The organism is Saccharothrix sp. CCNWYY140 (assembly GCF_037401995.1).
Taxonomy (GTDB): domain Bacteria; phylum Actinomycetota; class Actinomycetes; order Mycobacteriales; family Pseudonocardiaceae; genus Actinosynnema.
The window spans coordinates 8,134-58,636 of the sequence record NZ_JBBEGC010000045.1; the positions used below are offsets into that span (position 1 = coordinate 8,134).

The 50,503-nt window shown below is 71.7% G+C and carries 40 protein-coding genes; 13 read left to right on the forward strand and 27 right to left on the reverse strand.

Annotation, left to right across the window (positions count from 1 at the left end; all coding sequences use genetic code 11):
- Nucleotides 1–151: 151 nt before the first annotated feature.
- From WBN91_RS20640 to WBN91_RS20680, 9 genes are all read right to left on the reverse strand, one after another.
- Nucleotides 152–1,246 (reverse strand): glycosyltransferase family 4 protein, encoded by a 1,095-nt coding sequence (locus WBN91_RS20640; RefSeq protein ID WP_337724213.1) that lies wholly within the window; start codon nucleotides 1,244–1,246, stop codon nucleotides 152–154.
- A complete protein-coding gene (locus WBN91_RS20645; RefSeq protein ID WP_337724214.1) occupies nucleotides 1,243–2,328 on the reverse strand; it encodes a glycosyltransferase in 1,086 nt (361 codons plus the stop codon). Before WBN91_RS20645 ends, WBN91_RS20640 begins: the two co-directional genes overlap by 4 nt.
- Complete coding sequence (locus WBN91_RS20650) at nucleotides 2,325–3,761, reverse strand: oligosaccharide flippase family protein (protein ID WP_337724215.1); 1,437 nt, start codon at nucleotides 3,759–3,761, stop codon at nucleotides 2,325–2,327. Before WBN91_RS20650 ends, WBN91_RS20645 begins: the two co-directional genes overlap by 4 nt.
- Entirely contained in the window at nucleotides 3,728–4,819 is a 1,092-nt protein-coding gene (locus tag WBN91_RS20655; RefSeq protein WP_337724216.1) for a glycosyltransferase 87 family protein, read from the reverse strand. The genes WBN91_RS20650 and WBN91_RS20655 overlap by 34 nt, the downstream gene beginning before the upstream one ends.
- Nucleotides 4,820–5,411: 592 nt before the next feature.
- The gene (locus WBN91_RS20660) at nucleotides 5,412–6,314 is read right to left on the reverse strand and encodes a hypothetical protein (RefSeq protein ID WP_337724217.1); all 903 of its coding nucleotides are present in this window, start codon (nucleotides 6,312–6,314) and stop codon (nucleotides 5,412–5,414) included.
- On the reverse strand, nucleotides 6,311–7,360 hold the full coding sequence (locus WBN91_RS20665; protein ID WP_337724218.1) for a glycosyltransferase: 1,050 nt from the start codon (nucleotides 7,358–7,360) through the stop codon (nucleotides 6,311–6,313). Before WBN91_RS20665 ends, WBN91_RS20660 begins: the two co-directional genes overlap by 4 nt.
- Nucleotides 7,335–8,537, reverse strand: coding sequence for an O-antigen ligase family protein (locus WBN91_RS20670; RefSeq protein WP_337724219.1), 1,203 nt, complete (start codon nucleotides 8,535–8,537; stop codon nucleotides 7,335–7,337). The genes WBN91_RS20665 and WBN91_RS20670 overlap by 26 nt, the downstream gene beginning before the upstream one ends.
- Nucleotides 8,534–9,478: a polysaccharide deacetylase family protein gene (locus tag WBN91_RS20675; RefSeq protein WP_337724221.1), complete on the reverse strand. Its 945-nt coding sequence runs from the start codon at nucleotides 9,476–9,478 to the stop codon at nucleotides 8,534–8,536. Before WBN91_RS20675 ends, WBN91_RS20670 begins: the two co-directional genes overlap by 4 nt.
- The gene (locus WBN91_RS20680) at nucleotides 9,475–10,302 is read right to left on the reverse strand and encodes a hypothetical protein (protein WP_337724222.1); all 828 of its coding nucleotides are present in this window, start codon (nucleotides 10,300–10,302) and stop codon (nucleotides 9,475–9,477) included. The genes WBN91_RS20675 and WBN91_RS20680 overlap by 4 nt, the downstream gene beginning before the upstream one ends.
- 278 nt (nucleotides 10,303–10,580) lie before the next feature.
- Between WBN91_RS20680 and WBN91_RS20685 the strand changes: the two genes are divergently transcribed.
- Nucleotides 10,581–10,982: a hypothetical protein gene (locus WBN91_RS20685; protein ID WP_337724223.1), complete on the forward strand. Its 402-nt coding sequence runs from the start codon at nucleotides 10,581–10,583 to the stop codon at nucleotides 10,980–10,982.
- A gap of 4 nt (nucleotides 10,983–10,986) precedes the next feature.
- On the forward strand, nucleotides 10,987–15,240 hold the full coding sequence (gene eccCb, locus WBN91_RS20690) for a type VII secretion protein EccCb (RefSeq protein WP_337724224.1): 4,254 nt from the start codon (nucleotides 10,987–10,989) through the stop codon (nucleotides 15,238–15,240).
- A 13-nt stretch (nucleotides 15,241–15,253) separates the two neighbouring features.
- On the opposite strand, the gene WBN91_RS20695 is transcribed toward eccCb, so the two are convergent.
- The 3 genes from WBN91_RS20695 to WBN91_RS20705 are packed head-to-tail and all read right to left on the reverse strand — an operon-like array spanning nucleotide 15,254 to nucleotide 18,796.
- Nucleotides 15,254–16,726 carry a sugar ABC transporter ATP-binding protein gene (locus WBN91_RS20695; protein ID WP_337724225.1) on the reverse strand — a complete coding sequence of 491 codons (1,473 nt, stop codon included), beginning with the start codon at nucleotides 16,724–16,726 and terminating at the stop codon, nucleotides 15,254–15,256.
- On the reverse strand, nucleotides 16,726–17,766 hold the full coding sequence (locus WBN91_RS20700) for a sugar ABC transporter substrate-binding protein (RefSeq protein WP_337724226.1): 1,041 nt from the start codon (nucleotides 17,764–17,766) through the stop codon (nucleotides 16,726–16,728). Before WBN91_RS20700 ends, WBN91_RS20695 begins: the two co-directional genes overlap by 1 nt.
- Nucleotides 17,767–17,785: 19 nt before the next feature.
- A complete protein-coding gene (locus WBN91_RS20705) occupies nucleotides 17,786–18,796 on the reverse strand; it encodes an ABC transporter permease (RefSeq protein WP_337724227.1) in 1,011 nt (336 codons plus the stop codon).
- A 126-nt stretch (nucleotides 18,797–18,922) separates the two neighbouring features.
- Here WBN91_RS20705 and WBN91_RS20710 point away from each other — a divergent pair, with 126 nt between their 5' ends.
- Nucleotides 18,923–19,729 carry an SDR family NAD(P)-dependent oxidoreductase gene (locus WBN91_RS20710; protein ID WP_337724228.1) on the forward strand — a complete coding sequence of 269 codons (807 nt, stop codon included), beginning with the start codon at nucleotides 18,923–18,925 and terminating at the stop codon, nucleotides 19,727–19,729.
- Here WBN91_RS20710 and WBN91_RS20715 read toward each other — a convergent pair.
- The 5 genes from WBN91_RS20715 to WBN91_RS20735 all read right to left on the reverse strand — a co-directional run bounded on the left by WBN91_RS20715 (nucleotide 19,722) and on the right by WBN91_RS20735 (nucleotide 26,024).
- The gene (locus tag WBN91_RS20715; RefSeq protein ID WP_337724229.1) at nucleotides 19,722–21,824 is read right to left on the reverse strand and encodes a right-handed parallel beta-helix repeat-containing protein; all 2,103 of its coding nucleotides are present in this window, start codon (nucleotides 21,822–21,824) and stop codon (nucleotides 19,722–19,724) included. The genes WBN91_RS20710 and WBN91_RS20715 overlap by 8 nt on opposite strands.
- A 28-nt stretch (nucleotides 21,825–21,852) precedes the next feature.
- The gene (locus WBN91_RS20720) at nucleotides 21,853–22,860 is read right to left on the reverse strand and encodes a hydroxyacid dehydrogenase (protein ID WP_337724230.1); all 1,008 of its coding nucleotides are present in this window, start codon (nucleotides 22,858–22,860) and stop codon (nucleotides 21,853–21,855) included.
- Between the two features lie 8 nt (nucleotides 22,861–22,868).
- Nucleotides 22,869–23,741: a carbohydrate ABC transporter permease gene (locus tag WBN91_RS20725; RefSeq protein WP_337724231.1), complete on the reverse strand. Its 873-nt coding sequence runs from the start codon at nucleotides 23,739–23,741 to the stop codon at nucleotides 22,869–22,871.
- A gap of 23 nt (nucleotides 23,742–23,764) precedes the next feature.
- Nucleotides 23,765–24,655 carry a carbohydrate ABC transporter permease gene (locus tag WBN91_RS20730; protein ID WP_337724232.1) on the reverse strand — a complete coding sequence of 297 codons (891 nt, stop codon included), beginning with the start codon at nucleotides 24,653–24,655 and terminating at the stop codon, nucleotides 23,765–23,767.
- Nucleotides 24,656–24,716: 61 nt separating this feature from the next.
- Nucleotides 24,717–26,024, reverse strand: coding sequence for an ABC transporter substrate-binding protein (locus WBN91_RS20735; RefSeq protein WP_337724233.1), 1,308 nt, complete (start codon nucleotides 26,022–26,024; stop codon nucleotides 24,717–24,719).
- A 233-nt stretch (nucleotides 26,025–26,257) separates the two neighbouring features.
- On the opposite strand from WBN91_RS20735, the gene WBN91_RS20740 reads away from it, so the two are divergent.
- From WBN91_RS20740 to WBN91_RS20750, 3 genes are all read left to right on the forward strand, one after another.
- Entirely contained in the window at nucleotides 26,258–28,036 is a 1,779-nt protein-coding gene (locus WBN91_RS20740; protein ID WP_337724234.1) for a DUF2264 domain-containing protein, read from the forward strand.
- A complete protein-coding gene (locus WBN91_RS20745; RefSeq protein WP_337724235.1) occupies nucleotides 28,033–30,858 on the forward strand; it encodes a polysaccharide lyase family 8 super-sandwich domain-containing protein in 2,826 nt (941 codons plus the stop codon). Before WBN91_RS20740 ends, WBN91_RS20745 begins: the two co-directional genes overlap by 4 nt.
- 65 nt (nucleotides 30,859–30,923) lie before the next feature.
- A complete protein-coding gene (locus WBN91_RS20750) occupies nucleotides 30,924–32,012 on the forward strand; it encodes a LacI family DNA-binding transcriptional regulator (protein ID WP_337724236.1) in 1,089 nt (362 codons plus the stop codon).
- Between the two features lies 1 nt (nucleotide 32,013).
- Here the strand turns inward: WBN91_RS20750 and WBN91_RS20755 are convergent, their stop codons facing one another.
- The gene (locus tag WBN91_RS20755) at nucleotides 32,014–32,325 is read right to left on the reverse strand and encodes an ArsR/SmtB family transcription factor (protein WP_337724237.1); all 312 of its coding nucleotides are present in this window, start codon (nucleotides 32,323–32,325) and stop codon (nucleotides 32,014–32,016) included.
- A gap of 97 nt (nucleotides 32,326–32,422) precedes the next feature.
- Between WBN91_RS20755 and WBN91_RS20760 the strand changes: the two genes are divergently transcribed.
- Nucleotides 32,423–33,130 carry a hypothetical protein gene (locus tag WBN91_RS20760; RefSeq protein WP_337724238.1) on the forward strand — a complete coding sequence of 236 codons (708 nt, stop codon included), beginning with the start codon at nucleotides 32,423–32,425 and terminating at the stop codon, nucleotides 33,128–33,130.
- On the opposite strand, the gene WBN91_RS20765 is transcribed toward WBN91_RS20760, so the two are convergent.
- The 4 genes from WBN91_RS20765 to WBN91_RS20780 all read right to left on the reverse strand — a co-directional run bounded on the left by WBN91_RS20765 (nucleotide 33,081) and on the right by WBN91_RS20780 (nucleotide 38,975).
- Nucleotides 33,081–35,459 carry a non-ribosomal peptide synthetase gene (locus tag WBN91_RS20765; RefSeq protein ID WP_337724239.1) on the reverse strand — a complete coding sequence of 793 codons (2,379 nt, stop codon included), beginning with the start codon at nucleotides 35,457–35,459 and terminating at the stop codon, nucleotides 33,081–33,083. The genes WBN91_RS20760 and WBN91_RS20765 overlap by 50 nt on opposite strands.
- On the reverse strand, nucleotides 35,456–36,469 hold the full coding sequence (locus tag WBN91_RS20770) for an ABC transporter ATP-binding protein (protein ID WP_337724240.1): 1,014 nt from the start codon (nucleotides 36,467–36,469) through the stop codon (nucleotides 35,456–35,458). Before WBN91_RS20770 ends, WBN91_RS20765 begins: the two co-directional genes overlap by 4 nt.
- The gene (locus WBN91_RS20775) at nucleotides 36,466–37,842 is read right to left on the reverse strand and encodes an ABC transporter permease (protein WP_337724241.1); all 1,377 of its coding nucleotides are present in this window, start codon (nucleotides 37,840–37,842) and stop codon (nucleotides 36,466–36,468) included. The genes WBN91_RS20770 and WBN91_RS20775 overlap by 4 nt, the downstream gene beginning before the upstream one ends.
- Before the next feature lie 125 nt (nucleotides 37,843–37,967).
- Nucleotides 37,968–38,975 (reverse strand): iron ABC transporter substrate-binding protein, encoded by a 1,008-nt coding sequence (locus WBN91_RS20780; protein WP_337724242.1) that lies wholly within the window; start codon nucleotides 38,973–38,975, stop codon nucleotides 37,968–37,970.
- Nucleotides 38,976–39,367: 392 nt separating this feature from the next.
- Between WBN91_RS20780 and WBN91_RS20785 the strand changes: the two genes are divergently transcribed.
- Nucleotides 39,368–39,796, forward strand: a complete 429-nt coding sequence (locus WBN91_RS20785; RefSeq protein WP_337724243.1) for a TetR family transcriptional regulator C-terminal domain-containing protein — start codon at nucleotides 39,368–39,370, stop codon at nucleotides 39,794–39,796.
- On the opposite strand, the gene WBN91_RS20790 is transcribed toward WBN91_RS20785, so the two are convergent.
- The gene (locus WBN91_RS20790; protein WP_337724244.1) at nucleotides 39,786–40,382 is read right to left on the reverse strand and encodes a short chain dehydrogenase; all 597 of its coding nucleotides are present in this window, start codon (nucleotides 40,380–40,382) and stop codon (nucleotides 39,786–39,788) included. The genes WBN91_RS20785 and WBN91_RS20790 overlap by 11 nt on opposite strands.
- Nucleotides 40,383–40,452: 70 nt before the next feature.
- Here WBN91_RS20790 and WBN91_RS20795 point away from each other — a divergent pair, with 70 nt between their 5' ends.
- Both WBN91_RS20795 and WBN91_RS20800 read left to right on the forward strand, forming a co-directional pair.
- Nucleotides 40,453–41,355 carry a LysR family transcriptional regulator gene (locus tag WBN91_RS20795; protein WP_337724245.1) on the forward strand — a complete coding sequence of 301 codons (903 nt, stop codon included), beginning with the start codon at nucleotides 40,453–40,455 and terminating at the stop codon, nucleotides 41,353–41,355.
- Nucleotides 41,356–41,423: 68 nt separating this feature from the next.
- Nucleotides 41,424–42,638 (forward strand): cyclase family protein, encoded by a 1,215-nt coding sequence (locus tag WBN91_RS20800; RefSeq protein WP_337724246.1) that lies wholly within the window; start codon nucleotides 41,424–41,426, stop codon nucleotides 42,636–42,638.
- A 568-nt stretch (nucleotides 42,639–43,206) separates the two neighbouring features.
- Here WBN91_RS20800 and WBN91_RS20805 read toward each other — a convergent pair.
- Complete coding sequence (locus WBN91_RS20805) at nucleotides 43,207–44,004, reverse strand: SAM-dependent methyltransferase (RefSeq protein ID WP_337724247.1); 798 nt, start codon at nucleotides 44,002–44,004, stop codon at nucleotides 43,207–43,209.
- Between the two features lie 115 nt (nucleotides 44,005–44,119).
- Nucleotides 44,120–44,653 carry a carboxymuconolactone decarboxylase family protein gene (locus WBN91_RS20810; protein ID WP_337724248.1) on the reverse strand — a complete coding sequence of 178 codons (534 nt, stop codon included), beginning with the start codon at nucleotides 44,651–44,653 and terminating at the stop codon, nucleotides 44,120–44,122.
- An 81-nt stretch (nucleotides 44,654–44,734) separates the two neighbouring features.
- On the opposite strand from WBN91_RS20810, the gene WBN91_RS20815 reads away from it, so the two are divergent.
- Entirely contained in the window at nucleotides 44,735–45,202 is a 468-nt protein-coding gene (locus WBN91_RS20815) for a MarR family winged helix-turn-helix transcriptional regulator (RefSeq protein ID WP_443217763.1), read from the forward strand.
- 54 nt (nucleotides 45,203–45,256) lie between these two features.
- On the opposite strand, the gene WBN91_RS20820 is transcribed toward WBN91_RS20815, so the two are convergent.
- Both WBN91_RS20820 and WBN91_RS20825 read right to left on the reverse strand, forming a co-directional pair.
- Nucleotides 45,257–46,378, reverse strand: coding sequence for a Gfo/Idh/MocA family protein (locus WBN91_RS20820; protein ID WP_337724249.1), 1,122 nt, complete (start codon nucleotides 46,376–46,378; stop codon nucleotides 45,257–45,259).
- Nucleotides 46,375–48,123: a glycoside hydrolase family 35 protein gene (locus WBN91_RS20825; protein WP_337724250.1), complete on the reverse strand. Its 1,749-nt coding sequence runs from the start codon at nucleotides 48,121–48,123 to the stop codon at nucleotides 46,375–46,377. Before WBN91_RS20825 ends, WBN91_RS20820 begins: the two co-directional genes overlap by 4 nt.
- A gap of 48 nt (nucleotides 48,124–48,171) precedes the next feature.
- Here WBN91_RS20825 and WBN91_RS20830 point away from each other — a divergent pair, with 48 nt between their 5' ends.
- A complete protein-coding gene (locus WBN91_RS20830; RefSeq protein ID WP_337724251.1) occupies nucleotides 48,172–48,957 on the forward strand; it encodes a sugar phosphate isomerase/epimerase family protein in 786 nt (261 codons plus the stop codon).
- A 143-nt stretch (nucleotides 48,958–49,100) separates the two neighbouring features.
- A complete protein-coding gene (locus WBN91_RS20835) occupies nucleotides 49,101–50,399 on the forward strand; it encodes an MFS transporter (RefSeq protein ID WP_337724252.1) in 1,299 nt (432 codons plus the stop codon).
- Nucleotides 50,400–50,503 lie beyond the last annotated feature (104 nt).

The following is a 50,503-nucleotide window of genomic DNA, read 5'->3' on the forward strand; positions in this document are numbered from 1 at the left end:
GGAGGCCGGTGCGGTGCGGTGGGTTGGGTCGGCGGCGGTGCTCGGCGGAGGCCGGTGCGGTGCGGTGGGTTGGGTCGGCGGCGGTGCTCGGCGGAGGCCGGTGCGGTGCGGTGGGTTGGGTCGCCGGCGGTGCTCGGCGGAGGCCGGCGGGTCAGTTCAGCAGTTCCCGGTAGAGGTCCAGGTGGCGGTCGGCGCACACGACCGGCGAGAAACGGGACCGGGCGCGGTCGGCCAAGGCCGCGCCCCGCGTGCCGGGGTCGGGATCGGCGAACAACGCCCGCAGCCGGCCCGCCAGCCCCGCGACGTCGCCGGGCGCGGCCAGGCTCGCCGGGTCGGACAGCATGTCGGCCACCCCGCCGGTGTCGGTGGCCACCACCGGTTTCCCGGCCGCCATCGCCTCGGCCACCACGAGCGGCTGCTGCTCCATCGTGGACGGCAGCACCAGGGCGTCGTGGCGGCGGAGCTGGTCGGGCACGTCCGCCCGGAAGCCCAGGAAATCCACCCGTCCGGGCAGGTCGCGGCGTGCGCGGTCCTCGGCCTCCGTCCGCAGCGGCCCGTCGCCGACGACGGTCAGCGACGCGTCCCCGGGCATCACCCCCGGCCGGGCCAACGCGTCCAACAGGGTGAGCAAACCTTTGCGCTCCACCAGGAGCCCGACGAACACCAGCCGCCGCACCGGCCCGGACGGCGGGCAGCACGCGGGCAGGTCCACGCAGTTGTCGATGTGCGTCACGCGCTGGGCCGGCACGCGCAGCCGCCGCACCAGGAACTCGCCCATCGCCGGCGCGGGCACCACCGTCCGGTGCACGAACCGCGCCACCCCGGCGTCGGCGGCCAGCACCGTGCGGGTGTACTTCGACGGCCCGGACGCCCCGGCCGCGCCCCGGAACCACGGCTCGGCCACGTCGTCGGGCACCCCGTGGTAGGTCTGCACGACCTTGTGCCGCAACCGCAATCCGGCGCTGACGAGCCCGGCCCGCCGGTCCTGGGCGTGCACGACGTCCGGTCCCCACGCCCGCAGCGCCTCCCGCGCCTGCCGACCCGCCTTCAAGTCGCCTTTGGTGGCCACGGACACCTCCGTGTGGTGCCCGTCGATGAGCTCCGCGCCGCGCGCCGGGACCGGCCCGAACACCCGCACGTCGTGCCCGGCGGCGATCAGCGTCGCGGCCAGCCGCACGGTCACGTCCACCGGGCCGCCCCGGTCCTGCGTCAACAGGTAGGCGATCTTCACCGTGTCGGTCTTCATCGGGTCCCTCCCACCAGCTTGTCCACCAAGGTCGCGACCTGGTCGCACACCCGGGTCGAGTCGAACAGCACCTCGGCGCGCCGCCGCCCGGCCAGGCCCTCACCCGCCGCCAGCACCGGGTCCGCGAGCCGCGCGGCGACCGCCGCCGCCAGCGCGGGCACGTCCCCGGCGGGCACGACGGCCCCGGCCTCGCCCACGCTCTGCCGCACCCCGCCGACGTCGAAGGCCACCACGGACCGGCCGCTGGCCATCGCCTCCAACGGCACCAGCGCCATCCCCTCGGCCCGCGACGGCAGCACCACCACGTCGGCGGCGGTGTAGAAGTCGGCGACCGCGGTGTCGTGGCCCCACCAGCGCACCGACCGGTGCCCGCCCGCCTGCCACTGCTCGCGCATCGGTCCGTCGCCGACCAGCACCAGGTGCGCGTCCGGGACGGCGTCGAGCACCGCCGGCCACGCCGCCAGCAGCTGGTCCTGGCCCTTGAACTGCGCCATCCGTCCCACGCACACCGCGGTCGGCACGTCCGGCAGGTTGAGCCGCCGCCGCGCGGCGACCCTGCTGCGCGGCCTGAGCGCCCGCGTGTCGACGCCGTTGCACACCACCTCGGCCGGGGTGCCCACACCGACCGCGCGGCCCAGGGCCAGTTCGTCGTCGCTCACGCACACGAGCTGGTCGGTCCAGCGCGCCGCGTACCGCTCCCACGCCATCGAGGCGTGCCTGAGGGCGCCGCCGACGCTCTGGAACGACCACATGTGCGGCTGGAAGATCGTCGGCCGCCGCCCGCGCAGGGCCAGGCGCCCCGCGAGCCCGGCCTTGGAGCTGTGGAGGTGGACCACGTCCGGGTTCAGGCGCTGGAACACCCGTTGCAGCGCACGGGTTTCCCGGGCCGTGGACGGGCCGGGGCCGCGCGTGGCCGACCACGGGTGCACCGGCACGCCGACGTCCCGCACCCGGTCGGCGAGCCACCCGGGCGGGCACACCACGTCCACCCGCCAGCCCAGCTCCCGCTGGGCCGCCGCCAGTTCCAGCACCACCGCCGCCACCCCCGCCTCCACCGGCTGGGACACGTGCACGACCCTCATCGACGCACCTCACGCAGTTCACGCACGGTGCGGCGGTCCACCAGCAGGACCACCGCCGTGTAGCCGAGCACCAGGACCAGACCTTCCCCGACCGCGCCGGTCGGCGACGGCCCGAACACCGCGCCCACCGGTCCCGCGATCGCCACGCAGCAGGCGGCGGCCACCCCGGTCGTCACCAGCGCCCGACCGAGCCGGGGCGGCGCGAGACCGTTGCGCGCCAGGACGAACCACGTCACCGGCACCAGGACGCAGACCACGGCGGCCTGCGTCACGGCGACCGCCACCACGCCGTGCCGGGTCACCACGGCGAGCGCCACCACGAGGGCCACCAGGTGGGTCAGCTCCAGCGCGAGGTAGCGGCGGGCGTGCCCGGCGGCGCGCAGCACCTGGTACCACAGGTGCAGCAACCCGAGCCCCAGCCCGTAGAGGCATAGCACCGCCAAGGGCACCGCCGCCGGCGACCAGCGCGCCCCGAACAGCTCCACCCGGTCCGCCATCGCCGCCGTCACCGCGTACAGGCCGCCGGTGACCACCAGCGCGGCCTGGGTGAACCGCCCCGTCGCTCTCGGCACCTCGTCCGGCTCGCCGGCGCGGATCAGCTTGGCGCACAACGGGAACAGCACCCCGCCCAACACGACCGCGACGACGATGTAGGGCACCCAGGCGATCCGGTAGGCCAGCGAGTACACGCCCACCGCCTCCGGGCCGAGGACGTGCCCGATCGCCAGGTAGTCGACGTTCACCAGCAGCACCGCGACCAACGCGCCCGGCCCCACGACGGCGATCCAGCGCAGCGACTCGACGGCGGCCCCGGCGTCCCAGCACGGCCGCACCCGCACACCCACCGCCGCGCCCAGCACCGGCAGCGCGACCGCCGTCACCAGCAGCCCCACCACCAGCGACACCGGCCCCGCACCCCGCACCGCCAGCACCACCGTGACCGCCGCGCCGAGCAGCGCGCTACCCGCGTCGGGCACCAGCCGGCGGCGGAAGTCCAGGTCCCGGTGCATCAGTCCGAGCTGCACGCCGCCCGCGGCGGTGAACGGCAGGCTCAGCGCGGCCAGCCGGATCAGCGGGGCGGCGTGGGGCGCGTCCAGTGCGGCGGCGAGCACGTCCGCGCTCGCCATGAGGAGCAGCGCGAGCCCGAGCCCCGTGCCGACGCTGAGGGTGAGCAGCGTGCCCGCGACCCGGTGCGGGTCCAGGCTCGTGCGGCTGATCACGTCGTAGACGCCCATCGACTGGATGACGTGGCCGATGTTCACCAGCGACACCGTCAGCGCGACCAGCCCCAGGCCCTCCTCCGTGAGGAAGGCCGCGAGCACCAGCGTGACCACGACCTGGCCGGCCTTGCCGACCAGGTTCACCAGGAACAACCAGAGCGACCCGCGCACCGCCCCCGTCATGCGCACGTTCGGGCACGCGTCCGTGCCCACGCGAACCCGACCAACGCCACCCACGCCACGACGACCGCCACCCCGTCCACGGTGACACTGGCCCGCACCCCACCGAGTTCGCGGATCACCATGTCCACGAAGTACAGATGCGCGAACGGCACCAACAACGCCACCACGGCCACCCCCAACCACCGCAGTTCATGCCGCCGCCGCCACCACACCACCGCCGCAGCCGCCATCGCCGGCACCGCGATGATCACGTCCCCGGGTTGGTGCACCACGGCAACCACCACGGCGACACACGTCAGCAGATCCGCCGCCCCCGTGTCGTCCCCGATCCGATCAAGCCGCCGCACCAACACCACCGAAACCACCATGACACCCAGAAGCGCCACAAGTTCGGCCCCCGGCGGCAACCACTCGGCAACCCTGAACACCACCGCCGCGACATCAACCCGTTGCGAGGTAAGCGAATCCACGGCCCCATAGGTCGTCTGCGAAGCGTGCTCCAGGTTCCGCGCGACGACATCAAGGAACCCGCCCTTCAACACCAGCGGCACCACCGCCACCAGACTGGCCGCCGCCGCGATCCCCGTCCCACCCGCCGCAACCCGCCAGGACCCACGCGCACACAACAGGATCGCCAACGGCAACCCGAACTGCGGCTTGAGCCAAGCCAACGCCAACGCCAACGCAGCCCACCGCGGATGACTGGTCCGAGCCAACAACGCCCCCGCCGCCCCCACAGCGATCAGCGGATTCACCTGTCCCACGTACAACTGCGCCTTGCCAACCTGACTGGTGACCAACAAGGCCGCCACCACCCCGGCCCCCACCACCCACGTCCCCGGAACCCTCCGGGCAGCCATCACGGAAAGCAACCCCAACAACCCCAACGACACCACCGCAAACGCCACCGCGCCGATGCGGTAGCCGGGGAGTGCGAAGGGCATGTGCAGGAGGAGGTGGTAGGGCTGGTAGAGGTTGAAGTTCTGGCGGACGGGCCAGTGCGCGAACATCACGGCCGGGTCGTAGGGGTTGCCGCCGGCCAGGAACTCGCGGATCGGGAAGTACAACGCATCCCGAAAGTCCTGCATCCGCTCCTCAGCCAGATTCCCCTCACCCGGCAACGGCACCTTCAAGGCAGGTTGCAAGGCCCGCCAACCCCCCAAAACCCCTACCACCCCAGCCACAACCCCCACGCCCCGAGGCCCCCACCGCCGCGCCCCCTGACGCCACCCCGCCGACCCAGCGGTTCCCGCCAGCCGCTCGGCCGCCCCCGCCGGCCCTGCCGCCGTTCCCGCCGGCCTCGCTGAGCCTGCGCCCGCCGGCCGCTGCGCCAATTCCTCCCGAGCCTCGACGGCCGAATCTGTCGGTACGTCGTGGGACAATGAAGTCGGGGGCCGGAGGCCACGCCCTTCGCCGCTCATGCCAGCACCCCCGCCACTACGGTCGTGTCCGCCGGCTCCGCCGTTCCCGCCGGCCCAGCGGTTCCCTCCGGCTCTGCCGACGCGGGCCTCGCCGGCTCCGCGAACCGTGGCGTCGGCCGCACCGATCCCGTGCCCGCTGGCCGCACCGATCCCGTGCCCGCCGGCCGCTGCGCCAATTCCTCCCGAGCCTCGACGGCCGAATCTGTCGGTACGTCGTGGGACAATGGAATCGGGGGCCGGAGGCCGCGCACCTCGCCGCTCATACCAGCACCACCGCCACCACGGTCGTGTCCGCCGGCCGTGCGCCCACCACGCTCGCCAGCTCCGCCCGCGCCCCCTCCCGAGGCACCACGGCCACCAAAGCCACTCCATCCCCAGGCTCGGCGGCCTTGTCCGGCAACGCCTCCGCCAGCTCCTCCGCCCGCGAAGCCACCGCCGGCACCACAGGCACCACCCGCACCGGCCGCCGCGCCGCCGCCCCCAGCACGGTCAGCCGCTCGACCAACGTCGGGTCGTCGTCCGGCACGACCGCCACCGGGTGCCGCACCCCCGCCGACGCCAGCGCCGCCCGCACGCCGTCTGCGGCCCGCGTCCCCCGCAAGTGCCGTACCGCCGCCACGGCCACACCGGCCGCGACGGCCGCCGCCAGGGCCAACCCGATCGTCAACGGCCAGTCCGGCGCGACCCGTGCCACGGTCGGCGTGTCCAACACCCGCAACCTGCCCGCCGGCGCCAACAAGTCCGCCTCGACCACGGCCGCCGCGAGTGCCGCGGCCTCGGTGCTCGCCTGCTCGGCCGAAGGCGCCCGCACCGACAACCGCGCCAACCCCGACGCGGGCACCAGCTCGACCGACACGCGCTCCGCCTCCGTCCCGGCCTTGGCCACCACGGACGGGCTCCGCGCCACCTCGACCAGCGCGGGCAGTGACAGCGCCACCACCTCGCCGTACTGCGGCCCCACCGGAGTCGCCAGCACGCTGACCCGCGCCTGGTGCTCCTCGCCGGCGAACAGCGTCGCCGCGACGACCACCCCGCCCACCAGCAGCGCCACGAGAGCGCTCTCACCGATCAGCCGCGCCTTCGCCCCGGGCCTGCGCAGCCACGCGCCCGGTCGTGCCGCGACCGCCAACCTCCCCAGCCACGCGACCAGTCGTGCCTTCACCGCCGACCTCCCCAGCTCCGCAACAACTCGTCGTAGGACCGCATCAACACCTTCGGGTCGTGGGCACGGGTCACCGCCGCGCGGCCCGCCGCACCCACCTCCGCCCGCCGGGTCGGGTCGAACAGCAGCGCGCCCAACGCCTCCGCGGTCGCCGCCGGGTCGCGCGGTGGCACCACCAGACCGCCGCCGCCGGCCAGCGCCTCGCCGACGCCGTCCACGTCGGTGGCCACCACCGGCCGCCCGGCCGCCAGCGACTCCAGCACCGCGACCGGCATGCCCTCCCAGTCGCTGGTCAGCACCGTCACGTCGCACGCCGCCAGCAGGTCCGCCGCGTCCGGCCGGTTGCCCAGGAACCGCACCCCGCGCACACCCCGCCGCTCCAACGCCAGCCGCAGCGACCCGTCGCCGGCCAGCCACAGCTCCGCGCCCTCGATCCGCGACCACGCGTCCAGCAGCACGTCGTGCCGCTTCTGCGGTTCCAGGCGGGCCAGGCACAGCGCCACCGGCACGTCCTCGGCCACGCCCAGCGCCGCGCGCACGGTCGCCCGGTCCACCCGCGGCTCTTGCGGGAACACCGCGTTCGGGATGACCACCGGGTCCAGCCCGTTGGCCCGCAGCCGCGACGCCGTCGCCTCCGCCACGGTCACCACCGCACCGGACGTCCGGCGCAGGATCTTCGCCGCACCGGCGTAATCACGATCGGCAACCCCGTGGAACACGGTCACCAGCGGAACTTTCTTCGGCACCAACGCCAGCCGCGCCACCATGCTCGCGGACACGTTGTGCGCCAGCACCACCTCCGGCTCGAACCCGCGCACCGCCTGCCGGGTCGCGGCCGTCGCCCGCAGCACGCCCACGGGCCGCCGCCGCGCCACCGGCACCGGGAACGTCGGCACGCCCTGCCCGCGCAGCACCTCCGCGCGGTGCCCGCCGCCGCTGGCCACGGCGCTGTGCCAGCCGAACTCGGCCCCCGCGCGGGCCATGCCGGCGACCAGCGCCTCGGCACCGCCCGTGCCCATCTCAGCGATCACGTGCAGCACACGCATCGGCTCTCCTCACACGCAGATCGGCCGCGGCGACCACCGCGACCAGCGACCACAGCGGCAGGTAGTACTGCTGGGACAGGAACGTCGAGGCCACGGCCACGGCGATCAGCGACGCCTGCACGGCCGCCATCGCACGCCGGTCGCCGGAACCCCGCCAGCCGGAGCTGCGCCAGCCGGAGCGCAGCACGCGTTCGGACGACACCGCCGCCACCGCCAGCAACCCGGCGAACAACCCGAACCCGGCCACCCCCAACTCGGCCGCGACCTCCAGGTACATGTTGTGCGCCACCGGGGTCTGCTCGTCGACCTCGGCGTTGCGCGAGAACGCGGGGTAGTGGTCCCGGAACCCGCCCGGACCCACGCCCAGCGCCGGATGCGCGGACACCATCCGCGCGGCGGCCTGCCACCGCAGCCCGCGAGTGTCCACATTGGTCCCGGCGATGAAGCTCTTCTCTTGCAGGGCACGGTCCAACGCCGGCCCGGCGACCACCAGCGCACCGCCCGCGACCACCACCAGCGCCGCGACACCGCCCAGCACGACCTTGACCGGCACCACCCGCCGCGCCACCAGCCACACGGCCGCCGCCGACAACGCCAACGCCCCACCGCGCGAGAACGTCGCCGCCGCCCCGGCCGCCAACACCAGCGCCACCAGCGCCATCGCGACCGCGTGCCACTTCCGTCCCGGTGTGAACGCCACCAACAACGGCAAAGCGGCGACCAGGAAGTACGCCAGGTCGTTGGGGTCCTCCAGCGGCCCGCTCGCCCGCGCCTCGCCCTGCGCGAGCAGGCTGAACAACGCCCCGACCGCCGCCACCGCCGCCCCCACGACGGCCGCGCCCAGCAACGCCCGCACCGGGACTTCGCGGGCGGCCACGTCGACGAGGATCACCGTCAGCACCAGGAACGGCAGCCACCGTTGCAGGTAGTCGACCGCGTAGTGCCCACCCGCGTGCGCGGCGGTGGACGCCAGCAACACCACCGCGAACGCCCCGAGGACCGCGTGCAGCGGGTGCGGCGTGACGAACCGCCGCTCCCTCACCCTGGCGACAACCCACACGACCGCGAGCAACGCCGGCGCGACCTTGGCCAGGTGTCCGTGGACCTCCAGCAGGTACCCCTCCAGCGGGGCCTGCGCCACGGTCACGCACGCCAGGACCCGCAGCAACGCCGTCATCCCGACCGTTCCAGCCGTCCGACGTCCCGCACCGGCAACTCCGCGCCCAGCGCGGCGACGTGCGCACCGGTCCCGACGACCTCGAAGTGCCGTCGCAGCATTCCGAGCACCCAGCCCAGCAGTTCGACCTTGCGCACCGCCGGGATGGCCATGCCGGGGAAGAACTCCATCCCCGGCGCCTCGGCCGCGCCGAGCACATCGGTGGGGTGCAACAACAACGACGGCCCCACGCCCGTCAACCGGCACAACCGCAGCGCGGTCCGGAAGTACCCGCGCGCCAACGCCGGTGAGATCTGGTGCAACTGCAACAGGTACGAACCGTGGATCGGCACGCGCAGCAACGGCATGGTCGTCACCGGCAGTTCGACGACCCCGTTGTGCCAGCGGTAAGGCCGGTTCGGCGCGCGTACTTTCCCGAAGCCACCGAACAACTCCGCACTGTCCTCAGTGGACGCTGCGGATCGGTTGTGGTAGAAGCGGGCCAGCGGGCCGATCCACGTGGGCAGGGTGCTGGCGTCGTAACGGTAGCCGCGTGCGGCCAGCACGTCGAGCAGGTCCGGCGTCACGCTGAACCCGGGGCCGCGGAACCCGACCGGGCGTGGCGCGCCGGCGGCCACGATGGCGTCCTCGGTCCGCGCGACCTCCGCCTCCAGCTCGACCCGCGAGTACCGGTGCAGCCAGGGTTCGTGGCCGAAGGAGTGGTTGGCCACCTCGTGCCCGGCGGCGGCGATGGCGGCGACCGCCTGCGCCCCGTCGTCGCGCACCGCGTCCGCGCCGACCACGAACACCGTCGTGGTCAGGCCGTGCTCGCCGAAGACCTCCAGCAGCCGGGGCGTGGCCAGGGGGAGGAAGCTCGGCCTGCGCTCCCACGCCGGGTCGCCGTGGGTCTTGAGGTAGGCCCAGAGGTTGTCGAGGTCCAGGGAGACGCTGGCGACGGTCACGCCGGTTCCTCCGCCGGGACGGGCTTGGGCGCCAGGCGGGACGCGTACCCCAGGGCCAGCACGCCGCCGACCACCAGCGCGACCCCCGCCACCACCCACCACTCGCGGCCGGGCGCGATCCGGTCGCCCAGCGCGGCGATGCCCACCACGGAGGTCAGCACGACCGTCACGGAGTCCATCGTGGCGACCGTGGACGTGGCCGACCCGCGTTGCAGCGCGGCGGCCATGCACGCCTGGCCGACCAGCGCGGCGGCGATCATCAGCCACACCAGCGGGTAGTAGGGCAGGGTCAGCAGCGGTTCGTCGGCCAGCGACCGGCTCGCGATGGCGACGATGGCGTACCCGACACCCGCGGCGACCGCGATCGGCAGCACGTTCCGGGCCCGCCGGGACACCACGAAGGTCGCCACCAGCGGCACGCCGAGCCAGAGGAAACCGCTTTCCACGGGGATGTCGTCCGCGACCGACGGCGCGGAGGCCCCGGCCAGCAACACCAGCCCGACCGCCATCACCACCAGCACGACGACCTCGACCGTGCGCACCTTCCACCCCAGCGCCAACACCCCGAACACGGTCGCCACCCCGACCGCGCACGACGACCCGGCCTGCACCAGGTACAGCGGCAGTTCCGCGCGGGCGAAGAACGCCAGCACGAACCCCCCGACCTGGCCCGCGAAGCCCAACAGGTAGAGCCGGTCGCCGGCGAGCCGCGCGAGCAGCCCGAAGCCGTGGCCGTGCCGCGTGCGCCGCGCGGCGACGGTCTGGGCCACGATGCCCAGCGCGTACATCGCCGTGGCCGCCGCGAGTGCGAGGTATCCGGGCACGCAACAACTCCCTGCCAATGGGTTTCGACCGGCGGCAGCGTAGGGCGTCGTTTTTCCTTGCCTGATCGGGCGATGGTCGAATGACTCGATCGAGTGAAGTGCCGTTCGCGCTGATCACCAGTCTGTGATCGGTTGCCGCGCTAAAGCCGGTTCGATCCACCCGTGCGTGCTGTCGACAGCGGGGGGTGAGCGGACTGATGCGTTCCGTGCAGACGGGCGGCGGGTTTGGGATAGCGTGGCTGCGAGCCCCAGCACGTCGACGGAAGCGGAGATCCCGGATGGCCGACCTGACCCTGCGCGTGGACGTCGGTGACGGCGACGAGCGTGAGACGCACCGGTCGACGGCCGCCCTGCTCACCGACATCCGGGCGTTGGGCCTGGTCAACGTCGCGCGGGCGAGCGGCGAGGTGCCGGCGGGCGGCAAGTCGGGGCTCTCGCCGCAGATCGCCGAGCTGGTCGTCACCGGTGCGCTGTCGGCCACCACGGTGGGCACGATCGGCCGGGTGGTGATCGCGTTCGTCAACCGCGCCAAGGACCGGCGGGTCAAGATCAGCCGCGGTGACGAGACCTGGGAGTTCACCGGCGTCTCGGAGAAGGACCAGCACGTGCTCGCCCAACTGCTGTCCGCCGAGCCCGCCGGGTCGGACGTCGCGAACGGGGACGGCGGGGCGGTGCGCTGAGGACATGGGCAAGCGCCTGGCCCTGCTGTTCGCCACCTCGCGGTACCTCGACCCGAAGCTGACCACCCTCGACTCGGTCATCGGGGAGGCCAAGACCCTCTCGCAACTGCTGGTGGACCCCGACGTCGGCGAGTTCGAGACCGCGCACGTCCTGATCGACCCCACGAAGGCCACCTTCGAGCGCGAGCTGGAGAGCTTCCTGCGCGACCGGGACGTCACCGACGAGGTCCTGCTCTACATCACCGGCCACGGCCTGAAGAACGACCACGACCAGCTCTTCTTCGCCGCCAGCGACACCGACCGCACCCGCCCCTACGCCACCGCCGTGCCCAGCGTCGTCGTGCAGCACCTGCTGGAGGAGTGCCGGGCGCGGCTGAAGCTGGTGCTGCTGGACTGCTGCTACAGCGGCGCGTTCACCCGCCGGCCGACCCAGCGCGCGGGCGACTGGAGCGACGTGCGGCAGAACCTGGGCCAGGGCACGTTCGTGCTGGCCGCGGCCAACGAGCTGGAAGCCGCCTACGAGCACGACAAGCTGTTCTACGACGAGCGCCGGGAGCGGGTGTCGGCGTTCACCGACGCGGTGATCAAGGGCATCGGCACGGGCGCGGCGGCGCGCACCGGCTCGGACACGATCAACGCCGACGAGCTGTACTCGTTCGTGCTCGACGAGGTCCGGCGCACCGGCCTCAAGCAGACCCCGACGATGAGCAACAAGTCCGAGGGCACCTTCCGCGTGGCCAAGGTGCGGTCGCGCCGGCTGGTCGTGGACGCCGACTCGGAGTCGCCGCGGCTGACCGACCTGCTGCTGCCCGCGGACCCCGACGTCCGGCTGGAGCTGGTCTCGCCGATCGGGCAGGCGCTGCACAACGGCGGCCGGTCGGACAACGTGCTGCGCATCGACATGGCCGGGCAGGAGGGCCACCTGGCGGTGGTGGGCCGCATCTACTCGGGCAAGTCCACCCTCCTGCACACCCTGATGACCGGCCTGTCCCACACCGCCACCCCGGACGAGGTCAGCTTCCACTGCCTGGACAGCGGCGGCAGCTTCCGCGCCCTGGACGGCCTGCCGCACCTGCGGTCGGTGATCCCGCCGACCCAGCCGCTGGAGGTGCAGCGGCTGCTGGAGTGGCTGTGGCAGCACCTGGTGACCCGCGACCGGATGTTCCGCGTGCTGGGCATCACCCGCACGTCCACCTACCGCGAGCTGCGCAAGCGCGGCGAGCTGCCGCCCGGCGAGCACGGCGACCTGTTCCTGGTCATCGACGGCTGGCAGCAGTTCCGCGACGCGCTGCCGCAGCTGGACGACGAGGTGCACCGGATCGCCAGCCGGGGCCTGAACTTCGGCATCCACGTGTTCGTCACCGCCCGCACGTGGCACGAGCTGCCCGCCCCGCTCACCTCGCTGCTGCGCGGCCGGGTGGAGATGCAGCTGGACGACCCGCGCGAGTCCAAGATCGACCCCGAGCTGGCCGCCACGCTGCCCGACCAGCCCGGCTGGGGCCTGTACGGCAACCGGCGGTTCCTCAGCGCGGTCGCCTACGCCGACGACGACGAGGACAGCGTCTCCGACGTGATCCGCAGGCTGCGCGACCCGTCGTTCCCGGGCTGGGACGACGTGGTCGAGGCGCAGGCCGCGCCGGAGCCGGTGGACGTGCCGCCCGCGACGTTCCTGGAGATGCTGGGCGTCGAGGGCGACGCGCGGACCTTCGACCTGGGGCGGGCGTGGTGGGCGCGGCCCGAGCGCGAGCGCTACCGGGTGCCCTTCGGCGTCGGGCCGCGGGGCGAGCCGGTGGCGCTGGACTTCAAGGAGGCCGCGCTGGGCGGCGACGGGCCGCACGGCCTGCTGGTCGGCGCGACCGGCTCCGGCAAGTCCGAACTGCTGCGCACCCTGGTGCTGGGCCTGCTGGCGAGCCACTCGCCGGAGGTGCTCAACGTGCTGCTGGTGGACTTCAAGGGCGGCGCCACCTTCAAGGGGTTCGAGCGGGCGCCGCACGTCGCCGCGGTGATCACCAACCTCGAGAGCGACCTGAACATGGTCGACCGGATGCGGGAGGCGCTCGCCGGCGAACTCGCGCGCCGGCAGGAGGTGCTGGCGAAGTCCGGCCACAAGAACGTGTGGGACCACCAGCGGGCGCGCGAGGCCGGCGCCGACCTGCCGCCGCTGCCGGCGCTGGTGGTGTGCGTGGACGAGTTCTCCGAGCTGCTGACCGCGCGGCCGGAGTTCATCGACGTGTTCCTCACGGCCGGACGGCTCGGGCGCAGCCTCGGCGTGCACCTGCTGCTGTCCTCGCAGCGGCTGGAGGAGGGCAGGCTGCGCGGGCTGGACACGTTCCTGAGCTACCGGATCGCGTTGAAGACGTTCTCCGCGGCGGAGTCCCGGGCCGTGATCGGCGTGCCGGACGCCTACGAGCTGCCGCCCGTGCCGGGATCGGGTCTGCTGCGGCTCCAGGACTCGCGCCTGGTCGCGTTCGACGCCGCCTACGTGTCCGGCCCGCACGACGGGGACGACAGGTCGCTGCTGGACGTCGTGGTGGACCGGGTGGCCGGTCAGGGTCCGCCCGCGCACCAGCTGTGGCTGCCGTCGCTGGGCGACCCGACGCCGGTGGACGCGCTCCTGCCGCCGTTGCGGATCACCCCGGACCGGGGCCTGGCGGCGCCTGGGTTCGTCGCCAACGGCCGGCTCCGGGTGCCCGTGGGCGTCGTGGACGAGCCCTTCCTCCAGCGCCGCGACCTGCTGTGGGCGGACTTCTCGGGCGGCGCGGGCCACGGCGTCGTGGTGGGCGGCCCGCAATCGGGCAAGTCGACCCTGCTGCGCAGCTTGATCACGGCCACCGCGCTGACCCACACGCCCCGCGAGGTCCAGTTCTACTGCGTGGACCTCGGCGGCGGCACGCTGGGCCCGCTCGCGGCGCTGCCGCACGTCGGCCGGGTCGCGAGCCGGCTGGAGTCCGACGTGGTGCGGCGGATGGTCGCCGAGCTGACCACCCTGGTGTCCGAGCGCGAGGCGTTGTTCCGCGAGGAGGGCGTCGAAGGGATCTCGGTGTTCCGCGAGCGCCGGGCACGCGGCGACCTCGCCGGGCACCCGTTCGGCGACGTGTTCCTGGTGATCGACGGGTGGATGAACTTCCGGCAGGAGTTCGAGGCACTGGAGCCGCAGGTCCAGGCGCTGGCCGCGCAGGGCTTGTCGTTCGGTGTGCACGTGGTGGTGGCGGCGAACCGCTGGGCGGAGATCCGGCCCGCGATGAAGGACCTCCTGGTCACGCGGTTCGAGCTGCGGCTGGGTGACCCGAGCGAGTCCGAGGTGCACCGGAGGGTCGCGGCCACCGTGCCCGCCGGTCGTCCGGGTCGCGGTCTGTCGCCGCGGAAGCTGCACTTCCTGGCCGCGCTGCCGCGCATCGACGGCTCGTCGGCCGTCGACGACCTCGCCGCCGGTGTGCAGGACGCGGTCACCCGGATCAGCGGGGCGTGGAGCGGTCCGCGCGCGCCCGCCGTCCGCCTGCTGCCCGACCTGCTGCCGTACCAGGACCTGGAGGCGCAGGTGGGGGCGCGCGTCGGCCGGAGGGTGCCCATCGGAGTGCAGGAGGCGGACCTGAGCCCGGTGTTCCTGGATTTCGACGCCGACCCGCACTTCATGGCGCTGGCCGACGGTGAGGCGGGCAAGACGAACATGCTGCGGACGATCGTGCGCGGCATCATGAGCAGCTACACCCCGGAAGACGCGCTGATCATGCTGGTCGACTACCGCCGCACCATGCTCGGGTTGATCGACACCGACCACCTCCTGACCTACGCCGTGTCGTCGGCCGCGCTGACGGAGATGATCAAGGACGTGCGCGGGTCGATGGCTGGTCGCCTGCCCGGTGCGGACGTGACGCAGGAGCAGTTGAAGAACCGCTCCTGGTGGAAGGGTCCGGAGCTGTTCGTGGTGGTCGACGACTACGACCTGGTCGCACGGCAGGGCGGGCAGAACCCGTTGCAGCCGTTGGCGGAGTTCATCCCGCAGGCCAAGGACGTGGGTCTGCACATCGTCGTGGCCCGCCGCGCGGGTGGCGCGGCGCGCGCGATGTACGACCCGATCCTGAGCAGCCTCAGGGAGGTCTCGTCGCCGACCCTGATCGGGTCGGGCTCGAAGGAGGAGGGCATTCTCGTCGGCGACGTCCGAGCGTCGCCGGAGCCGCCGGGCCGGGGCACGTTGTTCACCCGCAAGCACGGCAAGCGGCGCGTGCAGGTCGCGTGGACCGAGCCACGTACGGACTGATCGAGCCCGCAGTTCACCGCCCGGTGTTCATGGTTCGCAGGATGGTGTGTTGGTCGAAGTCGGTCAGCTCCGCGCACACCTTCCCCTTGTGGAACACCAGGACCCGGTCGCACGCGGCCACCAGTTCGTCCAGGTCCGTCGAGCACAGCACGACGACCTTGCCGGTGTCGGCGACGGCTCGGAGCAAGGCGTGGACCTCGGCGCGGGCACCCAGGTCCACGCCTCGGGTCGGGTCGTCCAGCAGCAGCACGGACGGGTCGGCGGCCAGCCACTTCGCCAGCACGACCTTCTGCTGGTTCCCGCCCGACAGCAGGCCGGCTCGCAGGTTCACGTCGAGAGGGCGCACGCGGACCCGCTCGGCCAGCGCGGTAGCCGCCGCTCGCAACGCGGTGGTGCGCAACAAGCCCAGGCCCGCCAGAGCGACCGGACGGACCTGGGCGATGTTCTCCCACACCGGTTTGTCCAGCATGAGGCCGACCCGGCGTCGGTCGCCGGACACCAGGGCCACCCCGGACGCGATCGCCGAGCGGAACGACGACGGTGTGCCGCCACCGGGCAGCTCGACCGAGCCGGACACCGGGCGGCGCAGGCCGGCGACCACCTCCAGCACGGCGGTGTGCCCGGAGCCCGCCAGGCCGGCCAAGCCGACGATCTCGCCACCGGAGCAGGTCAGCGACACGTCCGACAGCCGGTCCGGCACGCTCACCCCGCGCAGCTCCAGCCGTGGCCCGATCCGGCGGGTGGCGCCGCGGGACACCGTGGGCAGGTCCTGACCCAGCATGGCGTGCACGATGTCACCGATGTCCAAAGAGGACCGTGGCTGGGCGTCCAGCACGGTTCGGCCCTCGCGAAGGACGGTGACCTCGTCGCACAGGTTCATCACCTCCTCCAGGATGTGCGAGACGAACACCACGGCCACCTGCTGGTCACGCAGCACCCGCAGGATGCCCAGCAGGCGTTCGGAGCTGTCGTTGTCCAGCGCGGACGTCGGCTCGTCCAGGATCAGCACCTTGGGCTCGACGACCAGCGCCTTGGCGATCTCCACCAACTGCCGCTGCGCCAACGACAACGAACCCAGCCGGGCGCGCGGGTCGACGTCCAGGCCCAGTCGCTCCAGCACGGGGACGGCCCGCGCGAGCATCGTCCGCCGGTCCAGCAGGCCACCGCGGGTGGGCTCGCGCATCGGGAACAGGTTCGCCAGGACGTCCAGGTCCGGGAACAGGTTCAGCTCCTGCGACACCACCGCCACCCCGTGCGCGGCGGCGTGGGCGGTGCCGGCGAAGGCCACCTCGGTGTCCGCCAGCCGCAGGCTGCCGGTGTCCGGCGCGACCGCCCCGGTGATCACCTTGATCAGCGTGGACTTGCCCGCGCCGTTCTCGCCCAGCAGGGCGTGCACCGAGCCGGGGCGCAGGGTCAGGTCCGCGCCGGCCAGCGCCGTGACGCCGCCGTAGGACTTGGTGATCCCCCGGGCGGTCAGCGCGTGCATCAGTTGGCCTCCGCGAGCGGTCGCAGGTAGGTGTCCGGGGCGGCGAGCTGCTTGTCGGTCTCGGCCTTGAACGCGGCCTTGCGGCTGTCCTCGTCTCTCTGCCGCGCCATGATCTGGTCGATGTTGGCCGGGTTGACCACCAGCGAACCGGTGTTCCACCAGCCCTTGGGCAGCGGCTTGCCGCGCTTGTGGTCGGCGAGCAGGCGCAGTGCCATGTAGCCCTTGAGCCAGTGCTCCGGCGAGGCGAGCGCGAACACGTACCCGTCCTTGACCGCTTGCAGCGCGGCGGCGTCCGGGTCGCACGAGCCGGCCAGGAACTTGCGGCCGGTGTTCTTCTGGATCAACGCCAGCGACACCGCGTCCTGCGCGCCGACGCCGAGGTAGGCGATCGCGTCCGGGTGCGCCTTGACCAGGTCGTTCCACTTGGTGAAGTTCGAGGTGGGCTCGGAGCCGGAGTCGAAGGGGCCGAGCACCTTCAGTCCCGGTCGCTTGGCGGTGATGACGGACTTCATGCCGTCCAACCGCTGCTGGAGGAGGGTCAGGCCGGGGATCGCGTTGCCCAGCACCACCTCGCCGGTCGCGTTCTCCGGCACCTGCTTGACGAACTCCTCGCCGAGCGCCCGGCCCAGCTCGGTGTTGCTGTTGCCGATGTACAGCTCGACCTTGGTGCCGGCGGGCGGCACGGTGTCCACCGCGACCACGGGCACGCCCAGGTCCGCCGCCTGGTTCAACGGCCGCACGAACAGGTCGGGTGTCAGGGTCTCCAGGGCGACGCCGTCCTTGGAGTTGCGGATCGCCGACTGGAACAGCGACACCTCCTGCGGACCGTCCACACCGGATGGTGCGCTGAGCGCCAGGTCGACGCCGCCGGCGTCGGCCGCTGCGGCCTTCGCGCCGAACGCCATCTCCTGGAACGGGTTCTGCGTCGAGGTGGCGTACACGAACGCCATCTTCAGCGGCGCGTTGGGCGACGACGCCGCGCCGCAGCCGGCCAGCAGACCGGCCGCGGCCAGCGCCGCGACGTACCGAGGGGCACGCATGTTCGACCTCATCTCCTCATCACAGCCCGAGCACCGATTCGCGCGCCCGCTGCCTGCGGCGCAGCGCGCTGTCCACCCCGACCGCCAGCAGGACGACCAGTCCGGTGGCGAAGGAACTCCAGTTCGCGGGGATGCTGAAGTACACGAGCCCGCTGGACACCACACCCAGCAGGACCGCGCCGAACACCGCGCCCACCACGGTGGCCACCCCGCCCCGCAACGGGGTGCCGCCGATCACCGCCGCCGCGATGGCCTGCAACTCGAACCCGGTGCCGATGTTCGGGTCGCCGGAGGTGAAGAACGCCAGCCCCAACACACCCGCCAGCCCCGCGACCGCGCCGACCAGCACCAGCACGTGCAGGCGGGTGCGGGGGATGGAGATGCCGGAGAACGCGGCGGCGTCCGGGTTCGACCCGATCGACCGCACCCGGTACCCGAACGGCGTCCACCGCAGCACCACCGTCAACCCGGCCGTGACCGCGACCAGGATCCACACGCTGACCGGGAGACCAAGGAAGTCCCCGCCCAGCACCGCGAAGAACGAGTGCTCCAACGGCAACCCGGTCACCTGCTGCCCGTCGCCCAACGCCACCGCCAACCCCCGGTACAGCTGCATGGTGGCCAGCGTGGCGACGAACGCCGGGATCGCGACGTGCCGCACCACCAACGCGTTCGCCAGCCCCAGCAGCGCACCGAGGACGATCCCGGCCAGGCACGACAGCCACGGGTCGAAGCCGTCGCGCATGAGCAGGGCGGTGGTGATCAGCGACAGCCCGAACATCGCGCCCACGGACAGGTCGATCTCGCGCATCGCCAGCAGGAACGCCATCCCGGCCGCGAGCAACGCCACGTACACCGAGCCGTTCAGCACGTCCCTGAGCTGCCCGACGGTCAGGAACGCGGGCCGCAACACGCCGATCAGCAGCACCAGCACGATCGTCGCCACGAGCACACTGCTCGACTCCGCCCGCAGCACCCGGGTCACCCGTCGATCGCCCTCGGCCATGCCCGCCTCCGTCCGCCCGACCACGGCCCCCAGCGTGCTTTCCGGGCGGGGCGGACCGTTTGCCCGGAGGCGAACACCGGTTGACTGCCGGTGCACCGACTGTGTCCGGGGCCACAGGGCGCCGGTGCGGGCCGCCTACCGTCTGCGGACATGGGCAACATCAAGGGCATGGTCGCGCTGGTGACCGGCGCGGGGTCGGGCATCGGCGAGGCGGTCGCACGCCGCCTGGACGCGGAGGGCGCGCGGGTCGCGGTGCTGGACGTCGACTCCACCGGGGCGGAGATCACCGCCGGGTTGTTGACGCAGGGCATGGCGGTGGTCGCCGACGTCGCCGACTCGGATCAGGTGAACGAGGCCGTGCGCAGCGTCGTGGACACTTATGGGCGGTTGGACATCCTGGTCAACAATGCGGGCATCCGGGGCGGCGAGGAGGCGGACGAGGCCTTCGCACGGCTGACCACGCAGGTGGAGGAGGCTGCCGCCGGCAACGTCACGACCGTGCTGGACGCGACCGTGAACATCAGCGACGAGGCGTGGCACCGGATGTTGGGCGTGCACCTGGACGGGACTTTTTATTGCACGCGCGCCGCGCTGCGGTACATGCAGCGCGGCGCGTCCATCGTCAACATCTCTTCGGTGTGCGGGCTGGCGGGCTGTGCCCACCTGCCGCACTACTCCGCCGCGAAGGGCGGCATCGAGGGCTTGACCAAGGCGGTGGCCCGCGATGTCGCGCCCCTCGGTATCCGGGTCAACTGCGTGGCTCCGGGCTACGTCGAGACTCCTCTGGGGGATGTCATCCCGCCAGTATTGCGACGCGAGCTGGAGCGGCAGATCGGCTTGGGGCGCTTCGGGCTGCCGGCCGAGATCGCCTCGACGGTGGCGTTCCTGGTCGGGCCGGACGGGTCTTACCTGACCGGCCAGACCCTGAGCCCCGACGGCGGGTCGTTTATCAGCTGACCGCCATCGCGAACACGTGGATGCCGGCCGTGGCCAAGGGGCCGCCCACGTTGGGCAGGGTTACCGAGGCCACGGTCTTGGTCGGGTCGAGCGGGACGGATGTGGACCACAGGCGGACGTCCTGCTCGTCGCGGCCGGTGGAGGCGAGGTTGTAGGTTGTTGGGGGCTTGTTGTGGTACGGCATGAAGGCGGCCTGGGTGTTGCCCGCGATCGGCGTCGAAGCCCAGAAGTCGCCGAACGACAAGGTGAAAGCGGTCGAAGAGCCGTCGGTGTAGGTGACTGTGCCGGTGCCGGTTTGGGTGCCGAAGGTTGCCGCGCCCAGGAAAGCCAGCTTGGTGCCCGAGCCCGACACGGTGATCTTCTGCCCGGCGGCCTTCACGTTGTCCGGGAAGCCGTAGTACCGCTGCGGCCAGTCGAACGTCACCCCGCCGACCACCGCGCTCGGGTACCTGATCCCCGCCGCCTCCAACGCCTGACCGGAGAAGCTCCGCCCACTCTTGGAGATCCCACCGGCCTTCGGGTTCAGGTCATTGCTGATGCCGACGTTGTTGAACGCCTCCCGCAGCGACCCGTACACCTTCGCCGCGACCCCGGTCGAGTTGTCCGCGCCGATGTTCACCTTGCCGTCCGCACGCGGAACGGCCGCCCCGAAGTAGTCACGAGTACCGGCGTCAGCAGCAACCACGCCGGCACCGAGGGCAGGGGACCCGGTGCTCAACTGGTAGCCGTTCACGCTGTTGAAACCCGACCCGCTGCCGCCCGCGTAGTTCAGCTTCGGGTCGGACGTGACGGCGCCCGGGTCACCCGAAGGCGCGGTGAAACCGCCCCAGTACACGTTCGACCGGTAGGAAACACCCGTCCCGACCGGCAGCGAGCCGTGCTGCGAGACGAAGATGTTGTTGGCGAACAACGAAGTCGCAGCCACACCAACAGGAACTTTGACGTCGAACGGCCGCGCCATGCAGTAGAACGTGTTGTTGTAGTACACCGAGTGCGAGTACTTGTCGCCATCGGCGGCGATCCGGCAGTCGTCCTGTGACACGTTGTACCGGATGATCTGCTTGGCCTTGTAGTTCGGGTACTCCGTGCAGTGCTGGCAACCCAGGAAGAAGCCGCCCGCGTTGTTGCTGGAGAAGTTGTACTGATACGTACACGTCCCGACGATCGCGCCATCGCAGTCCCACGCCGTCGAGTCGTAGCTCGACGGGTAGCTCCGGGTCACCTCGTTGAACTGGAACACCGGGTCCTTCGAGTTGATCGGCCACATGCCCGCGAAGTTCCCGCCCAGGAACGGGTACGCCCCGCCGCCCAGGTTGTCCGCCCGGTTGTGCTCGATCAGCGGCGAGTCGGAGCCGTGCACCACGATCCCGTCGCCGCCGACGCTGACGATCTGGTTGCGCGCGATGTGGACGCCGGTGTGGTACTGGGCGGGCTTGATGGTGATCTTGATACCGCCACCGCCGGTGTCGTGGACGTGGTTGTCGGTGATGTGCAGGCCGGCGATCGCGCCCGCCGTGGTGTCGCTGAGCACCGAGATGCCCGCCGAACCCTTGAACCACGCCGCGTTCGTGCCGGTCTTGTTGCTCCACCCGGCCACGTTGTCGACTTCCAGGCCGGTCAGCGTGATGCCCGCCTTGGCCGTGGCGGAAGTGTTGCGCACCCGCACGCCCGCGCGCTCACCGGTGGTACCGGGGTTGGTGACCCGGATGTCCCGGACCGTCCAGTGGCTGACATCCTTGAGCAGCACGGTCTCCCCGACCGCGGCCTGACCGTTGAGCACCGGCCGGGTCCCGGTGCCGTACGCGCCCAGCGTGATCGGTGAACCCGCCGCACCGGAACCCGAGGCCACGAACTGCCCCGTGCACATCGTCCCCCGCTTGAACAACACCGAGTCGCCCGCACCGAACGTCCGCGCGTTCACCTGTGACAGCGCGTTGAACGGCGCGGTCTGCGTGCCCAGGGGCGAGCCGGTGAACGAGCAGTCGACGTAGTACGCGGTGGCGGCCGACGCGGCGGGGGCGACGGCGACCGCCGCTCCCGCCACGACTATCGAGGTCAGACCGGCTTGCAGGGCGCGGCGCAGACGAGAACTCACGGTGGTCTCCTGTCATGCGGAACGGCGGTCAGGCGGAGCGGTCGAGCACCTCCGGGAGGACCCGGTGGGACAGGGGCAGGCCGCGGCCGAGCCGGTCCAGCTCGTCGAGGGCCTGGTGGGTCATCCGGCTCAGCTCGTTGCCCAGCGAGCCGGCGATGTGCGGGGTCAGCACCAGGTTCGGCGCGGTGAACAGGGGTGAGTCGGCGGGCAGCACGTCCGGGTCGGTGACGTCCAGCACGGCGTGCAGGCGCTCCGAGAACAACTCCCGCACCAGCGCGGCGGTGTCCACCAGGGACCCGCGCGAGGTGTTGATCAGGGTCGCGCCGGTCGGCATCAGGGCCAGTCGCCGGGCGTCCATCAGGTGCCGGGTCTCCGGCAGCTCGGGCGCGTGCAGGCTCACCACGTGCGACGTGCGGACCAGGTCGTCCAGGCCGACCAGCGCCACTCCCAGGGACGCCGCCTCGGCCGCGGTCAGGTACGGGTCGGCCACCACCACGTCCAGGTCGAACGGCCGCAGCAGCTCCACCACCCGGCGACCGATCTTGGACGCGCCGACCACGCCCACCCGGCGCCGGTAGTTGCCCAGCCACGGGAACTGCGCCTGCCAGTCCTGCGGCCCGCGCGCCTCCCGGTAGCGCGCCGCGATCGCCGGCACCCGCTTGTTGCTCATCAGGATCGCGGCCAGGGTGTACTCGGCGACCGGCAGCGCGTTGGCCGCCGCCGCCGAGGACACCGCGATGCCGGCCCGCCAGCACGCGTCGGTGACGTGGTGCTTCACCGAGCCCGCCGCGTGCACGACGGCCTTGAGCAGAGGCGCGTCGCGCAGCACCTGCTCGTCGATCGGCGGGCAGCCCCAGCCGGTGAACAGGACCTCGACCTCCGCCAGCGCCGCCCGCGCGGTGGTGAAGTCCTCGACCACCAGGTCCGGGTCGGTGTCGGCGACGGAGACCAGGCGCGCGCGGGCGTCCTCGTCCAGCAGCCACCGCGCCACGTGGCGGTGCATGGCCACCAGCGTCCGGGGACGAACGTGTGTCACGTGCTCTCCTACTTCACGGCGCCGGAGGTCATCCCGGCTTTCCAGTGGCGTTGCAGGGACAGGAAGGCGATCACTACGGGCACGACGGCCAGCAGCGCGCCGGTGATGGTCAGCGGGTAGTACTCCGGTTCAGCGGACACGACGGTGTGCCACGAGTACAGGCCGAGGCTCAGCGGGTACAGCTCGCGGTCGGACAGCATCACCAGGGGCAGGAAGAAGTTGTTCCAGATCCCGGTGAACTGGAACAGGAAGATCGTCACGAAGCCGGGCATCAGCATCTTCAGCGAGATGGACCAGAACGTGGTCAGCTCGCCCGCGCCGTCGACCCGCGCGGCCTCCAGCACCTCGCCGGGCACGTAGCTCGCGCTGAAGATCCGCGCCAGGTACACACCGAACGGGTTGACCAGCACCGGCACGAACACCGCCCAGAACGTGTTCACCACGCCCAGTTCGGAGGCCAGCAGGTACAGCGGCAGCGCCAGCGCCGTCGTGGGCACCAGCACGCCCAGCAGCACCACGCCGAACAGCTTCTCCTTGCCCTTGAAGGAGAACTTGTCGAACGCGTACCCGCACGCCACCGAGCAGAACGCGCCCAGACCCGCGCCGCCGACCGCGTAGAGCAGGCTGTTGAGGTACCAGCGCACGTACACACCGCCGTCGGCGGAGGCCAGGTCGCCCAGGTTCTCGAAGAAGTGGAACTCGGTGACCGTGAAGGCGTTGCCGGACAGGTCGCCCAGGCTCTTGGTCGAGGCCACCAGCAGCCACGTCAGCGGCAGCACGGTGTACGCGGTGGCCAGCAGCAACGCGGTGTTGACCGCGATCTTGGACGCCCACGGGGGCTTGCGGCGCGGCGCACGGGACGCCACGGGGACAGGGGTCACGGGAGGCTTGGTCATGGTCGCGGTCACGCCGCCCCCTTGCGGTTGCCGATGCGTGTCACGACGAACGACAGCAGCGCCGCCACCAGGGCCAGCAGGATCGAGGCGGCGGCGGCCACCCCGTAGTCACCGCGCCGGAAGGCGGCGTCGTAGGCGTACATGTTGGGAGTCCAAGTGGTGTTGACCGCGGGGTTGGCGCCGTTGAGGATCATCGGCTCGGTGAACAGCTGGAGCGCCCCGATGACGGTGAACAGCACGGTCATCACGACCGCGGCCTGGATCATCGGCAGCTTGATGCTCAACGCCGTGCGCAGCTCGCCCGCGCCGTCGACCGAGGCGGCCTCGACGACCTCGCGCGGGATCGCTTGCAGGGCGGCGTAGAAGATGACCACGTTGTAGCCGACCCACTCCCACAGCGAGATGTTGATGACGGAACTCAGGGCGTGGTCGCTGGACAGGAAGTTCCAGGTCAGCCCGCCTTCCCTCATCGCGGCGACGACGGGGGACAGGCCGGGGGTGTAGAGGTAGAGCCAGATGATGGCGGCGATGATGCCCGGCACCGCGTGCGGCAGGTACAGCGTGAGCTGGAAGAACCGCTTGGCGCGGGCCAGGGTCGAGTCCAGCAGCAGCGCCAGCACCAGCGCGCCGCCGACCATCACCGGGATGTAGCCCAGGACGTACCCGGCGATCACGCCGAACCCGGCGCGGAACGCCGGGTCGCCCAGCGCGTGCAGGTAGTTGCCCAGCCCGGTGAACAGCGTCTCGGTGCCGCCGAACCCCAGGCCGGAGGAGCGCTCGGTGAACAGGCTGAGGTAGGCCGCGTACCCGATCGGCACCACCAGGGTGCCCAGGAACAGGGCGAAGAACGGGGCCATCAGCAGCGTCGCGGCGCCGCGGTGGGACTTCTGGACGGACATCGCCTACTCGCTCTGGGAAGTGCGCGCCCCGGCTCCCGGGGAAGCCGGGGCGCCGCGGTGGTCAGGAGACGTTCAGGCCGCGCTTCTTCAACTCGTCCACAGTGGACTTCTGCGCCTTGCCCAGGGCGTCGGTCAGCGTGCCGCCGCTGGTGACGGTGCCGAAGCTGTCCTTGAGCGTGGAGTTGGTGGCGAACATGCTCGGACCCCACGTCCAGCCGTTCTTGATCGTGCCCGCCGCGTCCTTGTAGACGCTGTAGGCGTCCTGGCCGCCGAAGAAGCTGTTGTCGAAGCTCTTCGCCGCCACCGGCACCATGTCGGCCGCCGCCGGGTACATGGTCGACTTGGCGATGCCGATGCGGGTGGTGATGGCCTGCTCGTTGGTGGTCATCCAGCTGATGAACTTCACCGCGGCTTCGACCTTCTTGCTGTCCTTGGTCACCGCGAACGTGCTGCCGCCGTACATGCCGCTGGCAGGCGTGCCCCAGTTCGGAATGGGCGCCACGGCCCACTTGCCGGCCTGGTCGGGCTGGTTGGCCCGCAGCGCGCTGCCCGCGCCCCACGACGCGCCGACGTAGGCGACCGTCTCACCGGCCTTGACGCTGGCGTTCCACTCCTGCGAGAACGCGGACTGCACGCGCACCAGGTCGTCGGAGACCAGGCCCTGCCAGTAGTCGGCGACCTCCTTGGACTTCGGGTCGTCGATGGAGACGTTCCACGAGTCGCCGGAGGTGCCGAACCACTTGCCGCCCGCCTGCCAGGCCAGCGACGCGAAGTGGCCGGGGTCGTCGGGGAAGAACGTGCCGATGCGCGCCTTCGGGTCGGCCTGCTTGACCTTCGCCGCCGCCGCCTTGTAGTCGTCCCAGGTCTTCGGCGGGGTGATGCCGTTGGCGTCGAAGAAGTCCTTGCGGTAGTACAGGACCATCGGGGAGGCGTCCAGCGGCACCGCCCACGTCTTGCCGCCCAGCTCGGTCAGGGCGCGGATCTGGTCGGGGAACTTCGACTTCAGCTCGCCCACGTGCGGCGTGAGGTCGGCCAGGCTGCCCTGGCTGACGTAGTCCGGCAGCACCGGGTACTCGATGTTGAGCACGTCCGGCGCGTTGCCCGCCTTGATGGCGTTGGTCATCTTGGTGTAGCCGCCCGCCGCGCCCGACGGGATCTGCTCGAACTTGACGGTCACGTCGGTGTGCAGCGCGTTGAACGCGTCGACCACCTCGGCGGAACCCTTGGTCCACGTCCAAAAGGTGATCTCGGTCGGACCGCTGCTCCCGGTGGCGCCCCCCGACGCGCCACCGCCTCCGCAGGCCGCCACCAGACCCAGGGCGGCCAGTGCCCCGATCGCGCCCAGTCTGGTTCGAATCTTGTGCCGCATGTCACGCTCCAGGGGGTTCGTCTCGCAGTGGCGGCAAGTTTTCGTGCCGTTAACACGGCAAGTCAAGGTGAGACCGATCAAGCGAACACAAGCGATCGTCACGGACGGTTTCAGCAGTTCACGCTGTTGTGAGTGATCACCACACGATGGTGGCGGCGGATCGGTGTTCGGATCTGACCGAGTTGGCCGATCGGACTTGTCGACCCGGTGTGACGCCGCCTACGTTCCCGCGAATGCACCCAGCACTGACGCTGCCGGAGCCGGATCGCCCGCTCAGCCCGCACACCGGGTGGGGCCGGGCGCACTGGGAGGCGGTCGCCGACCACCTCGTGGACGGCATCCTGGCGCACCGCTCGCCCGGTGGCGCGTTCCTGCGCCCGCCGGGGCGCACGAGCTGGTCGGGGCCGGCGAGCGACGGGCTGGAGGGGTTCGCGCGCAGCTTCCTGCTGGCGGCGTTCCGGCTGGCCGGTTCTCTCGGCGAGGACCCGCGCGGGTGGCTCACCTCTTATGCGGAGGGCTTCGACGCCGGCACGTCCCGCGAGCCGTGGCCGCTCATCGTCGACCGGGGTCAGCCGCTGGTGGAGGCGGCGTCGCTGGTCATCGGGTTGCAGGTGACCCGGCCGTGGCTGTGGGACCGGCTGGGGGAGTCGGTGCGGCAGCGGGTCGTGGACTGGCTGTCGGCCGGGGTGCGGGTCGAGCCGGTGGACAACAACTGGTGGCTGTTCTCCGTGCTCGTGGCGGACTTCCTGGAGTCCGTGGGTTGCGACGCCGGGTTCGAGGTACGGGAGCGCGGGCTGGCGCGGGTGGAGTCCTTCCACGTGGGGCGCGGCTGGTACTCGGACGGTCCTAACCGGTCGTTCGACTACTACAACGGCTGGGCCATGCACTTCTACCTGGGCCTGCGGTCGTACCTGTTCGGGCACGCGTTCGACGCCTCGCGGCTGGTGTCGTTCCTGGGCGACCACGTGCACTTCTTCGACCACGCCGGCGGGATGATCCACTTCGGACGGTCGCTGACCTACCGGGTGGCGTCGGTGGCCCCGCTGTGGCTGGGGGCGCTGCTGGGCGTATCGCCCGTTCCACCTGGGGAGACGCGGCGGATCGCGTCGGCCACGCTGGAGCACTTCGTGTCCCGGGGCGCGATCCGGGACGGGGTGTGGACGGCCGGTTGGTACGGGCCGCACGAGCCCACCTTGCAGGCCTACTCCGGGTCGGCGTCGCCGTTCTGGGCGGCCAAGGGGTTCCTGGGGCTGGTGCTGCCCGCCTCCCACCCGGTGTGGACAGAGGTGGAGGTGCTGACTCCTGCCGATGACGTGGTGTCGTTGCCCGAGCCCGGGTTCCTGCTGCACCGGGCCGCCGGCGACGGCACCGCGCGGCTGGTCAACCACGGCAGCACCGACCACCCCGGCGACCCCCTCTACGACCGGATCGCCTACTCCTCGCGGACCGGCCCGACCGCCGAACCCGCCGACAACACCTTCGCCGTCCTGGTCGACGGGCAGTGGTGCGGGCGGCCGACGCTGGAGCCGACCGGCATCGGCCCGGACTGGGCCGCGTCCCGGCACGTCGCCGGTGGGGTCGTGGTGGACGCCGTCAGCGTGGTGCGCGGGGCGAGCGAGATCCGCATCCACCGCACCCCACCTGGGACGACCGCCCGCGCCACCGGTTGGGCACTCGCCCCCGCCGCCCCCGCCGCCTCTGCCGCGGCGGTCCGTGGGCTCTCCGTGCGGGTCACCGCGGGTGGGATGGTGGGCGAGTTGGTCGGGCTGCTGGGTTACGGCTCCGCACAAGCCCTGGACGCGCCCGAGGGCACCGCGTTCGGCCGGCCCGCCGTCGTGCCCGCCCTGCACGGCACCGGCGACCTGTTCGTCTGCCGGGTCGCCCTCGCCGAGACCACCCCGCCGACCGCCACCGCCGAACGCCTCGACCGGGGCGTGCGGATCACGTGGCGGGACGGCACCACCCACACCGTCGACCTCGACGACCTCTCCGTGGTGAGGAGTGACGCATGACCCTGTCCCGCAGGCACTTCCTGCTCGCGAGCACCGCTGTCACGGCCCTGTCCCTGTCCGGAACCCCGGCCTTCGCCGAGGACGCCTACTCGACCCTGCGCGCCCGGTGGCGCGACCTGCTGACCGGCGTCGGCTACGACCCGGCGGCCGAACCCTTCAAGGCGGCCCTGCTGCGGACCGGGCAGCAGGCGGGGGAGTACCTGGCGGCGATGAGCCCCGGCACGTCCTCGCTGTGGCCGGACCTGCCGATCGGCTCGGTGTCGGCCAACGTGACCACCTCGCACATCCGCCTGCGCACGATGGCCCTGGCGTATGTGCAACCCGGCACCGGCCACACCGGCTCCTCCACCATGCTCTCCGGTATCACCACAGGCCTGAAGTGGTTGCGGGACAACGCCTACACCGCCGGTCGGGCGACCTACGGCAACTGGTGGGACTGGCAGATCGGCACCCCTCAGCGGCTGCTGGACATCTGCGTGCTGGTCGACGCGCCCCTGCTCGCCGACCACCTCGCCGCCGTGGACCACTACGTGCCCAGCTCGCTCGTGGCCAAGTACAGCGGCACCAGCACCGGGGCGAACCGGGTCGACCTGTGCCACGTCCTGGCGCTGCGCGGTGTGCTCGGCGCGTCCAGTGCCAAGCTGACCACCGCGCGCGACGCCCTGTCCCCGGTGTTCCCGCACGTCCTGACCGGCGACGGCATGTACGCGGACGGGTCGTTCGTCCAGCACACCTACGTCCCGTACGCGGGCAGCTACGGTGCGGTGCTGCTCGGCGGGCTCGGACGGGTGCTGACGCTGCTGTCCGGCTCGACGTGGGAGGTCGTGGACCCGAACCGGCAGCTCGTGCTGGACGCCGTCACCACCACCTTCACGCCGTGGATCATGAACGGCCTGGTCGTGGACGGCGTGTCCGGGCGCGCGATCAGTCGGGGCGACCAGACCGACCACACGCGGGGTCACGCGATCATGGGCAGCATCCTGGTCATGGCGTCCTCCGGCCTGGGGACGGCGGCCGAGGTGGCGCAGTGGCGAGGGCTGGTCAAGGGGTGGATCGAGCGCGGCAAGTACAGCCCGTACTTCACCGACACCACGGTCGCGGTGCCGGAGCTGGCACGGGCTAAGGCGGTCGTGGACTCCTCGGTGACGGCCTTGGCGCACCCGGTGGGGCACCAGCTGTTCGCGGCGATGGACCGGGCCGTGCACCGACGTCCACAGTGGACCTTCTCGGTCAGCATGTCGTCGGCGCGCACCACGTTCTACGAGGTCGGCAACGGCGAGAACCTGCGCGGCTGGCACACCGGGAGCGGCATGACGTACTGGTGGGGCGACATCTACGGCAACGGCCAGTACTCCGACGCGTTCTGGCCCACGGTCGACCCCTACCGGCTGCCCGGCACCACGGTGTCGCGGAAGGCCCTCGCCGCCGGGGCGGGCGGTGACTGGAACGCCACCCGGCCGACCAACACCTGGGCCGGCGGGGCCAGCGACGGGACGTACGCGGCGCTGGGCCAGGACGTGCGGGGCTTGCAGAGCACGCTGACCGGCCGCAAGTCGTGGTTCTGCCTGGACGACCAGGTGGTGTGCCTGGGCGCGGGCATCACCGCGACCGACGGCACGGCCGTGGACTCCGTGATCGACAACCGGAACCTCGGCACGTCCGGCACCCACCCGCTCGTTGTGGACGGCACCGCGCAGTCGAGCACTCTCGGCTGGTCGCAGCGGTTCACCGGGGCCGGGTGGATGGCGATCGGCGGTTTCGGCGGGTACGTGTTCCCCGGTGGCGCGACCGTCGACGCGGCCCGGTCCGAGCGGACCGGCGCCTGGCGCGACATCAACCGGGGCGGTACCACGGACCCCGTCACCCGCCGCTACCTGACCTTGTGGTTCGACCACGGCACCGATCCGACCGGCGCGACCTACAGCTACATCCTGCTCCCGGGCGCGACCGCCACCACCACGGCCGCCCGCGCCGCCTCACCCACGGTGTCGATCCTGGCGAACACCGCCTCCGTGCAGGGCATCTCCGCGCCGAACACGCACGCGGCCAACTTCTTCGCCGCCGGCACGTGCGGCCCCATCACCGTCGACGCGCCCTGCTCGGTCCTGGTGCGTCGCAGCGCCGGACAGGTCACCGTGACCGTCGCAGACCCGACCCGCAAGGCCACCACGGTGTTGGTGACCTTGGCGGACAACGGTTTCACCACCGCGCAAGGCGACTCGACGGTGACCGTGCTGGGCGCCTCCGGCACCACCCGCTTGCTGGTCGAGGTCGGCGGCTCACTGGGCCGCAGCCACACCGTCACCCTCGGTACCGGTTCACCCCTGACTCCCCGCACTCACCGCACCGTGCCCCCGGCCGCCGACGCCTACGTCCGGGACGGGTCGTACTCGGGCACCAGTTACGGCACCGACCCGACCTTGGTGGTGAAGGCCGCCGCTGCCGGGTACGCGCGCGAGTCGTACCTCAAGTTCGACCTGTCCGCACTGCCGTCCGCGCCGACGCGTGCGGTGTTGTGGGTGCACGGCAAGGTCTCCGACTCCGATGGCACGCACACGTCGTTGTCCGCCAGTGGCGTCACGGCCGCGTGGTCGGAGTCGGTCACCTGGGACACGCGACCGGCGCTGGGGTCCGTGCTGAGGACCGGCCGGGTGAGCACGACCGCCGACTGGGTGCCGCTGGACGTCACGGCGTTCGTGCGCTCCCGGTTCGCAGTGGACCGCACGGTGTCGTTGGGGCTGAGCGGTTCCGCGCTCGCGGTGGTGCTGAACAGCCGCGAGAACTCGGTCAACCGGCCTTTCCTGGAAGTACTCACCACCTGAACGCTTTACGGATATGATCCCGGGACGATCGTTTGGTCGTTCGATCAGCCAGTCGGAGGTGCGCCTTGGACGCGAGCCGCAGGCACCACGCGATCCTCATGGCCGTGCGCCGGGACGGGAGCGTCCGCGCCGCCGACCTGGCCGCCCAGCTCGGGGTCTCCGCCATCACCGTGCGCCGCGACCTGGCGGAGCTGGAGGCGCGCGGCGACCTCAGCCGGGTGCACGGCGGCGCGGTGCTGCCCAGCGCGGTCCGCGACACCCTCGTCACGCCGTCCGTGCCGAGGGTCGCGGGCCGCCGTCCGACGATCGGCATGGTGATCCCCGCCGCGAGCCAGTACTTCCGCGAGATCGTGGAGGGCGCGCGGCGGGCGGCCCAGGCCCGGGACATCAAGCTGGTGCTGGCGGTGTCGGACTACAACCTCGACGACGACCGGTCGCACGTGCAGCGGTTGCTGGAGGCCAAGGTCGACGGCCTGCTGCTCACCCCGAGCGAACCGTTCTCCCGCCTGGCCCCGGCCCTGGACTGGATAGCCGAACTCCCGATCCCGGTCCTGTTCGTCGAACGCTCCCACGAGCCCACCGCCCACCTGCACCCGGTGGAGTACGTGTCCAGCGACCACCAGCACGGCGCCATCCAGGCCGTGCGGCACCTGGTCGAACTGGGGCACACCAACATCGCTCTGGTGACGTGCCAGTCACCGACCAGCGGCTGGATCACCAGGGGCTACGACGCGGCGACGGAGGCGATGGGTCTGCCGACCACCATGCCCCGCCACGAGAACCGGACGCACGAGGAGATCACGCAGCACCTGGACGAGATCCTGGACGGCTTCGAGCAGTCGGGCGTGACAGCGGTCCTGGCCCACCCGGACAACATCGCCATCCAGGTCCTGCAACGGGCCAGGCAACGCGGCCTGGTCGTGCCCGACGACCTGTCCGTGATCGCCTACGACGACGAGTTCGCGGGCCTGGCCGACATCCCCCTGACCGCCGTCGCCCCGCCAAGGGAGAACGTGGGCCGACTGGCGGTGGAATTCCTCCTGCGCAAACTCCACAGCGGCCGTTCGGACCGTGCGGAGCTGCACATCCACCTGCTCCCGCACGTGGTGGTCCGAGCCTCGACCGCCGCACCTCGTCCGGCCCCGGTGGCCTGACTCAGCCGGCCGCCAGGACGGTGTTGACCAAGCCGGGGAAGCGGGCGTCCAGCTCGTCCAACCGAAGGGTGTTCATCCGCTTCCGCCCCTCGTCCCACTGACGGATCAACCCGGCCTCCCGCAGGGCGCGGAAGTGGTGGCTCAGGGTCGACGGAGCCACGGACAGGCCGAAGGTGCCGCACGCGCGGTCGCCTTCGTCGATCAGCATCCGGAGGATGCGGCGGCGGGTCGGGTCGGCCAGGGCGCGCAGCACGTCGTCCACCGTGACATCGGTGATGTCCGGGTGGGACAGGGGAGTCCAACGGCCCAGCATGCTGAGAAGCCTCTCAGGTCTCTTCGACGCTTCACGAAAACTCTACTCCGCGAGTCGTTTATTCGAGAGGTCTCGAAAAGACCTCAGGAGGCTCGCCATGCACGCACTCGTCACATCGTTACTGGTCACCGCCCTCACCTGCGCCGACCCCGCGCCCACCGGCCCGCAGGCGCCCCACGAGCCCAATGTCCCCGGCCCGGTCAACCTCGAAGAGGGCACCGCCTCCGTCACCCCCGACGGCGGGCACGGCGTGCTGCTCGGCCTCGACGCCCGGCGCTGGACCGAGTCGGGGGAGAAGCCCGCCGCACCCCGCCGGTTCGTGTTCCTGTTCGACGACTCCGTCCGCTTCGACGCCGCCGGCTTCCCGACGTGCGACCGGGCGCAGCTCGACCGCAACGCCTGTCCCGAAGGCTCCCGCGTCGGCTCCGGCCGCGCGGAGTTCTACCCGGCGGGCACCGCGGAGGTCGTCGTCTACAACACGCGGTACGCGGACGGCACGCGCGGGATGCTGATCACCATCCCGGCCGTGGGCACCGTCCTGGAGAACACGTTCGAGAAGGTCTCCCGCCCCTACCGCGACCGCTACACCTGGGCCTCCGACGAGATCTTCCCGCCCAGCACCGTGCCGCCGCAGGACCGCCCGGTCACCCAGCGGTTCGCGATCACCTTCGGCGCCACCCACCAAGGCCGCAGCTACGTGCGGACCACGACCCCGGTGGGCGCGCCGATGACGTTCGGCGTCCACAGCGAGTACGTCACCGGGCAGCGGACCCTGACCGAGACCACCGCGACGCGAACCGGGTGACCCGCCACGCGGCGATCCCGACCGCGAGGCTCAGCACGACCACCACCGCCGGCGGGAAGAACTCCAGCAACGGCGGGAACACCGCGTAGTGCGTCAGGTAGATGTACAGCGACGCACTCGCGACCAGGCTCACGACCCCCACCACCGGCCTCGGCAGCGGAACCCGGGGCAGGGCCAGCAGCAACGCCAACCCGACCAGCACGACACCTTCCCGTGCTGGGTCGTCGAACGACCCCGGCACCAGGGCCATCGCCACCACCAGCACCACACACCGCCGGACAATGGTGTCGGCGCGGAACGCCAGCCACCCCAGGGCGAAGAACCACACCGCGCCCACGGTCGTCATGTTCCGCTCGACGAACGAGGCGTCCGCGCCGAACACCAACCGCGGCAAGGACAACACCGCCAACGCGACAAGGGCGAACGCGAACCCGGACGCCCGCTCCCACTCCCGCACCCGAGGCACCGCGAACACCACCGCGAGCACCAACAACACATGCACCAACACCTCGACGAACCAGTACCCGACAGCCCCGGTGCGCACGAAGTTGTTGACCAGCACCACGTTCACCCAAGTCACGTCGTCGGTGGTGAACACCCGGTACACCAGCCACAACGACGTCGGCACGGCGACCAGCGCCGCACTGCGCAGGATCCTCCGAGGAGAACCCGGCAGCAGGAAACGAGCGAAGTTCCACCCGGCGACCACCAGCAGCAGATGCGCGCCACCGGTCACGTCGAACACCTTGATGTGCGACCCGACGACCAGCACGATCGCCAGCGCCCGCAGCACGATGTCCGTCTCCACCACCGGCACCCGGCGCGGCGCCACCCGGCCCCGTTCCAGCGCGGACACCGGCACCTCGGGCCAGTTCGCGGGCAGCCGGCCCAGCAGCCGCTCCAACTCCACCGACACGCGCACGTAGGTCAGCGAATCACCGCCCAGCGACACGAACGTCGAGTCGTCCCGGACCTCCTCGCCGAGCACCGACGCGTACAACTCCCGCACCGACCCGACCGCGGCAGGCGCACCGAGCCGCCCGACCGCCCGGTAGTCGATCTTCCCGTTGTCCAGCAAGGGGAACTCGTCCACCCGGACGACCCGGACGTCCGGCAGCCCGAACCGCTCCCGCACCAGAGCCTTCGCCCGCCGCACGCCCCGGTGCACGGCGACCACCAGCACGTCGTCGTCCCCCGCGCACACCGCCGGCAGACCCGCGTCCGCGAGCACCCGTTCGACCTGGTCGAGGTCCACCCGCAGCCCGAACGGCTTCACGAACCGGCTGCGCCGCCCCACCACCTCGTACAGGCCATCCTCGGTCAGCCGCCCCAGGTCGCCCGTGCGCAGCTCCCACGTCGTGCGCCCCAGTGCCAAGTCCGAAGGGCCGGACGCGTACCCCAGCATCACGTTCGGCCCGCGGTACACCAGTTCGCCGTCCACCACGTCGAACGACCCGCCCGGCACCGGCACGCCGATCGCCGACGGGTGGGTGCGCGCCAGTTCCGGTGGCAGGTAGGCCATCCGCGCGGTGGCCTCGGTCTGCCCGTACATCACGAAGAACCGCCAGCCGCGCGACTCGCCCAGCGCCGCGTACGCCGCCACCCGGTCGGGCGCGAGCCGGCCGCCGGCCTGGGTGACGTACCGCAGCGACGGCACGTCCCGGGAGGCGAAACCGGTGCTGTCCAACAGGTCGAACGTGTGCGGCACGCCGTGCAGGCTGGTCACCCCGTGCTCGCGCACCAGGTCCCAGAACTCCCGGTCGACCACGGACCGGTCGGTGAGCACGAGTCCCGCGCCGCGCAGCAGGTTGCTGTTCACCACCGACAAGCCGTAACAGTAGTGCATCGGCAACGACGTGATCGCGCGGTCGCCGGGCCGGATGTCCAGGTACTCGGCGATGGCCTCGGCGTTGGCGCGCAGGTTGTCCGCCGACAGCCGCACCAGCTTCGGCGAGCCCGTGGTGCCGGAGGTGGACAGCAGCAGCGCCAGGTCCGGGTGCAGGTCGTGCGTGGTGCCGGGCCGGCGTTCGACGAAGTCGTCGGCGAGCACGACGTCCGGGTCGTAGGCCGTCGTCAACGCCTCGACCTGGCCGGGCGCGCACAGCAGCACCGGGTGGCCGCCGCGCAGCGCCGCCAGGTACGCCACCAGCGACTCCAAGTCGTTGCGCGTGGCGAGGAGGACCAGTCGGCGGGTCGTGCCGAGCCGGTCCGCCATCGCGACCACTCGCCGGTCCAGCTCTTCGTACGTGGTGCCGCTGCTCACCTCGGCGATCCGGGAGCCGTACGCGGCCAGGCCCGCGGCGAATCCGAGGTCGGCGGTGGCGGTCATGCCGCGCCGCCCGCGAAGAACAGCGCCGAACCGGCCACGGTCACGGACGTGTCGTCGCCCGGCCGCACCGGCAGCGGACCCTGGACGCGGGACCGCACGACCGTGCCGTCCGCCAGGCGCAGCAGCACGGTGGCGTCGTGGCCGTGGAACAGCACGTCCGCCACGGTCGCGGGTACGCCCTCGTCACCCAGGTGCAGCTGCTCGGGCCGCACCAGCACGGTGCCCGGCCCGTCGCCCTTCACCGCGAGCCGGCCCAGGGGGGTCTCGGCCACGCCGTCGCGCGCCTCGCCCGCGAACGTCACCGCCTCGCCGACGAACAACGCCACCCCGAGGTCGGCCGGCGACGCGTAGACCTGGTGCGGCGCACCGAGTTGCGCCACCACGCCGCCGCGCAGCACGGCGACCCGGTCGGCCACGCCCAGCGCCTCCTCCTGGTCGTGCGTCACCAGCAACGCCGTCGCCCCGAACGTCCGCAGCGCCGCCCGCACGTCGGCCCGCAGCTCGTCGCGCAGCGCCGCGTCCAGCGACGAGAACGGCTCGTCCATCAACACCACACCGGGCCGGGGCGCCAACGCGCGCGCCAACGCGACCCGCTGCCGCTGCCCGCCGGACAGCTGCGCGGGCAGCCGGTCCTCGAACCCGGAAAGCCCCACCAGGTCGAGGAGTTCGGCCACCCGGTCGCGCCGACGCCCGCGCGGCAACCCGAAGCCGACGTTGCCGGCGACGGTCAGGTGCGGGAACAACGCGCCTTCCTGCGGCACGATCCCGATGCCGCGGCGTTCCGGCGGCACGTCCACCGAACCGTCGGCGAGTACCTTGTCCCCCAAGGAGATCGCGCCCGAGCGGACCGGGTGGAACCCGGCCAGCACCCGCAGCAGCGTGGTCTTGCCGCAGCCCGACGGCCCGAGCACGGCCAGCAGACCACCGTCCGGCACGTCCAGGTCCACCCCGCGCAGCACCGGTTCCGGGCCGTACCCCGCGACCAGCCCGCTGATCCGCAACCCGCTCATCGGTCACCTCCACGCAGGAACCGGTCCAGCACCACCGCCGGGATCGCCGCCACCACCAGCAGCACGGCCGCGTAGGGCGCGGCGGCGGCGTACGCGGCGACCTCGGTCTTGGTCCACAGCTCGGTGGCCAGGGTGTCCACGCCGGTCGGCCGCAGCAGCAGCGTGGCGGGCAACTCCTTGGCACAGGTCAGGAACACCAGCGCGGCGCCGGCGAGGATGCCCGGCGCGGCCAGCGGCACGGTCACCCGCAACCGGGTCTCCGCACGCCCCTTGCCCAGCGACCGCGCCACGTCCTCCAGCACCGGCGGCGCGTAGGCGACGGCCGTGCGCACCGCGCCCACCGCCAGCGGCAGGAACAGCACGGCGTAGGCGAACGCGAGCATCGGCGTCGTCTGGTAGAGGCCGGGCGCGAACCGGATGCCGAAGAACACCAGCGCCAACCCGACCGTGATGCCGGGCAGCGCGTGCCCGGCGAAGCTCGCCAACTCCACCCCGCGCACCAGCGGACCCCGGTGCCGCGCGGCGAGCACGCCCACCGGCAGGGCCAGGACGATCGTGAGCGCGGCACCCAGCGCGGACACCGAGATCGTGTTCAGGGTCGTGGTGGCCAGGTCACCGCTGAAGGCGGACCGACCGGCCGCGAGCCACCAGCCGAGGCTGAACACGGGCGTCCCCAACGACACCGCGACCAGCCCGACCGTGCCCAGCAGGGCCGGAACCTTCAGACGCCCCAACGGAACCGTGATCGCGCCACGGTGTTCCCGGGTGGCGACCGCGCCACGCGCCCGGCGCTCGCCGATGGTCAACGCGATGGCCAGCACCACCAGCACGCACCCCAGGACGGCGGCCGGTGTGCGGTCGAACGTGGCGCGGTAGCTGGTGTAGATGCCGAGCGTGAAGGCCTCGTACCGCATCAGCGACACCGCCCCGAAGTCGCTGAGCACGTACAACGCCACCAGCAGCCCACCGGCGGTGGCGGCGGGCCGGACCTGCCTGAGCGTGATCGACAGGAACGTCCGGAACCGTCCACGCCCCAACGACCGCGCGACCTCCTCCACGCCAGGGTCGGCCGTGCGCAACGCCGCCGCCACGGGCAGGAACACGTACGGGTAGGACACCAGCGTCAGCACCAGGAACGCCCCCGCGAACCCGGTCAACCCGGGCAGGAAGGCGATCCAGGTGAACCCGGCGACGTAGGAGGGCACGGCCAGCGGCAGCACCAGCAGCACGCCGAACACCCGGCGCCCCGGCAGGTCGCTGCGCACCACCAGCCACGCGCCCAGCACCCCCAGCACCAGGCACGCCGCCGTCACCGCGCCCGCGAGGGCGAGGCTGCGCACGGCGAGGTCCAGCGTGCGGGTCCGCCACAGCACCCGCCAGACCACCCCCGCGCCGTGGTCGAACGAGCGGACGGCGAGGTAGGCGAGGGGAGTCAGGGCGGCCCCGGCGACGACCAGGGCGAATGCGGTGTTCGTCGGTGCGGCCCGCAGGGGGCCGTTCAGGACAGCCCCGCTTCCTGGAGCAGTGCCAGGGTCTGCTGGAGGGAGGACAGCTTGGCCAGGTCGATGTCCGGTCCGTGCAGGTCCGACAGCGGCGGCAGCTGGTGCTTGCCGGACTTCACGCTCGGCACGGCCGGGTACTCGGCGGTCTCGTCGGCGAAGTACTTCTGCGCCTGCTCGGACAGCAGGAACCGCACGGCTTTCTGCGCCGCCTCCGCCTTGTCCGAACCGGCGATCACGCCCACGCCCGCCACGTTGACCAGGCCCAACGGGTCACCGCCTGACACGTGGTGCAGCTTGACCTTCACCGCGTCCGCGCCGTTCTCGGCGACCTTGGCGTACCAGTAGTAGTGGTTGATCAGGCCCAGGGGGAGCTGGCCGTCGTTGATCGCGTTGAGGATGGCGATGTTGTTGTCGTAGCGCTTGGGCTCGTTGGCGGCGAACTTGCGCAGCCAGTCCTTGGCGAAGTCCTCGCCCTTGAGCACGCGGACGGAGGTGACGAACGCCTGCCAGGACGCGTTGGTCGGTGCGTACCCGACCTTGCCCTTGTACTTCGGGTCCACGACCTCGTCGAGGCTGTTCGGCACTTCCGTGACCACCCGCGGGTCGTAGGCGACGACGCGGGCGCGCGCGGAGGTGCCCACCCAGCGCTTGTCGTCGGCCCGGTACCCGGCGGGGACCAGGTCGAGCACGTCGGCGGGCAGCTCGGCCAGCTTGTCGCTGACGGCGCCCAGCGCACCGGCGTCCTGCGAGAAGAACAGGTCGGCCTTGGTGCGCTCGCCCTCCTCCAGCAGCTGGGCGGCCATCTCGCCACTGCTGCCGTACCGGACCTCGACCTTGGTGCCGGTGGCCTGCTGGAGCTGGTCGAGCACACCCCCGACGAGCTCCTTGTTCCGCCCGGAGTAGATGACGAGGGCATCCTCGTCGGCGGCCTCCGAACCACAACCGGCCAGGGGTGCGACCAGCAGGGCCACCACCACGGCGGCATTGCGTGCGCGACGGATCACTGCGCGTCCTCCTCGGACTCACCCCCAGGTGGCCAGAGCGCAGCAAAGGTAAAGCTAGCCTAAGCCGGAGGCAAGTCACCGTGGCCGTTACGTGATGAGCCATCCGCCACATCACCCGATCGCCAAGATCGCCGAAGTCGATCACCCGTACGGCAGATGTCGATCACTTGCGTCGCGCCGGAGGGCTCAGGATCCGGGACACACCTCACTTGCGTCGGCCGCGGGGAGGACGCTCGCCAGGTAGACCGTCGGAGCCGCCGGGAAGCCGCCGGGCAGCCACGAGAGCAGGCCGTGTGGTCGCTGGCCGTCCGCGAAGGGCTGGACGGTGTGACGCTGCGAGAAGGTCGGGGCCGTGGCGGGCGACGGGGCAGATGCAGCACTACTACCCGTCGATGGACGTGCTGGTTAGCGACGCCCTCGACCGGTGCGTCCTGGCCCTGAACGCCCGCATCGAACGCTCCCTGACCACCGGCGCCACGGCCGGCGAAGTGCTGCGGCGTTGCCTGGGCGCGCTGGTGACGGGCGACGAGGAAAGCGTCCGCCTGCTCCGCTTCGGCGCGGCGGTGCTGGGGCGGGCCATCGCCGACCCGACGATGGCCCGCGTCCTGACCCCCGGCGACGACAACCTCATCACCTTCACCGCCGATCTGATCGCCGCCGCCCGCGGGAACGCCCTCGACACCGACCGCGTGGACGCCGACATCTGCTGGTCACTGGCGACGAGCCTCGGCGTGGACATCGCCCTGGGCCACCGCACGCCGGAAGCGGCGCAAGCCGTGCTGGACCACCAGGTCGACCGGGTGCTGCGAACTACGGGATGAAGACCTGGCCGGTCAACGGCCCTTCCACCGACCGGACGTAGGCCTGGGTGACCTCGGCCAGGTCGACCGGGGGCATGCCGGGGAAGAAGTCGCCGTACGCGTCCAGCGCCTCGGTGACCACGGTCGGGCTCACGGCGTTGATCCGCTGCGGGGCGATCTCGATGGCCGCCGCCCGCACGAACGCCTCCACCGCGCCGTTCGCCAGCGACGCCACCGAGCCGGACACGATCGGCTCCCGCGCCAGCACGCCGGTGATCAGGGTGAACGAGCCGCGCTCCGCCACGTGCGCCAGGCCCTGGCGGACCAGCTCGACCTGGCTGAGCACCTTGCCCGCGAAGCCGGCGCGGAAGTCGTCGGCGGTCAGGTCGGGCAGGGGCTTGAAGGGGACGTCGCCCGCCGCGCTCACCACCGCGTCCACCGGGCCGGTCGCCGCGTACAGGGCGCCGACCTGGGCCGGGTCGGTCAGGTCGAAGCGCAGGTCGCCGGACGTGCGGCCGACGGTCAGGACCTCGTGGCTGCGGTCGAGGAACGTCTTGTGGACGGCGGTGCCGATGAGGCCCGACGCGCCGATGAGAAGGATCTTCACAACGGGAACGTTAGGCCGCGCGCGGCGGTTGCGGGAAATGCTTCTTGTAAGGCACTTATGCTCCCTGGTTATGAATGTCGAGCTTCGGCACCTGCGGGCGCTGGCCGCCATCGGGGACGAGGGCACGATCACCGACGCCGCCGCGGTGCTGCACGTCAGCCAACCCGCGCTGTCCCGCACGCTCGACCAGCTCGAACAACGCCTGGGCACGCGGCTGGTCGAGCGCACCACCCGCAGCCTCGCCCTGACCGACGCCGGTCGTCGCCTGTGGGAACACGCCCACCGCATCCTCGCCCAGGTCGACGACGCCCTCGCCGAGACCGCCGCCGGACCGCGCCCGCTGCGCGTCGGTTTCGGGTGGGCGGGGCTGGGGCGGCACACGCTGCCGCTGCTGCGCGGCTGGCGGGAGGCGCGGCCCGACACGCCGGTCCAGGTGCGGCGGTGCGACGACCCGGAAGCGGCGTTGCGCAAGGGAGAAGTCGACATCGCGTTCATGCGCACGACGCCGTCCGACCCGGCGCTGGTGTCGCGGGTGCTGTACCCGGAGCACCGGATCGCCGCCGTGTCGGAGGGGAACCCGTTGGCGGACAAGGACGTCCTGCACCTGGCCGACCTCGCCGACGAGCCGGTGGCCTTGTGCTCGACCGCCGCGACCACGAGCGCCGACCTATGGCCGCCGGACTCGCGGCCGAACACGTTCGAGGTGCCCGGGGTGGACGAGTGGCTGACCACGATCGCGCTGGGCGAGGCCGTCGGGGTGACCACGGAGGCGACCCGGCACAGCCACCCGCACCCGGACATCCGCTACCTGCCGCTCGCCGACGCGACCACCGTCACCGTCCGCCTGGTGTGGCCGCGCCGGCCCACGCACGGCGCGACGGCGGCGTTCCGGGAGCACGCCGTCACCGCGTTGTTCGGGGAGCACGCCGTCACCGCGTTGTTCGGGGAGCACGCCGTTACCGCGTTGAGGTGACGGTCGTTGCGCGGCCGGCGGGTTGCCGGTACTGCTCAGGCGTTGTCGCCCGCCGAAGGAGTCGCCGCGTGAACCCCGACCTGCTGCGCCACCACCTCGCCCGCCGGGACCTGCTGAAGCTGGCGGGCGCCGCCGGCCTGGCCACCGCCGTCCCGGTCCCGGCCGCGGCCTCTCCCGCGGACGCCGGCCGGTTCGACGACACCCCGTTCGACTACGCCGACCCGGCGAACCTGTCCGACTGGGCGCCCAGCCGCTACGGCCCGGACGACCAGCGCGGCGCGCTCAACGAGGTCACCCCGGCCAAGACCGCCGCCGCCCTGGCCGTGCTCAAGCCGCGCCGGCCGGTCAAGACCTACAACCTCGGCGAGCTGATGTGGAACGGCTTCCCGGCCTTCCGCACCGACCCCCGCCGCACCCACGAGCAGCGGCTGACCATCTGGGGCTACCCGCCGCCGCCCGGGTTCCTCGAGCAGGGCGGCATCCTGGTCGCGCTGGAACCGCTGGGCGCCAACCGGATCAGCGTCCACGAGGAGCGGTTCGAGGCGGAGTTCTCGCCCAAGCACCCCAAGCCGCTGGCGGCGACCTACCAGATCGGCTCCCAGACCGACAACCTCAACCACGTCGGCGCGGCGGAGTTCTTCTACAACGGCCGGCGCGGCCCGGACATCGCCCGCGCCCACGGCACGACCGCGCTCGGCGCGGAGCACGTGGGACCGGTCGTGACGCGCGGCGTGCTGCTCGACGTGCTCGGCGTGAAGCTCGCCCGCGACCGCGTGGAGGACCTGGCCGAGCCCGCGAGCAACGGGAAGCCGTTGCTGCGCGAGAACTACCGCATCACCGTCGAGGACATCAAGGACGCGATGGAGTTCGGCGGCATCGACCGCATCGAACCCGGCGACGCGGTCCTGTTCCACACCGGCTGGCACCAGCTGCTGGCACGGCGCGACCCGGCCGACATCGCGCGCTGGGAGGCGGCCGGCGGGATGCCCGGCATCTACCTGCGCGAGGCCCGGTGGCTGGCCCGGTTCCGACCCGCGATCGTCGGCGGCGACACGTGGGCGCTGGAGGTGCTCGGGAACCCGGTCAACGGCGACGGCACGGCTTTTCCGGTGCACCAGGAGCTGATCATGCGGCACGGCATCCGCATCGGCGAGTCGTACGTGGTGGACGAGCTGGCGGCGGACGGGGTGCACGAGTTCGTGTTCATCGTGACGCCCCAGTACGCGGAGGGCGCGACGGCCGGCAACACCCCACCGGCAGCCCTCGGCCAACCCCGCCGCTGACCTGGGGGTCTGGCGCTCGCCGCCGGGCCTCGGGGGTTCGGCGCCGGCCGCCGGGCTTGGGGGTTGGGCGCTGGCCGCCGGGCCTCGAGGGTTCGGCGCTGGCCGCCGGGCCTCGAGGGTTCGGCGCTGGCCGCCGGGCCTGGGGGGCGTCGTTCGCCGCTGGGTCTGGGGGTCCGTCGCTCGCCGCCGGGCCTCGAGGTTCGGCCCTTGCCCCTGGGGCTGGGGGTTCGGGGTTCGCCGCTGGGCCGGGGGTCGGCCTTCGCCGCCGGGCCTGGCGAACGGCCGGGCTCGGCGGCCGTTCGCCTCGGCGGCACTGCTCGGCCGGCGGGACTGCTCGGTTTCGGGCGCTGCTTGGCCGGCGGCTTCGCTCGGCTTGGGGCTCTGCTCGGCTTGGCTCTGCTCGGCTTGGGGCGGCTCGGTTCGGCGGCCCTGTTCGGCTCGGTTCGGCGGCCCTCTTCGGCTCGGCCCGGTCCCGTTCGGCGCGACCGGCGCGCTGCGCCGGCGTGGCCTCCGGCCCCCGTTTCCATTGTCCCACGGGGGTACGACAGTTCGGGCCGGGCGGCGGCGGTTAGTGCTTGCGGCCGACTCCGGCGAAGGTGGAGGTGGTGCTGGCGTCGCCGGTTTCGTCGCCCGGGTCGGGGCGCCACTCCGGCAGGTAGACCACTCCCGGGTCGACCAGGTCCAGGTCGCCGAACAGGGCGGTGACCTCGCGGCGGGTGCGCATGGTGAAGTCGGTGACCCGGCGGCGGAACTGCTGGGTCGCCTCCTCCGCCTGGTCGGCGTCGCCCTCGAAGCTGGCGTGCGACAGGGCCAGGTAGCTGCCCGGCGCGGTGGGTTCCAAGTACTGGCGGATCAGGCCGGCCGGGTCGTCGGAGTCGGGCAGGAAGTGCAGCACGGCGAACATCAGCACCGCCACCGGGCGGGAGAAGTCCAGCAGGTTCTCCGCCGCCGCCAGCACGTCCGCGGGGTGCCGCAGGTCGGCCAGCACGGCGTCCGCGTTGGGCTCGTCGTGCAGGATCGCGCGGCTGTGCGCGACCGCCACCCCGTCGCAGTCCACGTAGACGATCCGGGCCGACGGGTCGTGCCGCCACGCCACCTCGTGGACGTTGCCGGCCGTCGGGATGCCCGACCCCAGGTCGAGGAACTGGGTGACACCCCGCTCCACCAGGTACGTCACCGCGCGGCGCAGGTAGGCGCGGTTCGCCCGCAGGATCGCGGGTAAGCCCGGCATGACCTTCGTGATCGCCGCGGCGGCGTCCCGGTCGACCTGGAAGTTGTGCGAGCCGCCCAGGTGCACGTCGTACACCCGAGCGGGGCTCGGCTTCTGCAAGTCGATCTCGGGACCCACCCACGCCGGTCGTTGCATCCCCAGTCCTTTCTCGACACCCGAAAAATCCGCGTCACGCTATCGCGGCGAGGTGTCCACCGGCACGGGTCTTCCGGCCCGCTACGGCGGTGCACGACCCTTCGGGTGGCGAGGGTCAGGCGAAGGCGGCGAGCTGCTCGTCGATCGGGGCGTCGGTGAGCCGGTTGGCCAGGGTGGACATGGTGTAGACGCCGATTCCCATGACGACCTCCAATGCGTTCTGGTGGGTGAAGCCCTGGGCCGTGAACGCGGCCAAGGCCTCCGGGGACACCGCCCCGGCCGTCTCGATCACCTCCGTGGTGAACTGGCGGACGGCGTCCAACCGCTTGTCCTCCAACGGCTTGCCCTCGCGCAGGGCCGTGATCACCGCTTGGTCCGCGTTCAGGGCGTGGAGGCGGGCGGTGTGCATGGCGACGCACAGGTGGCAGCCGTTGCGGCCGGCCACGGTCATGATCAGGACCTCGCGGGCCAGCGGGTCCAGGGTGGTCTGCTCGAACAGCGCGTTGACCTTGACGAACCCCTCCAGCAGGTGCGGGGAGGTGGCCATCAGGCCCACGGCCGCCGGCAGGTAGCCGAGCTTCTTGGTGGTGGCCTCCATCAGGCGCTGGGATGCGGCGGGTGCGGTGTCGGCGGTGTGCCGGGTGAACATGCGTGTCCTTCGGTAAACTCGACAACGTGGTTGTCGAAAAAGTAAACCAGGTTGTCGAGTTTGGCAAGGGTGATCCCGCCGATGGCTGAGGACGGGTTCGGCTTCGAGCTGCCGCTGCTGCTGTTCGCCGGCTTCCGGACGATCGTGGACCGCCTGCACGCCGAACTGGCCCGCCAAGGGCACCCGGACGTGCGGCCGGCGTACGGGTTCGCGCTCCAGGCGGTCGGCGTCCGCGGCGCGTCGGCCAGCGAGGTCGGGCGGCGGCTGGGCGTGTCCAAGCAGGCGGCGGGCAAGACCGTGGACAAGCTCGAAGCCCTGGGGTACGTCGAGCGCGTGGACGACCCGGCGGACGCCCGGCGCAAGCTGGTGCGGCTGACCCCGCGCGGGCTGGACGTGCTCAACCGGTCCGCGGCGATCTTCGAGGAGGTGCGGAGGGAATGGGCGGACGCGCTGGGCGTGCGACGGGTTCGCGAGCTGGAGGCGGACCTTCGGACGATGGTTCCGCCCGGGTTCTTCCGCCTCGACGTGGCTGGGTGGTTCGGGGCGTGACGGGGGTGCGCCCGAGGGTGGGGGTGCGCCCGACTTCAGGCGCACCCCCGCGGGTCAGAGTCGCACGGTGACGCCCTCGGCGGAGGACTTGAGGGCCGCCTCGGCCACCGCCACGCCGCGCGCCCCGGAGTGCAGGTCGTGCGGGAAGGGCTCGTCGTCCACGACGTGGCGCACGAAACGCTCCCACTGGACCTTGAACCCGTTGTCCCAGTCGCCGTTGTCGGGCACCTCGGTCCAGTCGTCGGTGAACCGCTCGGTCACCGGCAGGTCCGGGTTCCACACCGGCTTCGGGGTCGCGGTCCGGTGCTGCGCCTTGCAGTTGCGCAGGCCGGCGACGGCGCTGCCGTGCGTGCCGTCGACCTGGAACTCGACCAGTTCGGTGCGGTCCACGCGCACGCACCACGACGAGTTGATCTGCACGATCGTCCCGCCCTCGAGGGTGAACAGGCCGTAGGCGGCGTCGTCGGCGGTCGCGGTGTAGGGCGCGCCGTGCTCGTCCCAGCGGCGCGGGACGTGCGTGACGGCCTTCGCGGTGACCGAGTCGATGCGCCCGAACAGGTTCTCCAGCACGTACGCCCAGTGCGGGAACATGTCCATGACGATGCCGCCGCCGTCCTCGGACCGGTAGTTCCACGACGGGCGCTGCGCGCTCTGCCAGTCGCCCTCGAAGACCCAGTACCCGAACTCGCCGCGCACCGACAGCACCCGCCCGAAGAACCCGCTGTCCAGCAGTCGCTTGAGCTTGAGCAGGCCGGGCAGGAAGAGCTTGTCCTGGACCACGCCGTGCTTGACCCCGGCCTTGTCGGCCAGTTCGGCGAGTTCGACGGCGTCGGCGAGGGTCTCGGCGGTGGGCTTCTCGGTGTAGACGTGCTTGCCGGCCTCGATCGCGCGCTTGATCGCGTCGGCTCGGGCGGTGGTGACCTGGGCGTCGAAGTAGACGTCGGCGGCGGACAGGGCGGAGTCGAGGTCGGTGGTCCAGTGCGCGATGTCGTGGCGGGCGGCCAGTTCTTCGAGCTTGGCGGCGTTGCGGCCGACCAGGATGGGCTCGACCTCGACGCGGTCGCCGGTCGCGCGGGTGACGCCGCCCTGGTCGCGGATGGCCAGGATGGACCGGGTGAGGTGTTGGCGGTACCCCATGCGGCCGGTCACGCCGTTCATCGCTACGCGCAGGGTCATCGGGGGTCTCCTTCGAGGATGGGGTGAGGGGTGACGGTGACCGAGCGCGGGGCCGCGTCGGGGTGCAGTTCGAGGATGGTGATTTCGTTGTCGCCGGGGATCAGCGCGGGTTGGGGGACGTAGAGGGTCCTTTGTGGACCTGTGTGCCAGTAGCGGCCTAGGCAGAAGCCGTTGACCCACACGACGCCCTTGGACCAGCCGGTCATGTCGAGGTAGGCGTCTTGTGGGGCGGTGGTGGTGAGGGTGCCGCGGAGGAAGAGCGGGCCGTGGGTGGTGTTGCCGGTGTCCCAGGGGAGGTCGGGCAGGGTGTCGAGTGGGATGGGGGTTGTTTCCCAGCCGTGGACGTACTGGCGTTCGTGGAGGACGCCGCCGATGATCCCCTTGCGTTCGCCCAGCAGTGGGCCGTAGTTGATCCGGCCCATCGCCTCTACCAGTAGCTCGATGGTGACGCCGCCCGGGACGTGTGCGTGTTCGACGGCTTCGGGGTCGGTGGCGCGGGAGAAGACTGCGTGTGGGGTGCCGTCGACGAAGAGTTGGGCTCGGTCGCGGAGGTCGCGCAGCCGTAGGGGGAGTGGTGGGCGGGGGCCGGGGAGGGTGGTGCGGTGCAGCAGGAAGCCTTGGTGCTGGTGGAGTTCTTCGAAGGTGGGGACGTGGGGGGTGCGGGTGGTGGGGGTTGTGCGGAAGGCGTCGATCAGGCGGACTGAGTTGGTGAGGGGGATGGTGTGTGGCGGGAGGGTGGTCGGGGGAGGGGGAGGTGGCTCGGGCAGGGGTGCGTACTTGCCGATGACCTCGCGGAACGCCCAGTACTTCGGGGTGGGGTTGCCGGCTTCGTCCATCGGGGCGTCGTAGTCGTAGGAGGTGACGGTGGGGCGGTAGACGCCGTCGTGGAGGTCGCCGGAGGCGTTCGCGCCCGCCCAGAAGCCGAAGTTCGTGCCGCCGTGGGCCATGTAGAGGTTGACCGACGCGCCGGCGGCGAGGACCTCGTCCAGCGCGGCGGCGGCGTCTTCGGGGGACCTGGTGGTGTGCTGGTCGCCCCAGTGGTCGAACCAGCCGTCCCAGAACTCCATGCAGAACAACGGGTCCTGGGGCCGGTGGCGGCGGAACTCGGCGAACTGGTCGGTGGCTTGGCTGCCGAAGTTGACCGTGCCGAGGGTGTCCGGCACCAGTCCGGCGGTCAGGAACAGCGCCTCGCCGCCGTCGGAGGTGAACAGCGGCACGTCGATCCCGCGATCCAGCAGCCCGTCGCGCAGGTGGAGCAGGTAGTCCTGGTCCGAGCCGTAGGAGCCGTACTCGTTCTCGACCTGGATCATGACGACGTTCCCGCCGTGTGTCGTCTGGTGGGGTGCGATCCGGGGGATGAGCACGTCGAACCAGGCATCCACGGCGTTGAGGAAGCTGGGGTGTGCGCAGCGGAGTGGTCCCGTCAGCCACCAGGGCAAGCCGCCGTTCTCCCACTCGGCGCAGATGTACGGGCCGGGGCGGACGATCGCGTCCAGGCCCTCGGCGGCGGCGAGGTCGAGGAAGCGGGTCAGGGCGTCGAGGTCGTGGTACCGGCCGGGGGCGGGCTCGTGGAGGTTCCACGGGACGTAGGTCTCGACGGTGTTGAGGCCCATGCCGTGCAGCACCGAGAGCCGTCGCGGCCATTGCGCGGGGTGGCTGCGGAAGTAGTGCAGCGCGCCGGACAGGACGCGGTGGGGGTGGCCGTTCCGGAGGAACCGGCCGTCCTCGACGGTGAAGGTGGTCATCGCCTCTGCTCTTGACATCTGTGGAAAGCGCTTTCAGGCTCACTGGCCGTGGAAACGAGGCGCTTGGCGCTCAGCACCCTGGGGACGCCCGAGCTGTCGCTCGCCGAGTCTGCTCGGCTTGCGGCTGGTGCGGGGTGTGACGGGCTGGAGATCCGGGTGCACGGTGAGGTGCATCCGGGTATGGATCATCGGGCGGCGCGGAAAGCGCTTGCTGATGGTGGGGTGGAGGCCGCGTGCCTTGCCGGGTACGCCAAGGTTTGTGCGCCTGGGGACGATGAGCCGGTGGTCGAGGAGCTGCGTGCTCTCATCCGGCTCGCGTCGCGGTTGGGTGCGCCTAGCGTGCGTGTTTTTCCCGGCGGTGATGCGCCGGCTGGTCCGCGGATCGCTGCTGTTCTGCCGGAGTTGAGGGCGGCCGGTGTGCGGTTGCTGGTGGAGACCCACGACAGCCATCCGACTGGGGCCGCTGCGGTGCGGGTGGTGGAGTCGTTCGAGGAGCCTGAGCGGGTGGCTGTGCTGTGGGATGCGTTGCACCCGTGGCGGCATGGGGAGTCGCCGGCGGAGACCCGTGTTGTGGTGGGGGAGTACTTGGCGTATTTCCAGGTGAAGGATGTTGTTGGGGTGGACGACACCACGCCTGTGCCGCCGGGGGAGGGCGTTGTTCCGTTGGGCGAGTGTGCGGAGGTGTTGGCGGACTGGGCGGGTTGGGTGTCGCTGGAGTGGGAGCGGCCTTGGTACCCGGGGTTGGGGGCGGTGGATGCGGCGTTGCGGGCGGCTGTGGGGTGGTTTGAGGGGTACGCGCACCGGTCCTCCGCTTCGTTGCCTGGGGCCGAGTGAGGTCGGCTGCGGAGGATCGTTCGTTCGCGGGGCGGGAGAGTCAATCAGAGAGCGATCATTCGATCAGAAGTGAACAGATTGCTGCCAGAGTTGGGCTGTTGCAGCGTAGTCGCATGCGCACTTGTGCATATATCGTGCGGGCCATGTTGAGCGTGCTTCGGTTCCGCACTTACCGACGCCTGTTCGCTGCCCAGGTCGTCGCGTTGACGGGGACGGGATTGGCGACGGTGGCGCTCGGGTTGCTCGCGTACCGGTTGGCCGGGCCGGGGGCGGGTGCCGTGCTGGGGACTGCGCTGGCGATCAAGATGGTCGCGTACGTGACCGTGGCGCCGTTGTTCGGTGCGGTGGCGGGGATGGTGCCGCGACGGGCGTTGTTGGTCGGTCTGGACGTCGTACGTGCGGTCGTTGCCTTGGCGCTGCCGTTCGTGAGCGAGACCTGGCACGTGTACGTGCTGATCTTCCTGTTGCAGTCTGCATCTGCAACCTTCACACCCGCTTTTCAAGCGACCGTGCCGGACGTCTTGGAGGACGAGGCGGACTACACGCGTGCGCTCACGTTGTCGCGCTTGGCCTATGACTTGGAGACCCTGCTCAGCCCTTCCTTGGCCGCGCTGGCATTGGCGTTGGTCAGCTTCGAGACCTTGTTCGTCGGTACGGCGGTGGGGTTCGTCGGGTCGGCTTTGTTGATCTTGTCGGTCGCCTTGCCGTCGCCGGCGGTGGGTCGGCGTCGTCCCACGCGCGGGTTGCGGGTGTACTTGGCGACTCCGCGGTTGCGCGGGTTGCTCGCGGTGCACCTGGCTGTCGCGGCGGCTGGGTCGATGGTGCTGGTGAACACCGTCGTCCTGGTGCGGGTGGGGTTGGGGCGGGACGCGGTCGACGTGGCGTTTGCGTTGGCGGCCAACGGGGTTGGTTCGGTGGTGGCGGCGTTGTGCCTGCCTGGGATTTTGCGGCGGAGGTCGGATCGGAGCGTGATGCTCCAGGCTGCCGGGTTGTTGGTGGGGTGCCTGGTGGCGGGGGTGTTCGTCGAGTCTTGGTCCGCGTTGTTGGTGTTGTGGGCGCTGATGGGTGTTGGTGGGTCGTTGGTGTTGACGCCTGCGGCTCGGTTGTTGCGGCGGTCGGCTGGTTCGGTTGATCGGCCTGCGGTGTTCGCGGCGGATTTCGCGTTGTCGCATTTGTGCTGGTTGGTGTGTTATCCGTTGGCTGGTGGGTTGATGACGGTGGTTGGGGCTGCTGTCACTTTTGGGGTTTTGGGTGGGGTGGCTGGGGTGGCTTTGGTGGTGGCTGTGGGGGTTTGGCCGAGGCCTGATGTTGAGGTGATCGAGCATTCGCATTCGGGGGCAGTGGGGGAGGAGCACTTGCGTGACGCTGTGTTGGTGGGTGGTTCTTGGCGGCACTCCCACTCTTATCGGATTGATGATAACCACTCTCATTGGCCTCGTTAGTGCTGGTGGGGGTAGGGTTTAAAGATTAAAAGCGCCTCGCCGGCGGGCAGGCCGCCAAGGATGGACGGAAGAACAAGGGCGGGGGCTTCTTCCGTCATCCCCGT

What these genes read in the sequence shown, in the direction of transcription:
- WBN91_RS20640 (WP_337724213.1), bottom strand. Translation starts at nt 1,246, where the DNA reads ATGAAGACCGACACGGTGAAGATCGCCTACCTGTTGACGCAGGACCGG.
- WBN91_RS20645 (WP_337724214.1), bottom strand. Translation starts at nt 2,328, where the DNA reads ATGAGGGTCGTGCACGTGTCCCAGCCGGTGGAGGCGGGGGTGGCGGCG.
- WBN91_RS20655 (WP_337724216.1), bottom strand. Translation starts at nt 4,819, where the DNA reads ATGCAGGACTTTCGGGATGCGTTGTACTTCCCGATCCGCGAGTTCCTG.
- WBN91_RS20665 (WP_337724218.1), bottom strand. Translation starts at nt 7,360, where the DNA reads ATGCGTGTGCTGCACGTGATCGCTGAGATGGGCACGGGCGGTGCCGAG.
- WBN91_RS20670 (WP_337724219.1), bottom strand. Translation starts at nt 8,537, where the DNA reads ATGACGGCGTTGCTGCGGGTCCTGGCGTGCGTGACCGTGGCGCAGGCC.
- WBN91_RS20685 (WP_337724223.1), top strand. Translation starts at nt 10,581, where the DNA reads ATGGCCGACCTGACCCTGCGCGTGGACGTCGGTGACGGCGACGAGCGT.
- eccCb (WP_337724224.1), top strand. Translation starts at nt 10,987, where the DNA reads ATGGGCAAGCGCCTGGCCCTGCTGTTCGCCACCTCGCGGTACCTCGAC.
- WBN91_RS20695 (WP_337724225.1), bottom strand. Translation starts at nt 16,726, where the DNA reads ATGCACGCGCTGACCGCCCGGGGGATCACCAAGTCCTACGGCGGCGTC.
- WBN91_RS20700 (WP_337724226.1), bottom strand. Translation starts at nt 17,766, where the DNA reads ATGCGTGCCCCTCGGTACGTCGCGGCGCTGGCCGCGGCCGGTCTGCTG.
- WBN91_RS20710 (WP_337724228.1), top strand. Translation starts at nt 18,923, where the DNA reads ATGGGCAACATCAAGGGCATGGTCGCGCTGGTGACCGGCGCGGGGTCG.
- WBN91_RS20730 (WP_337724232.1), bottom strand. Translation starts at nt 24,655, where the DNA reads ATGTCCGTCCAGAAGTCCCACCGCGGCGCCGCGACGCTGCTGATGGCC.
- WBN91_RS20735 (WP_337724233.1), bottom strand. Translation starts at nt 26,024, where the DNA reads ATGCGGCACAAGATTCGAACCAGACTGGGCGCGATCGGGGCACTGGCC.
- WBN91_RS20740 (WP_337724234.1), top strand. Translation starts at nt 26,258, where the DNA reads ATGCACCCAGCACTGACGCTGCCGGAGCCGGATCGCCCGCTCAGCCCG.
- WBN91_RS20745 (WP_337724235.1), top strand. Translation starts at nt 28,033, where the DNA reads ATGACCCTGTCCCGCAGGCACTTCCTGCTCGCGAGCACCGCTGTCACG.
- WBN91_RS20755 (WP_337724237.1), bottom strand. Translation starts at nt 32,325, where the DNA reads ATGCTGGGCCGTTGGACTCCCCTGTCCCACCCGGACATCACCGATGTC.
- WBN91_RS20760 (WP_337724238.1), top strand. Translation starts at nt 32,423, where the DNA reads ATGCACGCACTCGTCACATCGTTACTGGTCACCGCCCTCACCTGCGCC.
- WBN91_RS20765 (WP_337724239.1), bottom strand. Translation starts at nt 35,459, where the DNA reads ATGACCGCCACCGCCGACCTCGGATTCGCCGCGGGCCTGGCCGCGTAC.
- WBN91_RS20770 (WP_337724240.1), bottom strand. Translation starts at nt 36,469, where the DNA reads ATGAGCGGGTTGCGGATCAGCGGGCTGGTCGCGGGGTACGGCCCGGAA.
- WBN91_RS20785 (WP_337724243.1), top strand. Translation starts at nt 39,368, where the DNA reads ATGGACGTGCTGGTTAGCGACGCCCTCGACCGGTGCGTCCTGGCCCTG.
- WBN91_RS20795 (WP_337724245.1), top strand. Translation starts at nt 40,453, where the DNA reads ATGAATGTCGAGCTTCGGCACCTGCGGGCGCTGGCCGCCATCGGGGAC.
- WBN91_RS20805 (WP_337724247.1), bottom strand. Translation starts at nt 44,004, where the DNA reads ATGCAACGACCGGCGTGGGTGGGTCCCGAGATCGACTTGCAGAAGCCG.
- WBN91_RS20810 (WP_337724248.1), bottom strand. Translation starts at nt 44,653, where the DNA reads ATGTTCACCCGGCACACCGCCGACACCGCACCCGCCGCATCCCAGCGC.
- WBN91_RS20815 (WP_443217763.1), top strand. Translation starts at nt 44,735, where the DNA reads ATGGCTGAGGACGGGTTCGGCTTCGAGCTGCCGCTGCTGCTGTTCGCC.
- WBN91_RS20820 (WP_337724249.1), bottom strand. Translation starts at nt 46,378, where the DNA reads ATGACCCTGCGCGTAGCGATGAACGGCGTGACCGGCCGCATGGGGTAC.
- WBN91_RS20825 (WP_337724250.1), bottom strand. Translation starts at nt 48,123, where the DNA reads ATGACCACCTTCACCGTCGAGGACGGCCGGTTCCTCCGGAACGGCCAC.
- WBN91_RS20835 (WP_337724252.1), top strand. Translation starts at nt 49,101, where the DNA reads ATGTTGAGCGTGCTTCGGTTCCGCACTTACCGACGCCTGTTCGCTGCC.